Annotated in this window: 58 protein-coding genes and 1 tRNA gene (2 of these 59 cut by a window edge); 32 read left to right on the top strand and 27 right to left on the bottom strand. The window is 60.0% G+C overall.

The annotated features are described in order from the left end of the window. The 7 genes from recG to HHJ17_RS15210 all read left to right on the top strand — a co-directional run. Positions 1-366: the final stretch of an ATP-dependent DNA helicase RecG gene (gene recG / locus HHJ17_RS15180; protein WP_296498032.1), read on the top strand. The gene continues 1,884 nt to the left of window position 1, outside the view; the window shows 366 of its 2,250 coding nt (coding positions 1,885-2,250); its start codon lies beyond the left edge, outside the window; it ends in the stop codon at positions 364-366. Positions 367-525: 159 nt separating this feature from the next. Beyond that, positions 526-1,137 carry a hypothetical protein gene (locus HHJ17_RS15185; RefSeq protein ID WP_296506350.1) on the top strand — a complete coding sequence of 204 codons (612 nt, stop codon included), beginning with the start codon at positions 526-528 and terminating at the stop codon, positions 1,135-1,137. 40 nt (positions 1,138-1,177) lie between these two features. Beyond that, the gene (locus HHJ17_RS15190; protein ID WP_296506354.1) at positions 1,178-2,131 is read left to right on the top strand and encodes a LysR substrate-binding domain-containing protein; all 954 of its coding nucleotides are present in this window, start codon (positions 1,178-1,180) and stop codon (positions 2,129-2,131) included. 16 nt (positions 2,132-2,147) lie between these two features. Beyond that, positions 2,148-3,062, top strand: a complete 915-nt coding sequence (locus HHJ17_RS15195; protein ID WP_296506356.1) for a Dyp-type peroxidase — start codon at positions 2,148-2,150, stop codon at positions 3,060-3,062. Continuing rightward, the gene (gene ubiA, locus HHJ17_RS15200) at positions 3,059-3,976 is read left to right on the top strand and encodes a 4-hydroxybenzoate octaprenyltransferase (RefSeq protein WP_296506359.1); all 918 of its coding nucleotides are present in this window, start codon (positions 3,059-3,061) and stop codon (positions 3,974-3,976) included. The genes HHJ17_RS15195 and ubiA overlap by 4 nt, the downstream gene beginning before the upstream one ends. A gap of 209 nt (positions 3,977-4,185) precedes the next feature. After that, positions 4,186-8,121 carry a Pls/PosA family non-ribosomal peptide synthetase gene (locus HHJ17_RS15205; protein ID WP_296506390.1) on the top strand — a complete coding sequence of 1,312 codons (3,936 nt, stop codon included), beginning with the start codon at positions 4,186-4,188 and terminating at the stop codon, positions 8,119-8,121. Position 8,122: 1 nt separating this feature from the next. Further along, on the top strand, positions 8,123-8,737 hold the full coding sequence (locus tag HHJ17_RS15210; RefSeq protein ID WP_296498020.1) for a 4'-phosphopantetheinyl transferase superfamily protein: 615 nt from the start codon (positions 8,123-8,125) through the stop codon (positions 8,735-8,737). A gap of 45 nt (positions 8,738-8,782) precedes the next feature. Here the strand turns inward: HHJ17_RS15210 and proC are convergent, their stop codons facing one another. Beyond that, positions 8,783-9,598, bottom strand: coding sequence for a pyrroline-5-carboxylate reductase (gene proC / locus HHJ17_RS15215; RefSeq protein WP_296498018.1), 816 nt, complete (start codon positions 9,596-9,598; stop codon positions 8,783-8,785). A gap of 599 nt (positions 9,599-10,197) precedes the next feature. Here proC and rplN point away from each other — a divergent pair. From rplN to HHJ17_RS15310, 19 genes are all read left to right on the top strand, one after another. Beyond that, positions 10,198-10,566, top strand: coding sequence for a 50S ribosomal protein L14 (rplN, locus tag HHJ17_RS15220; RefSeq protein WP_114972526.1), 369 nt, complete (start codon positions 10,198-10,200; stop codon positions 10,564-10,566). A gap of 9 nt (positions 10,567-10,575) precedes the next feature. Then, the gene (rplX, locus tag HHJ17_RS15225; protein ID WP_296498015.1) at positions 10,576-10,896 is read left to right on the top strand and encodes a 50S ribosomal protein L24; all 321 of its coding nucleotides are present in this window, start codon (positions 10,576-10,578) and stop codon (positions 10,894-10,896) included. Positions 10,897-10,898: 2 nt separating this feature from the next. Then, on the top strand, positions 10,899-11,438 hold the full coding sequence (gene rplE, locus HHJ17_RS15230; protein ID WP_296498012.1) for a 50S ribosomal protein L5: 540 nt from the start codon (positions 10,899-10,901) through the stop codon (positions 11,436-11,438). Between the two features lie 8 nt (positions 11,439-11,446). Further along, a complete protein-coding gene (gene rpsN / locus HHJ17_RS15235; protein ID WP_296498010.1) occupies positions 11,447-11,752 on the top strand; it encodes a 30S ribosomal protein S14 in 306 nt (101 codons plus the stop codon). Positions 11,753-11,770: 18 nt separating this feature from the next. Next, complete coding sequence (gene rpsH, locus HHJ17_RS15240; RefSeq protein WP_296498007.1) at positions 11,771-12,166, top strand: 30S ribosomal protein S8; 396 nt, start codon at positions 11,771-11,773, stop codon at positions 12,164-12,166. Between the two features lie 25 nt (positions 12,167-12,191). Next, positions 12,192-12,725, top strand: coding sequence for a 50S ribosomal protein L6 (gene rplF / locus HHJ17_RS15245; RefSeq protein WP_296498059.1), 534 nt, complete (start codon positions 12,192-12,194; stop codon positions 12,723-12,725). Positions 12,726-12,736: 11 nt separating this feature from the next. Further along, positions 12,737-13,096 carry a 50S ribosomal protein L18 gene (gene rplR, locus HHJ17_RS15250; protein ID WP_296498005.1) on the top strand — a complete coding sequence of 120 codons (360 nt, stop codon included), beginning with the start codon at positions 12,737-12,739 and terminating at the stop codon, positions 13,094-13,096. Positions 13,097-13,113: 17 nt separating this feature from the next. Then, positions 13,114-13,638, top strand: a complete 525-nt coding sequence (gene rpsE / locus HHJ17_RS15255) for a 30S ribosomal protein S5 (protein WP_296498003.1) — start codon at positions 13,114-13,116, stop codon at positions 13,636-13,638. A 14-nt stretch (positions 13,639-13,652) separates the two neighbouring features. Beyond that, on the top strand, positions 13,653-13,835 hold the full coding sequence (gene rpmD / locus HHJ17_RS15260) for a 50S ribosomal protein L30 (RefSeq protein WP_296498001.1): 183 nt from the start codon (positions 13,653-13,655) through the stop codon (positions 13,833-13,835). Positions 13,836-13,845: 10 nt separating this feature from the next. After that, complete coding sequence (gene rplO, locus HHJ17_RS15265; RefSeq protein WP_296498058.1) at positions 13,846-14,277, top strand: 50S ribosomal protein L15; 432 nt, start codon at positions 13,846-13,848, stop codon at positions 14,275-14,277. Between the two features lie 23 nt (positions 14,278-14,300). Continuing rightward, positions 14,301-15,611 carry a preprotein translocase subunit SecY gene (gene secY / locus HHJ17_RS15270; protein ID WP_296497999.1) on the top strand — a complete coding sequence of 437 codons (1,311 nt, stop codon included), beginning with the start codon at positions 14,301-14,303 and terminating at the stop codon, positions 15,609-15,611. Between the two features lie 14 nt (positions 15,612-15,625). Next, on the top strand, positions 15,626-15,844 hold the full coding sequence (gene infA, locus HHJ17_RS15275) for a translation initiation factor IF-1 (RefSeq protein WP_077563621.1): 219 nt from the start codon (positions 15,626-15,628) through the stop codon (positions 15,842-15,844). Positions 15,845-15,907: 63 nt separating this feature from the next. Further along, the gene (gene rpmJ / locus HHJ17_RS15280) at positions 15,908-16,021 is read left to right on the top strand and encodes a 50S ribosomal protein L36 (protein ID WP_084795560.1); all 114 of its coding nucleotides are present in this window, start codon (positions 15,908-15,910) and stop codon (positions 16,019-16,021) included. Between the two features lie 24 nt (positions 16,022-16,045). Further along, entirely contained in the window at positions 16,046-16,411 is a 366-nt protein-coding gene (gene rpsM / locus HHJ17_RS15285; protein WP_296497996.1) for a 30S ribosomal protein S13, read from the top strand. Between the two features lie 19 nt (positions 16,412-16,430). Next, positions 16,431-16,835: a 30S ribosomal protein S11 gene (gene rpsK, locus HHJ17_RS15290; protein WP_114972515.1), complete on the top strand. Its 405-nt coding sequence runs from the start codon at positions 16,431-16,433 to the stop codon at positions 16,833-16,835. Between the two features lie 83 nt (positions 16,836-16,918). After that, the gene (gene rpsD / locus HHJ17_RS15295; protein ID WP_296497993.1) at positions 16,919-17,542 is read left to right on the top strand and encodes a 30S ribosomal protein S4; all 624 of its coding nucleotides are present in this window, start codon (positions 16,919-16,921) and stop codon (positions 17,540-17,542) included. Positions 17,543-17,658: 116 nt separating this feature from the next. Then, the gene (gene rpoA / locus HHJ17_RS15300) at positions 17,659-18,648 is read left to right on the top strand and encodes a DNA-directed RNA polymerase subunit alpha (protein ID WP_296497990.1); all 990 of its coding nucleotides are present in this window, start codon (positions 17,659-17,661) and stop codon (positions 18,646-18,648) included. An 83-nt stretch (positions 18,649-18,731) separates the two neighbouring features. After that, on the top strand, positions 18,732-19,130 hold the full coding sequence (gene rplQ, locus HHJ17_RS15305; RefSeq protein ID WP_296497988.1) for a 50S ribosomal protein L17: 399 nt from the start codon (positions 18,732-18,734) through the stop codon (positions 19,128-19,130). Positions 19,131-19,151: 21 nt separating this feature from the next. Then, a tRNA-Met gene (locus tag HHJ17_RS15310) sits at positions 19,152-19,228 on the top strand. A gap of 79 nt (positions 19,229-19,307) precedes the next feature. Here HHJ17_RS15310 and HHJ17_RS15315 read toward each other — a convergent pair. From HHJ17_RS15315 to HHJ17_RS15330, 4 genes are all read right to left on the bottom strand, one after another. Beyond that, the gene (locus tag HHJ17_RS15315; protein ID WP_296497985.1) at positions 19,308-20,996 is read right to left on the bottom strand and encodes an isovaleryl-CoA dehydrogenase; all 1,689 of its coding nucleotides are present in this window, start codon (positions 20,994-20,996) and stop codon (positions 19,308-19,310) included. A gap of 88 nt (positions 20,997-21,084) precedes the next feature. Then, positions 21,085-22,359, bottom strand: a complete 1,275-nt coding sequence (locus tag HHJ17_RS15320; protein WP_296506361.1) for a phospholipase A — start codon at positions 22,357-22,359, stop codon at positions 21,085-21,087. After that, positions 22,278-22,736 (bottom strand): hypothetical protein, encoded by a 459-nt coding sequence (locus HHJ17_RS15325; RefSeq protein ID WP_296506362.1) that lies wholly within the window; start codon positions 22,734-22,736, stop codon positions 22,278-22,280. Before HHJ17_RS15325 ends, HHJ17_RS15320 begins: the two co-directional genes overlap by 82 nt. 10 nt (positions 22,737-22,746) lie before the next feature. Next, positions 22,747-24,894, bottom strand: a complete 2,148-nt coding sequence (locus HHJ17_RS15330) for an ATP-dependent helicase (protein ID WP_296506364.1) — start codon at positions 24,892-24,894, stop codon at positions 22,747-22,749. Positions 24,895-24,969: 75 nt separating this feature from the next. Between HHJ17_RS15330 and HHJ17_RS15335 the strand changes: the two genes are divergently transcribed. Next, entirely contained in the window at positions 24,970-25,935 is a 966-nt protein-coding gene (locus HHJ17_RS15335) for an AEC family transporter (RefSeq protein WP_296497975.1), read from the top strand. Between the two features lie 80 nt (positions 25,936-26,015). On the opposite strand, the gene HHJ17_RS15340 is transcribed toward HHJ17_RS15335, so the two are convergent. From HHJ17_RS15340 to HHJ17_RS15370, 7 genes are all read right to left on the bottom strand, one after another. Continuing rightward, positions 26,016-26,477: a hypothetical protein gene (locus HHJ17_RS15340; protein ID WP_296497973.1), complete on the bottom strand. Its 462-nt coding sequence runs from the start codon at positions 26,475-26,477 to the stop codon at positions 26,016-26,018. Positions 26,478-26,687: 210 nt separating this feature from the next. Then, the gene (gene priA, locus HHJ17_RS15345; RefSeq protein WP_296498055.1) at positions 26,688-28,826 is read right to left on the bottom strand and encodes a primosomal protein N'; all 2,139 of its coding nucleotides are present in this window, start codon (positions 28,824-28,826) and stop codon (positions 26,688-26,690) included. 426 nt (positions 28,827-29,252) lie between these two features. Further along, positions 29,253-30,362 (bottom strand): uroporphyrinogen decarboxylase, encoded by a 1,110-nt coding sequence (gene hemE / locus HHJ17_RS15350; RefSeq protein ID WP_296497971.1) that lies wholly within the window; start codon positions 30,360-30,362, stop codon positions 29,253-29,255. A 95-nt stretch (positions 30,363-30,457) separates the two neighbouring features. Further along, complete coding sequence (gene fliB, locus HHJ17_RS15355; RefSeq protein ID WP_296497968.1) at positions 30,458-31,702, bottom strand: flagellin lysine-N-methylase; 1,245 nt, start codon at positions 31,700-31,702, stop codon at positions 30,458-30,460. A gap of 15 nt (positions 31,703-31,717) precedes the next feature. Further along, a complete protein-coding gene (locus HHJ17_RS15360) occupies positions 31,718-32,137 on the bottom strand; it encodes a CoA-binding protein (protein WP_296497966.1) in 420 nt (139 codons plus the stop codon). 58 nt (positions 32,138-32,195) lie between these two features. Further along, positions 32,196-34,226, bottom strand: a complete 2,031-nt coding sequence (locus tag HHJ17_RS15365) for a thioredoxin family protein (RefSeq protein WP_296498051.1) — start codon at positions 34,224-34,226, stop codon at positions 32,196-32,198. Positions 34,227-34,412: 186 nt separating this feature from the next. Further along, a complete protein-coding gene (locus HHJ17_RS15370; RefSeq protein WP_296497963.1) occupies positions 34,413-34,763 on the bottom strand; it encodes a DUF167 family protein in 351 nt (116 codons plus the stop codon). 82 nt (positions 34,764-34,845) lie between these two features. Between HHJ17_RS15370 and HHJ17_RS15375 the strand changes: the two genes are divergently transcribed. From HHJ17_RS15375 to HHJ17_RS15385, 3 genes are all read left to right on the top strand, one after another. Beyond that, on the top strand, positions 34,846-36,429 hold the full coding sequence (locus HHJ17_RS15375) for a DUF4080 domain-containing protein (protein ID WP_296497960.1): 1,584 nt from the start codon (positions 34,846-34,848) through the stop codon (positions 36,427-36,429). A 92-nt stretch (positions 36,430-36,521) separates the two neighbouring features. Next, a complete protein-coding gene (locus tag HHJ17_RS15380) occupies positions 36,522-36,869 on the top strand; it encodes a zinc ribbon domain-containing protein YjdM (protein ID WP_296497958.1) in 348 nt (115 codons plus the stop codon). A 60-nt stretch (positions 36,870-36,929) separates the two neighbouring features. Further along, positions 36,930-37,778, top strand: a complete 849-nt coding sequence (locus HHJ17_RS15385) for a creatininase family protein (protein ID WP_296497956.1) — start codon at positions 36,930-36,932, stop codon at positions 37,776-37,778. Positions 37,779-37,839: 61 nt separating this feature from the next. Here the strand turns inward: HHJ17_RS15385 and HHJ17_RS15390 are convergent, their stop codons facing one another. The 3 genes from HHJ17_RS15390 to HHJ17_RS15400 are packed head-to-tail and all read right to left on the bottom strand — an operon-like array spanning position 37,840 to position 40,018. Then, complete coding sequence (locus HHJ17_RS15390) at positions 37,840-38,421, bottom strand: thioredoxin fold domain-containing protein (protein ID WP_296497953.1); 582 nt, start codon at positions 38,419-38,421, stop codon at positions 37,840-37,842. A 49-nt stretch (positions 38,422-38,470) separates the two neighbouring features. Beyond that, positions 38,471-38,818 (bottom strand): hypothetical protein, encoded by a 348-nt coding sequence (locus HHJ17_RS15395; RefSeq protein WP_296497950.1) that lies wholly within the window; start codon positions 38,816-38,818, stop codon positions 38,471-38,473. A 12-nt stretch (positions 38,819-38,830) separates the two neighbouring features. Beyond that, positions 38,831-40,018 (bottom strand): ammonium transporter, encoded by a 1,188-nt coding sequence (locus HHJ17_RS15400; RefSeq protein ID WP_296498048.1) that lies wholly within the window; start codon positions 40,016-40,018, stop codon positions 38,831-38,833. Positions 40,019-40,341: 323 nt separating this feature from the next. Here HHJ17_RS15400 and ahpC point away from each other — a divergent pair, with 323 nt between their 5' ends. Beyond that, positions 40,342-40,905, top strand: coding sequence for an alkyl hydroperoxide reductase subunit C (gene ahpC / locus HHJ17_RS15405; protein WP_296497948.1), 564 nt, complete (start codon positions 40,342-40,344; stop codon positions 40,903-40,905). Between the two features lie 227 nt (positions 40,906-41,132). After that, complete coding sequence (ahpF, locus tag HHJ17_RS15410; RefSeq protein ID WP_296497945.1) at positions 41,133-42,701, top strand: alkyl hydroperoxide reductase subunit F; 1,569 nt, start codon at positions 41,133-41,135, stop codon at positions 42,699-42,701. Here ahpF and HHJ17_RS15415 read toward each other — a convergent pair. The 12 genes from HHJ17_RS15415 to HHJ17_RS15470 form a co-directional block, all read right to left on the bottom strand. Continuing rightward, positions 42,698-44,317, bottom strand: a complete 1,620-nt coding sequence (locus HHJ17_RS15415; RefSeq protein WP_296506366.1) for a PAS domain-containing methyl-accepting chemotaxis protein — start codon at positions 44,315-44,317, stop codon at positions 42,698-42,700. The genes ahpF and HHJ17_RS15415 overlap by 4 nt on opposite strands. 281 nt (positions 44,318-44,598) lie before the next feature. Further along, positions 44,599-45,267, bottom strand: a complete 669-nt coding sequence (locus tag HHJ17_RS15420) for a histidine phosphatase family protein (protein ID WP_296497940.1) — start codon at positions 45,265-45,267, stop codon at positions 44,599-44,601. Between the two features lie 73 nt (positions 45,268-45,340). After that, on the bottom strand, positions 45,341-46,279 hold the full coding sequence (locus tag HHJ17_RS15425) for a PhzF family phenazine biosynthesis protein (RefSeq protein ID WP_296497937.1): 939 nt from the start codon (positions 46,277-46,279) through the stop codon (positions 45,341-45,343). Further along, on the bottom strand, positions 46,276-47,490 hold the full coding sequence (locus HHJ17_RS15430; protein WP_296497934.1) for a PLP-dependent aminotransferase family protein: 1,215 nt from the start codon (positions 47,488-47,490) through the stop codon (positions 46,276-46,278). The genes HHJ17_RS15425 and HHJ17_RS15430 overlap by 4 nt, the downstream gene beginning before the upstream one ends. Before the next feature lie 155 nt (positions 47,491-47,645). Further along, positions 47,646-48,899 carry an HDOD domain-containing protein gene (locus tag HHJ17_RS15435; protein ID WP_296497932.1) on the bottom strand — a complete coding sequence of 418 codons (1,254 nt, stop codon included), beginning with the start codon at positions 48,897-48,899 and terminating at the stop codon, positions 47,646-47,648. 4 nt (positions 48,900-48,903) lie between these two features. After that, a complete protein-coding gene (gene flgL, locus HHJ17_RS15440; RefSeq protein WP_296497929.1) occupies positions 48,904-50,118 on the bottom strand; it encodes a flagellar hook-associated protein FlgL in 1,215 nt (404 codons plus the stop codon). A gap of 28 nt (positions 50,119-50,146) precedes the next feature. After that, positions 50,147-52,114, bottom strand: coding sequence for a flagellar hook-associated protein FlgK (flgK, locus tag HHJ17_RS15445; protein WP_296497927.1), 1,968 nt, complete (start codon positions 52,112-52,114; stop codon positions 50,147-50,149). After that, on the bottom strand, positions 52,111-53,037 hold the full coding sequence (flgJ, locus tag HHJ17_RS15450) for a flagellar assembly peptidoglycan hydrolase FlgJ (protein WP_296497924.1): 927 nt from the start codon (positions 53,035-53,037) through the stop codon (positions 52,111-52,113). Before flgJ ends, flgK begins: the two co-directional genes overlap by 4 nt. A 1-nt stretch (position 53,038) precedes the next feature. Then, positions 53,039-54,184 (bottom strand): flagellar basal body P-ring protein FlgI, encoded by a 1,146-nt coding sequence (locus HHJ17_RS15455; RefSeq protein WP_296497920.1) that lies wholly within the window; start codon positions 54,182-54,184, stop codon positions 53,039-53,041. Positions 54,185-54,218: 34 nt separating this feature from the next. Then, positions 54,219-54,938, bottom strand: a complete 720-nt coding sequence (locus tag HHJ17_RS15460) for a flagellar basal body L-ring protein FlgH (RefSeq protein ID WP_296497916.1) — start codon at positions 54,936-54,938, stop codon at positions 54,219-54,221. An 8-nt stretch (positions 54,939-54,946) separates the two neighbouring features. Then, positions 54,947-55,729 (bottom strand): flagellar basal-body rod protein FlgG, encoded by a 783-nt coding sequence (gene flgG / locus HHJ17_RS15465; protein ID WP_296497913.1) that lies wholly within the window; start codon positions 55,727-55,729, stop codon positions 54,947-54,949. A 55-nt stretch (positions 55,730-55,784) separates the two neighbouring features. Further along, positions 55,785-55,991, bottom strand: partial view of a flagellar basal body rod protein FlgF gene (locus HHJ17_RS15470; RefSeq protein WP_296497909.1) — the final stretch only. It continues 534 nt past the right edge of the window; the window shows 207 of its 741 coding nt (coding positions 535-741); its start codon lies off the right edge, out of view; its stop codon occupies positions 55,785-55,787.

Below are 55,991 nucleotides of genomic sequence, written 5' to 3' on the forward strand. Positions count from 1 at the left end.
CAGTTACACCAGTTGCGTGGCCGGGTCGGGCGCGGCGCGGCGGCCTCGGCTTGCGTGCTGCTCTATTCCACGGGCGATGCGCCGCGCCTGGGCGAAACCGCCCGTGCCCGGCTGAAAGCGATGGCCGAGACCAACGATGGGTTTGAGATTGCCCGGCGCGATTTGGAGATTCGCGGCCCGGGCGAGTTTCTGGGGGCGCGCCAGTCGGGCGCCGCGCTGTTGCGTTTTGCCGATCTGACGCTGGATGCCCATTTGCTGGCGTGGGCGCGCGAAGTGGCGCCGCTGATGTTGGACCACTACCCGGCGCTGGCGCAAAAGCATGTCACGCGCTGGCTGGGCGACAAGACCGACTACCTGAAAGCCTGACCGGTTCAACGCGCGCCGATCCGCACCTCGCTAAAAATGCTTTGCGCCTCGCGCGGCAGGCCGCGCGGGTGTTGAGTCCCGCGAAAAGATAAATTGTGGCATGCCGGGCGCAACCTGAATGGGTCCGATAAATTCAACCGTGGAACAATGGCCCTCATCATGAAACACTCTGTCTTGCATCTCCTTGGCCTTGCCCTCTTCTGGCTGTTGTCGGCGTTACCCGCGCAAGCGGAGTTGCCCAAGCGCGACCTGGTGGTGGAGTTGCGGCAGGTGGAAGACGCCGGCGGCGTCACGGTCAGCACCCAGTCGCGCGAGCCTTTGCTGACGCCGCAACAGATCCGGGTGCGCAATGGCGCCAAGGCCAGCTTGCGGCTGGAGCAGGCGCTGCCGATGCAATGGGTGAAGGCGGCCAGTTCGCAAACCGAATCGCTGTCCGCCGCCGGCGTTACGTCTCGCAGCAGCGGGGGCAGTGTGGTCAATGAAGTGACCTGGATGGACGCCGGCCAGAGTCTCACGGTGCAGCCCCGCTGGCCGGGCGGCAAACAAGCGGTCACCGTCGAAATTGAGGTGCAGGCGGCCGCGGTGGGCGATCGCATCGGCTCTGAATTGCCGACCCAGTCACGCAGCCAGACGGCGACCACCGTCAGTGCGCCGCTGGGGCAATGGGTCACGATTGCGACCACTGGCAGCAGTCCAGCGCGCGGGGTTTACAGCAGCGAGGCGACCGGCGAGTCCCGGCGCCTGATACAGCTTCGGGTGCTGGCGCCCTGAGCCGGTTTTTATTCGGATCGTTGAATGCCACAATCACGCCATGACACTGACTGAGCTTAAATACATCGTGGCCGTGGCCCGCGAACGCCATTTTGGCAAGGCCGCCGAGGCCTGTTATGTGTCGCAGCCGACGCTGTCGGTCGCCGTCAAAAAGCTGGAAGAAGAGCTGGACGTCAAGCTGTTTGAACGCAGTGCCAACGAGGTTTCGGTGACGCCGTTGGGCGAAGAAATCGTGCGCCAGGCGCAAGCCGTGTTGGAGCAGGCCGCCAATATCAAGGAGCTGGCCAAGCGTGGCAAAGACCCGCTGGACGGGCCGCTCACGCTGGGATTGATCTACACCATCGGCCCGTATCTGCTGCCCGATCTGGTGCGCCAGATGATTGCCCAGACGCCGCAAATGCCGCTGATCCTGCAGGAGAACTTCACCGTCAAGCTGCTGGAGATGCTGCGCACCGGTGAAATTGACTGTGCCATTCTGGCCGAGCCGTTTCCGGACGCCGGGCTGGCGATCGCCCCGCTGTATGACGAGCCGTTTTTGGCCGCCGTGCCGCCGCATCACCCCTTGGCGGCGCAAGAGCAAGTCACCACCGAAGAGCTGAAGCGCGAAACCATGCTGCTGCTGGGCAGCGGCCACTGTTTTCGCGACCATGTGCTGGAGGTGTGCCCGGAATTTGCCCGCTTTTCCAGCAATGCCGAGGGCATTCGCAAGAGCTTTGAAGGCTCGTCGCTGGAGACTATCAAGCACATGGTGGCCGCCGGCATGGGCGTCACGCTGGTGCCGCGCCTGAGCGTGCCCAAAGAAGCGCTGGCGATCAAACCCCGGCGCAAGCGGGATGAAGACGCCTACATCAAATACCTGCCGTTCGCCGGTGACCCACCCACGCGCCGGGTGGTGTTGGCCTGGCGACGCAGCTTTACCCGTTACGAGGCGATTGCGGCCTTGCGCAATGCCATCTACGCCTGCGAGTTGCCGGGCGTCCATCGATTGTCCTGATAAAAATATTGTTCCCATGAGCCTTTCCCAAGCTGCCATTCTGGCGCCGGCCCCGCAACTCGGGCGCTACCTGTTTTTTTCCATGGCGCCAGTGCCAGCGCAAGCGCCCGCGCAGGCCTTGCGCGACAGCCTGGCCCGGCTGGCCGACCTCGCCGATGGCAAGCAGGTGTTGGTGGGGTTAGGGCCTGAATTGGTGCAGGCACTGGGTGCGCAGGTGCCCGGTTTGCACCCGTTCGAGGCGATGTCGGGTCATGGCGTGCAGGTGCCCAGCACGCCCGCCGCCCTGTGCTGCTGGCTGCGCGGCGATGACCATGGTGAACTTTTTCACCTGACGCGCCGGATCGAAAAAGTCCTGGCGCCGGCTTTGCAGCTTGACTTGCTGATTGAGGCTTTTCGACATGGGCAAGGCCCGACCGGCCAAGGCCGCGATTTGACTGGTTACGAAGATGGCACGGAAAACCCGTCCGGCGATGCGGCGCAGGCGGCCGCCCTGGTGCAGCAGTGTGGGCCTGGCCTGGAAGGTTCCAGCTTTATGGCCGTGCAGCAGTGGCTGCATGACTTTGATGCCTTCGACGCGATGGCCGCTGGCGAGCAGGACAACACGCTCGGACGGCGCCGCAGCGACAACGAAGAACTGGAGGACGCGCCACCTTCCTCGCACGTCAAGCGCACGGCGCAAGAGAGCTTTGAGCCGGAAGCGTTTGTGCTGCGCCGCTCCATGCCGTGGGCGCAGGGGCGCCAGGCCGGGCTGGTGTTTGTGGCCTTTGGCAAGTCCTTTGACGCGTTTGAGATGCAAATGCGCCGTATGGCGGGTCAGGAGGATGGAATCACCGACGCGTTGTTCCTCATCTCCAAACCGATCACCGGCGCCTTTTTCTGGTGTCCACCGCTGCGGGACGGTCGCCTGGACCTGCGCGTGCTCGGTTTATGAGCCAGCCGGTTGAGCCGGGGGTGTTTCGCCGTCAACTGGCCTTGTACCTGAGCCTGATTCGCTGGAACCGCCCGGCGGGCTGGCTGCTGCTGCTGTGGCCAACGTTAAGCGCCTTGTGGGTTGCGGCGGACGGCTTTCCCGGCTGGCATTTGCTGACCGTCTTCACGCTCGGCACCATCCTCATGCGCAGCGCCGGCTGTTGCATCAACGACGTGGCCGACCGTGATTTTGACCGGCACGTCAAACGGACGGCGGGGCGCCCGGTGACCACCGGCGCGGTCTCGGTCAAAGAGGCGCTGCTGCTCGGGGCGCTGCTGGCGCTGCTGGCGTTTGCGCTGGTGCTCACCACCAACGCCGCCACCGTGGGCTGGTCGTTTGGCGCGCTGGCGGTCACGCTGGTCTACCCGTATGCCAAACGCCTGTTCTCCATGCCGCAAGCGGTGCTGGGGGTGGCGTTCAGCTTTGGCATTCCGATGGCTTTTTCCGCCGTGCAGGGCGGCGATTCGGCCGGTCTTTTTTCCGGGCCGATCAGCGTGCCGTCACTCGTTTGGGCTCTGGTGCTGGGCAACCTGTTGTGGGTGCTGGCCTATGACACCGAGTACGCCATGGTGGACCGCGATGATGACCTGCTGATCGGCATGAAGACGTCCGCCATCACCCTGGGCCGGCTGGATGTGCCGGTGATTCTGCTCTTCTATCTGTTATTTATATCAATTTGGGCTGTAGCCCTCTTGCCGTATGCGCAAGGTGCTATATTTTATATAGCGGTCGTGTTGGCGTTGGCGCAAGTCGCCTGGCACTACGCCCTGATTCGAAGCCGTTCGCGCGAGGGCTGTTTCAAGGCCTTTCGCTTGAACCACTGGCTGGGGTTCGTCCTGTTTGCAGGGATTGCCGCCAGTTACGCCCTGGCCTAGCCACGCCGGCTGCAGGTCTGCGGGTTTAACGGGTAACGGCCACGAGGTGGGCCGTGCTAATATTTTAATTTTGCGTTAGCGCCTCTTTCATGTCCCCAATTCCTGTGGCTAACCCGTTCGCCACATCGGCGCCATCGTCCTCGGCGCTGGCTGGCAGTCCCCCACTGCCCGATATCTTGTACGGGCCGATCGATCCCGATTTGCTTCGCATGGAAGTGCTCGCCGATATTCTGGAGGCGACGGCGCTCCGTCTGCCGCAACAGGTGGCACTGATGGCCGGGGACCGGCAGCTGACATATCAAGCATTGAACGCGCAGGCGGATCAGGTCGCCTCATGGCTGCTGCAGGCGGGCGTGCAGCCCGGCCAGATCGTCGGTTTGTGGCTGCCGCGCGGCATTGAGGCGCTGGTGATGCAGGCGGGCATTGCAAAGGCTGGTGCCGCGTGGTTGCCGTTCGATGCCGACGCGCCGGTCGAGCGCATTGGCGTGTGTCTGGCGGATGCCAACGCCGTCGGTATCGTTACTTGCGCGGCGTTCGCGCCATTCCTCGGTGCGTTTGGGCAAACCGTCTGGACGGCAGAGGAGTTGCTGGCGCCGTCCTTGTCATTGTGTCGCCGCGAAGGGGTGCTGCCGACGCACCCGGCCTACGTCATCTACACCTCGGGCTCGACCGGCAAGCCCAAGGGCATCGAAATCAGTCAAGCCAGTATTTGCCATTTTTTGCGCAGCGAAAACAGCCTGCTGGGCATCCGCGACAGCGACCGGGTGTACCAGGGGTTTTCGGTCGCGTTTGACATGTCGTTCGAGGAAATCTGGATCAGTTACCTGGCCGGCGCCACGCTGTGGATCGCCACCAAAGAGGTGGCGTCTGATCCGGAAGCCTTGCCGCAGGCGCTGGTGGACCACCAGGTGACGGTGTTGCATGCGGTGCCGACCCTGCTGGCCTTGTTCAATCAGGAGGTGCCCAATTTGCGCCTGATCAATCTGGGCGGTGAGATGTGTCCGCAGTCGCTGGTGGCGCGCTGGGCCAGGCCAGAACGACAGGTCTTCAACACCTACGGCCCGACGGAAGCGACGGTGTCGGCCAGTCTGGCCGAGCTGCACCCGAACGAGCCGGTCACCATCGGACGGCCGCTGCCGAATTACGGCCTGTTCGTTATCAACCCCGCGATGGAAGACGGACTCGTTCTGATGCCACGCGGCGAGGTCGGCGAGCTGTGCATCACCGGGCCCGGCGTCGCCGCCGGCTATCTGGGGCGGCCTGATCTGACGGCGGAAAAATTTCTCGCCAATCCATGGCGCCGCCACGTGCACGATGCCCGGCTGTACCGCACGGGTGATTTGGCCCGCATCGATCCCGACGGCTGTGTGCAATGCCTGGGCCGCACCGATGACCAGGTGAAGATTCGGGGCTTTCGGGTGGAGCTGGGCGAGATCGAGGCGGCGCTGGCCAAGCTGCCCGGTATCGGCACCGTGGCCGTGCTACTGCGCCAGCAGGAGGGCATCGACCAGTTGATCGCCTTCATCGTCTTTGAGGCCGGTGTCACGCTAGGGAGTTCGGTGTTGCGCGCGGCACTGGCCGAATCGCTGCCGTCGTACATGGTGCCGGGGTATTTTGAGCTGCTGGCTGACATGCCGCGCCTCACTTCCGGCAAGATTGATCGCAAGGCGCTCAAGGCGCGGCCGCTGGCCGTTGCCACGGACGAGGCGACGGGTTCGGATACGCCGGACACGCCGGCCGAGCACGCCTTGTTCGGCGCCTTGGCCAAGCTTTTCCCTGGGCAGCCGATTGTTCGCAGTGCGGATTTTTTCTCCGACCTCGGCGGCCATTCGCTGTTCGCGGCGCGACTGGCATCGGCACTGCGTATGGACCCGCACTTTGCCCACGTCACGGTGCGTGACATTTATCAGAACCGCACCATCGGCCGCATCGCCGCGGTGCTGGCCGAAGCCCATGAAGCCGGGCCCGCCGTCGACATTGATTGGGTGCCGCCGTCCGCCTTCAAGCGCTGGCGCTGCGGCTTGGCGCAAGCGGCCGCCGTGCCGGCGCTGGTGGCGCTGAGCATGGCGCAATGGATGGCGCCGTTCTTCACCTATCACTTCTTTACCGGGGAGCCCAGCGACTCGATCGCCGTTGCCATCGCCGCCTCGGTGGCGGCGTTTCTGATCGCCACGTTACTGGAGTTTGCGCTGGCGATTGCCGGCAAATGGCTGATTGTGGGCCGCCTGAAAGCCGGACGATATCCCCTCTGGGGTCTCACCTACTATCGCTGGTGGCTGGCCGACCGCTTGGTCGAAGCGGCGCCCAGTTATCTGCTGAGCGGCTCGTCGATGTACGCCTGGTGGTTGCGCGCGCTCGGGGCTCAAATCGGCCGCGACGTGGTCATCGGCTCCATGACCTTGCGCGCGCCGGACTTGCTCACCATTGGTGACGGCAGCAGCATTGGCAATGCCGCCAATTTTGAGAATGCGCGGGTGGAGCATGGCGAGTTGTGGCTCGGGGCAATCACGGTCGGGCGCGACGCCTGCATTGGTTCCTATGCGGTGCTGGAAGGCAATACGGCGATCGGTGCTTTCGGCCATCTGGAAGGCCAGTCGGCGTTGAGCGACGGCGAGGTCGTGCCCGCCGGGCGCATCTGGCAAGGTTCGCCGGCACGCGATATCGGCGCCTTTGACCCGGCCTCGAATCGGGCCCGACCGGCCTTGTCGCGCCAGCGCGTGCTGGTTGAGGCGGTGTATTTTGTGTTCGGCGCGTTGCTGATCACCACCTTGTTCTTCTTGCCGGTTTTCCCCAGCTTCATCCTGATTGACTGGATCGACGATGTCGAGCGTTTCCCCATACTGCGCAGTTCTGACGTGTCGTTTCAGCTGTTCAAGTATTTCATCCTCGCCTTTCCGGCGTCCGCGGTGCTGATCGTCTGCACCGCGTTGCTGTCCGCCGGCATCCGCTGGACCGTGTTGCCACGTCTCAAGCCGGGCAGCTGGCCGGTGCACAGCAATTTGTACTGTTCCAAATGGTTGGTCAACCAGATCCAGGAGTCCAGCCTCGCGGTTTTGCACGGCGTCTATGCGACGGTGTACGCGCCGTTCTGGTATCGCTTGCTCGGCGCCAAGGTGGGCCGCGATGCCGAAATTTCGTCGGCGCTTGGCTTGGTGCCAGACATGCTGACGCTCGGCGATGAAACCTTCATTGCCGATGCCGTCATGCTGGGCGACGAGCACATCGACGGCGGCTGGATGACGATGCAGCCGACGGTGATTTCGCGCCGCAGCTTTGTCGGCAATGGCGCCTACATTCCGGATGGCACGACGCTGCCGGAAAACGTCCTGATCGGGGTGCACTCCACGGCACCGGCCAATATGCAAATGCAGGACGGGGATACCTGGCTTGGTTCGCCGCCAATCAATCTGCCGGCGCGCGAGCAGACCAGCGGTTTCCCGGAGTACCTGACCTATCGGCCGTCGCCGGTGCGCCGGCTGGCGCGCGGCTTGATTGAGGCCTACCGCATCGTGGCGCCGCATGCGATCGTGATTTCGGTCGGTTACACCGTGGTCTTGAATGTCATGCCGATGGCCGGCGACGGCCGCTGGGGCGACGTCATCCTCTATCTGACCGTGGCCGGTCTGCTGTATGGCATCGGCACCTTCTTTTTCATCGCGGCGCTCAAGTGGTTGCTGCTGCAGCGTTATCGCAAATGCAGCGTCCCGATGTGGACGCCGTTTGTCTGGCTCTCAGAAGGCGTGACCAATTTGTACGAAGGTATTGCCGTGCCCAATTTCTTGCGTTATCTGCGCGGCACGCCCTGGCTGCCGATGGCGTTGAATTTGTTGGGCTGTCGCATCGGCAAGGGCGTCTATCTCGATACCACCGATATCACCGAATTCGATTGCGTCACGGTGGGCGACTACAGCGAACTCAACGGTCTGGCCTGTCCGCAAACCCATTTGTTTGAAGACCGCGTGATGAAGGTGGACCACGTCACCATCGGCCGCCGCGTCTACATGGGGCCGCGCAGTGCGGTGCTGTATGGCGCGGTGGTGGCCGACCATGCGCAATTGGGGGCGCTGACGCTGGTGATGAAAGGGGAATTCATCCCGGCGGCCACCAGCTGGAAGGGCTGCCCGGCGGCACCGGCGCGCCATTGAGATGCTGGCAGTCCGTGATCCGGTAGTGGTCCATGTCTGGCCCGACAGTGCGCCACTGGCTCTGGATGAGTTGCGCTCCGAGCGGGCCTGGACCGTCATCAGTCTTGTTACGCCCGACACGACGCTGCGGCACGCGGCCCGGGCGCGCATCCGCACCGCTCTGCAGGACCTGCTTGGGGCCTTGTTGCGCCGCCCCGCCGCCTCCATTGCCCTGCTCTCACAACCGGGTCAAGCGATTTTGCTGGACTGGCCTGAAACGCGCATCGGCCTGTCGGTCAGTCATGCCGCTGGTTTGAGCGTGGCGGCGATTCGGCTGGGTGGGGCGATCGGCATCGATCTGATCCGCATTGAGTCGGGTGCGGCCGAACTGCCCGACTGGGAGCGCGTGGCGCAGGACTATCTTGGGCCGCAGAGCTGTCGCCGGCTGGCCACACTGCCACCTGCGCAGCGCGCCGCCGCCTTCGCCCAAGCCTGGAGCCGCTGGGAGGCCGGTCTGAAGTGCCTTGGCCTGGGATTGACGGAGTGGAACGCCGCGCTTGAATCCAGGCTGGCGTCGTGCGCGGTCAGGCCGCTTGCCGTGCCTGAGTCCTATGCCGGTGCGATGGCGATCGGTTGAGGCGAATAGAAAACTCAGTCAGCCCAAGTCAAGTGCGCTGAACGATCAGGCACCACCAAATTCATCCCCCAGTTCTTTCGCGCGTTGGCGTGCGGCGTGCATGGCGCGCGCAAACTGGGCCTTGATGTCGTCCTTTTCCATGGACGTGATGGCGGCGTAGGTGGTGCCGCCTTTGGAGGTGACGCGCTGGCGCAGGATTTCGGGCGGCTCGCCAGAGCTGCGGGCCAGTTCGCCCGCCCCAATAAAGGTGGCCACCGCCAGCTGATAGGCCTGCGCACGCGGCAAGCCCATGTCGGCCCCGGCATCGGCCATCGCTTCCATAAAATAAAACATGTAGGCGGGGCCGGAGCCGGACAGGGCGGTCACCGCATCGAGCTGCTCTTCTGCTTCTAGCCAGAGAAATTCGCCGGTGGTGCCAATGACCTGGCTGACCCAGTCCTTGTCCTGTGCCGTTACCGCGGGCCGGGCAAAAAGGGCGGTCATGCCTTTGCCAATCAGGGCCGGAGTGTTGGGCATGGCGCGTACCACGCGCTCGGTACCCAGCCAGCCCGCAATGCTGTCGCTGCGAATACCGGCCGCCACGCTCAGGTGTAGCGCAGTCCGAGTGTGTGGCTGCACTTGCAGGGCGGCTTCTTTGAAGGTCTGGGGCTTGACCGCCCAAATCACCAGGTTGGCTTGTGCCAGAAAGGCGCCGGGCTGGGCTTGCGCCGTAATGCCATAACTGGTGTTGAGCTTGTCCCGGGCCTCGGAAAACGGCTCCACCACGTCAATGCAGTCAGGCGCGAAGCCTTGGCCGATCAACCCGCCGATGATGGCGCTGGCCATGTTGCCGCCGCCAATGAATGCAATGCGCTTGCTCATGAATAACTCCGCAGTTTTGGGTGACCACACAGCGTGGCCTGTTGCTTGAGTCTAATCACAAGCCTTTTGAGCCGACCGAGTGCCGCGGGGTTGCTGCCCTTGTGGGCGTCAGTCTGTTGTGCGTTGCGTGCATCCTGGTGGCGGGGATGTGCGGTGTCTGCCGTAACGTCGGGTCCCACTCGTTGTTATGTGCGGTAAGCCGCATGGTGCTAGAGCCCGCTACCCGTACGCTATCAAGGTAGCGGACGTACTGGTACGATCGCGGGCGATGGTTGATTCTGGAGCCACGCCGCGCCAGCGCGTTGGCTGACCGGGAGGCGAGGTCACGGATGAGTGAAACCGGCCTCTCTCCGCAAGTCGGGGTTTTCATCGCGCTGGCAGAGTCATATTTATGCGTGTTGGAATAAATATTCTTGCTGACCGGTTGAAAGTGATGCATAATCTAAGGCTTCGCTTGAAAAAGTATGAAGTGTCTGCCCAAAGGGTGCAATGTGAGTGGTTCATGTTGTAAACGACGGGCCCAAGACTGACTGGAAAGAGTTGATGACTGGCGTAGTGCTGGTTGTTGGTGATTCTGGTGCAAGTTGGGAATAATTGAAATGATCCAAGCTGAATCTCGATTAGAAGTTGCCGATAACACCGGCGCAAAGTCCGTCCTATGCATTAAGGTGCTGGGTGGTTCAAAGCGTCGCTACGCTAGCGTTGGTGATGTCATCAAAGTTAGTATTAAAGAGGCTGCTCCGCGCGGTCGCGTCAAAAAAGGCGAGATCTATAGTGCGGTTGTGGTTCGTACGGCCAAGGGCATTCGTCGTAGCGACGGCTCGCTGGTTAAATTCGATGGCAATGCAGCAGTGTTGCTAAATGCCAAGTTAGAGCCTATTGGCACTCGTATCTTTGGACCAGTGACGCGCGAGTTGCGCACTGAAAAGTTCATGAAGATCGTGTCTCTGGCTCCTGAAGTTTTGTAAGGACGCGCCATGAACAAGATTCGCAAAGGCGACGATATCATCGTGCTCACAGGGCGCGACAAGGGTAAACGAGGAAAAATTGCCTTGCGCAAGGATGACTCGTACGTGCTCGTCGAGGGTGTCAATGTGGTGAAAAAACACACCAAGCCAAACCCTCTCAAGGGTACGGTTGGCGGCATCGTCGAAAAGTCTATGCCAATTCATCAGTCCAATGTGGCGATTTTTAACGCCGCCACAGGTAAGGCTGATCGTGTTGGTATCAAGCTGGCGGCTGACGGTAAGCGTTTTCGCGTTTACAAGTCAAGCGGTGAAGAAATCAAGGTGGCATAAGCATGGCTCGTTTACAACAACACTATCGCGAAAAATTAGCACCGGAGCTGATCGCCAAATTTGGCTATACAACTCCCATGCAGGTTCCTCGCATCACCAAAATCACTCTCAATATGGGTGTGAGTGAAGCAGTGGCTGACAAGAAGGTAATGGATCACGCAGTAAGCGACCTTACCAAGATTGCGGGCCAAAAGCCAGTCGTAACGATGTCTAAGAAGGCTATTGCAGGCTTCAAGATTCGTGAAAACCAGGCAATTGGTTGCATGGTCACGCTGCGCGGCGTGCAGATGTTTGAATTTCTTGATCGTTTTGTGACCGTGGCTTTGCCGCGTGTTCGTGACTTCCGTGGTATTTCCGGTCGTGCATTCGATGGTCGTGGAAACTACAACATCGGCGTTAAAGAGCAAATCATTTTTCCTGAAATTGAATATGACAAGGTTGATGCCTTGCGTGGTCTCAATATCAGTATCACCACAACGGCCAAGACTGATGAAGAGTGCAAAGCACTGCTCACAGGTTTCCGTTTCCCGTTCAAGAACTGAGGTGACCTGTGGCTAAAATGGCTTTAATCCAGCGCGAAATCAAGCGCGACAAACTGGTTGCTAAATACGCGAAAAAACACGCGGAATTCAAGGCAATCGCAAGCGACGTAAAGCGCACCGATGAAGAGCGTGCTGCAGCCCGTCTGGGTCTGCAAATGCTTCCTCGCAATGCGAATCCGACGCGTCAGCGCAATCGTTGCGCTATCACCGGTCGTCCCCGTGGCACATTCCAGCATTTCGGTCTGGCTCGTGCAAAAATTCGTGAAATGGCCTTTGCAGGGGAAATCCCCGGCATGGTCAAAGCCAGCTGGTAAGCGGTAGGAGACATATATATGAGCATGAGTGATCCCATCGCCGACCTGTTGACACGCATTCGCAATGCGCAAATGGTTGCAAAAACTACTGTCAGCGTACCTTCTTCCAAAGTGAAGGTCGCGATTGCACAGGTATTAAAAGACGAAGGTTATATTGACAGCTTCAAGGTGAAAGCCGAAGACGGCAAGCCTGAGTTGGAAATTGTCCTGAAATACTACGCTGGTCGTCCAGTGATTGAGCGCATTGAGCGCGTCAGTCGTCCTGGTCTGCGTGTTTACCGTGGCAGCGATGCCATTCCGCAAGTCCAAAACGGCCTGGGTGTGGCAATTGTCACAACCCCCATGGGCGTCATGACTGATCGCAAAGCGCGCGCTACCGGTGTCGGTGGCGAAGTGCTCTGCTACGTCGCCTAAGCGTGACATTGAGGAGAAACTGAAAATGTCCCGTATAGGAAAAATGCCCGTCGCGATTCCCGCTGGCGTGGATGTGTTGATCAAGCAAGACCAGATCAGTGTTAAAGGATCTGGCGGCGCTTTGTTCTTGACTCAAAATTCATTGGTCACTGTGACCAATGATGATGGCAAGCTGAGCTTTCAGCCTGCCAATGAATCACGCGAAGCCAATGCCATGAGCGGCACCATGCGTCAGCTGGTGAACAATATGGTTGTTGGTGTGACCAAGGGTTTTGAGAAGAAGCTGAATCTGATTGGTGTGGGTTACAAAGCTCAAGCCCAAGGTGCCAAGCTCAATCTCACGGTTGGTTATTCCCATCCTGTGAACAAAGACATGCCTGCTGGCATCACCGTTGCTACTCCCACCCCCACGGAAATCGTGATCAAGGGTGCTGATCGTCAGCGCGTGGGTCAAGTGGCTGCTGAGATTCGTGCAATTCGTCCGCCTGAGCCTTACAAGGGTAAGGGTATCCGTTACTCGGACGAAAAAATCACGATCAAAGAAACCAAGAAGAAATAAGGAGCTGCAACATGTTGACCAAAAAAGAACAGCGTCTTCGCAGAGCTCGTCAAACCCGAATTCGGATCGCTACGCAAGGTGTGGCACGTTTGACAGTAAATCGTACCAATCTGCACATTTATGCCAGCGTAATTTCTGGCGATGGCGGCAAGGTTTTGGCAACCGCCTCCACGGCAGAAGTCGAAGTGCGTAACGCTTTGGGCGGCAAGGGTAGCAATGTTGCCGCTGCCCAAGCTATTGGCAAGCGCCTGGCTGAAAAAGCCATCGCGGTTGGTGTGGATAAAGTTGCGTTTGATCGCTCGGGTTTTGCGTACCATGGCCGCGTTAAAGCGCTGGCTGATGCGGCACGTGAAGCTGGCTTGCAGTTCTAAGCAGATCGGAAATAAAGATGGCTAAATTTCAAGCAAAAATGCAGGGTAAGGCCGAAGGGCCTGAAGATGGACTGCGTGAAAAAATGATCGCGATCAATCGCGTTACCAAAGTGGTCAAGGGTGGCCGAATTCTTGGTTTCGCAGCATTGACCGTGGTGGGTGATGGCGAAGGCCGTGTCGGTATGGGTAAGGGCAAGTCGAAAGAAGTGCCTGCAGCCGTACAAAAGGCCATGGAAGAAGCCCGTCGCAACATGACCAAGGTGTCACTGAAGAATGGTTCGATCCATCATAAAGTGATGGGTCAGCATGGTGCTGCAGCGGTCATGATGGCGCCAGCTCCCAAGGGTACTGGCATTATCGCCGGTGGTCCAATGCGTGCGGTTTTTGAAGTGATTGGTATCACTGATATCGTGGCAAAAAGTCACGGTTCTTCAAATCCGTACAACATGGTTCGTGCCACTTTGGACGCTCTCTCACATGCAACGACTCCGTCGCAAGTGGCAGCCAAGCGCGGCAAGACTGTTGAAGAAATCTTCGTCTAACCGGGCGTCTCAAAATGACAACACAACAAACAATTACAGTGCAATTAGTGCGTAGCCCAATCGGCTGCCAAGAATCGCACCGTGCCACAGTTCGTGGTCTTGGTCTCCGTAAAATTCGCAGCACACGCGAATTAGTGGATACACCCGAGGTCCGCGGCATGATTAACAAGATCAGTTACCTGGTCAAAGTGCTCTAAGAGGTTGATGATGGAACTCAATGGCATCAAGCCCGCTGACGGTGCAAAACACTATAAGCGTCGCGTCGGTCGTGGTATCGGCTCAGGCATCGGTAAGACTGCTGGACGTGGTCATAAGGGCCAAAAGTCTCGTGCAGGCGGCTATCACAAGGTTGGTTTTGAAGGCGGTCAAATGCCTATGCAACGTCGTTTGCCAAAACGCGGCTTCAAATCCCATCTGCTGAAGTTCAATGCAGAAGTGACATTGTCTGCGCTGGAGCAGCTCGGTGCTGCTGAGGTGGATTTGGTAACGTTGAAGCAAGCCGGTCTTGTCGGTGAGCTTGCCAAGGTTGTCAAGGTTATCAAAACTGGTGAACTCACAATTGCTGTGAAGCTCACCGGTATTGGTGCTACAGCTGCAGCCAAGGTCGCGATCGAAGCGGTCGGCGGTAGCCTCGTTTAATCGGCATTTGAAAGAACTCACAAGTGGCAACTAACGCGTCTCAACTGGCTAAAACTGGCAAATTCGGTGACCTGCGTCGTCGGCTTGTTTTTTTGCTGCTCGCGTTGGTTGTATACCGAGTGGGTGCGCATATTCCAGTTCCGGGTATTGACCCTGCGCAATTGGCGCAGTTCTTTAAAGGCCAGCAGGGCGGCATATTGGGCATGTTCAATATGTTCTCTGGTGGTGCGTTGTCCCGGTTTACGGTTTTCGCTTTGGGAATCATGCCGTATATATCGGCTTCGATTATCATGCAATTGCTGACCTATGTGTTACCCACATTTGAGCAATTGAAGAAAGAAGGCGAAGCTGGGCGGCGCAAGATAACCCAGTACACCCGTTACGGCACGCTTGGACTTGCATTGTTCCAGTCAATGGGAATCGCGATTGCGCTTGAGAGTTCCGCTGGACTGGTGATCACGCCGGGTTTTGGCTTTCGCATGACTGCCATTGTGACGTTGACCGCTGGAACTCTGTTTCTGATGTGGTTGGGGGAGCAAATTACTGAGCGTGGCTTGGGTAATGGTATTTCGATACTTATCTTTGGTGGTATTGCCGCTGGTTTGCCTAACGCCATCGGTGGGCTGCTCGAGTTGGTTCGTACCGGGGCGATGAGCATCATCATTGCTTTGTTTATTGTTATCTTGGTTGCCCTTGTAACGTTCTTTGTGGTGTTCGTCGAGCGTGGTCAGCGCAAGATTTTGGTGAACTATGCAAGACGTCAGGTTGGAAACAAGGTTTATGGTGGGCAGTCATCACACCTGCCGTTGAAGCTGAACATGGCGGGTGTGATCCCTCCAATTTTTGCTTCCTCGATTATTTTGTTGCCAGCAACGGTAGTTGGTTGGTTCAGTACCGGTGATTCCATGCGTTGGTTGAAAGATCTTGCTGGTTCACTGACGCCGGGGCAGCCTATTTACGTGATGCTTTATGCCGCTGCAATTATCTTTTTCTGCTTCTTTTACACCGCATTGGTTTTCAATAGCCGTGAAACTGCAGACAACCTGAAAAAGAGTGGTGCATTTATTCCCGGCATTCGTCCTGGTGACCAGACCGCCAAATACATCGACAAGATCTTGCTACGCTTGACTTTCGCTGGCGCAATCTACATTACCTTGGTGTGTCTGTTGCCTGAATTTTTAATCTTAAAGTACAACGTTCCGTTTTACTTTGGTGGTACTTCTCTTTTGATCATTGTGGTCGTGACTATGGATTTCATGGCACAGGTTCAGAATTACATGATGTCGCAGCAATATGAATCGCTGTTGAAGAAGGCTAATTTCAAGTCTTCATAAGGCGATTGGTAAATATGTCAAAAGACGATGTTATTCAGATGCAAGGAGAGGTGGTCGAAAACCTGCCAAACGCGACTTTTCGCGTAAAGCTAGAAAACGGCCACATTGTTCTCGGGCATATTTCTGGAAAAATGCGGATGCACTACATTCGTATTCTTCCTGGGGACAAGGTCACGGTAGAATTGACGCCCTACGACTTAAGTCGGGCACGGATTGTATTCAGGGCTAAGTAGCGTTAATCGTATGTGTTCCGTGCTTGTAACGCCGGAACGTCAAAATAGTTTTAGGAGAATGAAATGAAGGTTTCGGCTTCGGTCAAGAAAATTTGCCGTAACTGCAAGGTAATTCGGCGCAAGGGCGTAGTGCGTGTGATCTGTACAGATCCACGTCACAAGCAGCGCCAGGGTTAATTGCAAGAGTTTTAGAGGACGAAAATGGCACGTATCGCTGGCATCAATATTCCGCCGCAACAGCATTCTGAAATTGGCTTGACAGCCATCTTTGGAATCGGTCGCACCCGGGCACGCAAAATCTGCGAAGCTTGTGACATCGCTTATTCCAAGAAGGTCAAGGATTTGACCGACTCAGATTTGGAAAAAATTCGCGATCAGATTGCTCAGTTCACTATCGAAGGTGATCTGCGCCGTGAAACGACAATGAACATCAAGCGTTTGATGGACATTGGTTGTTACCGTGGCTTCCGTCATCGCCGTGGCTTGCCTATGCGTGGCCAGCGTACACGGACGAATGCCCGTACCCGCAAAGGCCCCCGTAAGGCCGCTGCTTCATTGAAGAAATAAAAGGGATTGAAAGACCACTATGGCAAAAGCTCCCGCCAATAATGCGGCACAACGTGTCCGCAAAAAAGTTCGCAAAAATGTTGCTGACGGTGTTGCACACGTGCACGCATCATTTAACAACACCATCATCACGATCACGGACCGTCAGGGCAATGCTTTGTCTTGGGCCTCGTCGGGTGGTCAAGGTTTCAAGGGCTCCCGCAAGTCCACGCCGTTCGCAGCCCAAGTGGCTTCCGAAGTGGCTGGTCGTGCAGCCATTGAGCAGGGCATCAAGAATCTTGATGTCGAAATTAAAGGACCGGGCCCAGGTCGCGAATCTTCAGTTCGTGCTTTGGCAGCTCTCGGCATTCGGATCAACATGATCGCTGACGTAACTCCGGTGCCGCACAACGGTTGCCGTCCACAGAAGCGTCGTCGCATCTAATTGTTTTAACAAGCCCACCGCCACTGGCACAGCGCCGGTGGCTCACGCACTAACGTGCGGCAGATGACATAAAGGAAGTTCAAGTGGCACGCTATCTAGGCCCCAAGGCCAAATTATCCCGCCGTGAAGGCACTGACCTGTTTTTGAAGAGTGCTCGTCGCTCAATCGGAGACAAGGCAAAGTTTGACTCAAAACCTGGTCAACATGGTCGCACTTCCGGTGCTCGTACCTCTGACTTCGGTTTGCAGCTTCGTGAGAAGCAAAAAGTCAAGCGCATGTACGGTGTACTTGAGAAGCAATTCCGTCGTTATTTTGAAGAGGCCGATCGCCGTAAAGGTAACACAGGTGCTAACTTGTTGTCCCTTTTGGAATCCCGTCTTGACAATGTGGTGTACCGAATGGGTTTCGGCTCGACTCGTGCTGAAGCTCGTCAGTTGGTTTCCCACAAGGCCATGACCGTCAATGGTAAATCTGTCAACATTCCTTCCTACATGGTCAAGGCTGGTGACATCATTGCTGTTCGTGATAAGTCGAAAAAGCAAAATCGTATTGCTGAAGCTCTTCAATTAGCTCATCAAGTTGGTATGCCAGCTTGGGTTGAGGTGAATATTGAAAAGACTGAAGGTACGTTCAAGTCAGCTCCTGATCGCGATCAGTTTGCTGCCGACGTCAATGAATCGTTGATCGTCGAGTTGTATTCGCGTTAATCGCGTTTCAACACGTTTTTCATTCAAAATTGTTCCTGGGTCGCGGGGCACTGCGGCCCAGGTGCTTCGTCAGCCTTACCGGTGTAACGAGCCGGGGGTATTGAGAGGAAGTCTGCATGCAAAATAGTCTACTGAAACCCAAAGCCATTAACGTCGAGCAGCTGGGTGCTAATCGTGCCAAAGTTGCGCTTGAGCCTTTTGAGCGTGGCTATGGTCATACGCTTGGCAATGCACTCCGTCGCGTTTTGTTGTCTTCAATGCCTGGCTATGCCGCAACTGAAGTCACGATTGCGGGTGTGCTTCACGAGTACTCGTCGATTGATGGCGTTCAAGAAGATGTTGTTAACATTTTGTTGAATTTGAAGGGCGTTGTTTTCAAGCTTCATAACCGTGATGAAGTGACTCTCAGCCTGCGTAAAGATGGCGAGGGTGTTGTGACTGCTGCTGATATTCAGACGCCTCACGATGTCGAGATCATTAATCCTGAGCATGTGATCGCTAATTTGTCGCAAGGCGGCAAGCTCGATATGCAGATCAAGGTGGAAAAAGGCCGTGGTTATGTGCCTGGCACAATGCGCCGTCATGCGGATGAGCCGACCAAGTCTATTGGCCGTATTGTTCTGGATGCATCGTTTTCGCCGGTGAAGCGTGTTAGCTACACCGTTGAGAGCGCGCGTGTGGAGCAGCGTACCGATCTTGACAAGCTGATCGTTGACATTGAAACCAATGGTGCTATTTCGGCAGAAGATGCAGTTCGCGCTTCAGCTAAAATTCTCGTCGAGCAACTGGCTGTGTTTGCACAGTTGGAAGGTAGCGAGTTGGCCGCATTTGATGCACCTGCACCACGTGGCAGCACGCAGTTTGACCCGATCCTGCTTCGTCCTGTGGATGAACTGGAATTGACAGTTCGTTCGGCGAACTGTTTGAAGGCGGAAAATATTTATTACATTGGCGACTTGATTCAACGCACAGAAAATGAGTTGTTGAAAACTCCTAATCTGGGCCGCAAATCGCTGAATGAAATCAAGGAAGTGCTGGCTTCCCGCGGTCTGACTTTGGGCATGAAGCTTGAAAGTTGGCCACCAGCCGCTCTCGAAAAGCGTTAAAATTTTGAGCCCTGCAAAGGGACTCAGTGCCACGGGCAGTACCTGATACGGCTGTCTGTTATATAACTCAAGGAAAAAGCACCATGCGTCACGGACACGGACTACGTAAACTTAATCGCACCAGCTCACATCGTTTGGCGATGCTGCAAAATATGATGAATTCGCTCATTGAGCATGAAGTCATCAAAACCACGCTTCCCAAAGCAAAAGAGCTGCGTCGCGTTATTGAGCCAATGATTACATTGGCCAAAGAAGCAACTGTGGCTAACCGTCGCCTTGCATTTGACCGTTTGCGTGACCGCGATAGCGTTGTCAAGCTGTTTAACGACTTGGGACCACGTTTCAAGACACGTCCAGGTGGCTACACACGTATCCTGAAAATGGGTTTCCGTGTTGGTGACAACGCGCCTATGGCTTTGGTTGAATTAGTTGATCGTGCTGCTGTAGTTGAATTGCTTGCTGGCGAAACAATTGCTGAATAATAGGTTACAATAACAACATACCGCGCGATGGAGCAGCCTGGTAGCTCGTTGGGCTCATAACCCAAAGGTCGTAGGTTCAAATCCTACTCGCGCAACCAACAAGTCAACGTTCTGCGTTGACAGCAAAACACCCACTTTATGTGGGTGTTTTGCTTTGTGCCTTGCATTGTTATTGCATCAGCCTTTAATGATCTTCGGCGTTGCTCGTTCAATAATGGCCGCCGTGTCAGCGCCAGGTGACAGCGCCCCATAATTGTGCTGACCCACCTGGGCCAAGCGCGACTCGCAGAAAGCGTCGCTGATGAAGGATGGCGCATGACGGACCAGCAGCGCTGCCTGTAAGGCCAGCGCCATGCGGTCGACCACGTCACGGGCCCGGTATTCGAACTTCCGACTATCTTTGAGTTGGGTCGCAAGATCTGCAACATATCGGTCCAGCAGCGCATGCGCGCCCTGTGCTTTATTGATCTCCGTATAAAAAGCATCCATTACGGCAGGTGTTTTGGACAAGGCGCGCAGCACGTCCAGGCACTGGACGTTGCCACTGCCCTCCCAGATGGCGTTAATGGGCGCCTCCCGGTACAGCCGCGGCATCATGCTGTCTTCCATCACGCCACTGCCGCCAATGCACTCCATCGCTTCATAGGCATGGTTCGGCGTGCGCTTGCATACCCAGTATTTGCCGACCGCCGTGATGAGGCGCACCAGCAGATCTTCGTGTTCGTCGGCCCGCTGGTCCATTGCGCGGGCAACCCGCATGGCGAGCGTCAACGCGGCCTCACTCTCGAGTGCCAGATCGGCCAATACGTTTTGCATCAGGGGTTGCTGGTTCAGTACCTGGCCGAACGCCGAGCGAATGGAACAGTGGTGCAGGGCCTGGGAGGCGGCCATTCGCATGCCTGCGCTGGAGCCCACCATGCAGTCGAAACGGGTCATGCTGACCATGTCAATAATGGTGCGCACGCCGCGCCCTTCTTCGCCGACCATCCAGGCCAGCGCGCCGCGGAGCTCTGTTTCACACGATGCGTTGGAGGCATTGCCCATTTTCTTTTTGAGCCGCACGATCTGCATCGGGTTTTTGCTGCCGTCTGGACGCCAGCGTGGCAGCAGGAAACAAGACAGACCACCAGGGGCTTGCGCCAGCACCAGAAACGCATCACACATGGGCGCAGAAACAAAGTACTTGTGCCCCACCAGTTCATAGGCGGCACCCGGACCGCCGTGATCCGTTGGATAGGCCCGCGTGCTGTTGCTCCGCACATCCGAGCCCCCTTGTTTTTCCGTCATGGCCATGCCAATGGTGAGTCCCTGCTTCTGGTCTGGCGGAAGATTGCGCGGGTCATACACAAGTGCTGTGACTTTGGGCGCCCACAGGGCGGCCAGCGCAGGCTGGTGGCGCAGTGTCGGTAGTGCGGCAAAGGTCATGGTGATCGGGCAACCGTGACCGGCCTCGACCTGGGTGTGCAGGTAGGTTTTGGCGGCGCGGGCCACATGCGCGCCCGGACCCGGCGCGGTCCAGGGTGACGCGTGCAGACCATGCTCAATGGCAGTTTTCATGAGCTGGTGATAGGCCGGATGAAACTTCACCAGGTCGATACGGTTGCCAAAACGATCGTGGGTTTCCAACTCCGGCGTGAACTTGTTGGCCAGGTGACCCAGTTCGAGATAGTCGGCTGAACCGGTCAATTTGCCAAATTCAGTCAGTTCACGCTCGGCCCACTGGCCGCCTTCACGGCGCACCGCCGCGACCAGGGCGGTGTCTTCGGTGTACATATTGTAGTCGCACAGTTCACGCGAGAGGTTGCTGAGCTCGTGCGTCTCGGCCCAGTAGCGTGCGTCTGGTGCGGGTCCGGTGTCGGTGTTCATGGTTCATCTCCAGTTCGACGCTAGGATGAATCGACTGGGCAATGCTGTCAACCACCGCTGACAAACACGCGAACCGCGGCGTGCGGATTTACCAGTCGACCAGACTCAAGCCGATACTGAGCACCGTCCGACGGCGGTTGTAATCCAGCAGCGAGTCGCCATAACCGGTGAACAACTGGGTGTGAAAGCGCAGGTTGTTGCGGCCGCCCGCGATGCCACTGTCAGCCAGGTTTTTGAGCCACTCCAGGCGGAGCGAGCCATTGGTATCTGCTTGCAAGGAATGGCGTACCGTGGCGACCAGCGTGTTGTCTTTGTTCACGCTCCAGGAGCCGATCAACTCAGCGCGGCCAATGTAGTCACTGATATCGGGGTTGTCGTCATCGCCGTCGTGTTCTGGCAGGCGTTGCCAGAGCCGTCCCTGCAGCTGGAATTGACTCCCTTTTTCCAGGCCTGCCATCAGCACCAGCCGGTTCCAGCTGCGTGAGAGGGGCAGCGTCTGGCCATTGGATTGATGCACCAGGCTGAGCCCGCTGTAACGCAAACGCCAACCCCCGGGCAATTCAGCCTCGGTCGGGTAGATGTAGGTGATTTCCGGCTCGTGGTCGGTGCTGCGAAACGGGCGCGAGAGATCGCCGTTGAACAGTTGCCAATAGGACTGTTGGCTGTAGCCAAACCACAGCGAGTCGCGCCGCAAGGATTGTCTGCCGTCGAGCAGTCCGGAGAGCAGACCCTGGGCGATTTTGGTGCGCACCGACACCTGGATGCGGGTTTCGCTGGGGGTGTAGGCCTGGGCGCTGGTTGCCGTGTGATCGGTGGCGGGCGAAGCGGGCTGCAAGTTGACACTGTCGGAGCCAATCCAGGACAGACTGATGGGCCGAAAGCCCCGGATGCCGAAGGTACCGCAGTCGCTGCCGGCTTCCAGTTCCCAGAAGCGGGACAGCTCTGAAAATCCGGGGTTCTTGCAGTCATGCGCGGCGGGCGCCTCCATGGTGATCGTCACAGGGGCGGGTGACGCCGGTGATCCAGCGGCGGGCACCGGGGCGGGTGCAAGCGCCACCGGGGCGCTGGTGTTGAGCAAGGAGAGGCTGGAGGCCGCGGTCGACGCGGGACTCAGTAACGCGTTGCCCGGTTGTTGCGTGGCCCAGCGGTCAAAACAGCTGAGACGCGCGTCGCGGTCATCGCTCAGACTGGCGCACTGTTGCCATGTGGTCTCGCGGGCCTGCGGGCTGTTGTCGCTCACCTGCGCCCGCACGTTGCCCGACCACAGCGGCGCCGCCAGGGCTATTGCCAGCCCGGTAGCTTGCGCAAGATAAACGGGTACGAAACGGCGCTGCCGGCCGGATGGTCTGAAGTGTTGTTCCATATTCCTCTGATCTCTTTGCCGCAGGAATTCTCTGCGACCGTGCCCAGCCAGGTGGCCGAAATGCGTTGTCCGTCGAGCGACTCTTCCAGCGTAAATTCGCCGCCATCGACATCACCGGCAAGCTGCGCTTTCACCCCGTCGCGGTTGACGGCGCCACTGACGCTGCCCGCCAACTCGGGGTGTTTCTCAAACAACAGGGTCGCACCCTGTGGCCCGCCCTCAAACTCGGCGCGCCACAAACCGTAGAGGTGCAGCGGGCTGAGCTCCGCCGTCAGCGGGCAACTGGCCGGCGCTGAGGTATTTAGACGATTTTGAGCGCTAGCCCCCGTTGTACCTGCGAAACAAGCTATAAATAATATAGCAATCAGAGGCTTCACGATGACGGCCTCACGCCGGCCGCGCCAGGGCCGCCGCCGCGTCCTCGGCCTTTTTGGCAAACTCGGCCCGCAGTGCCTTGAGCTTGGCGCGCGGGTCTTCGCGGGTGGTGGTCTGGTCCAGCCCCATCTCGGCGATGAAGCGGCTGGGCAGGGCCGAAATCATCTCGCGCCCCTTTTTGCGCTTGCGCGTCCAGCTCACGGCCAGGCTGCGCTGGGCGCGCGTGATGCCCACGTACATCAGGCGGCGTTCTTCCTGTAGATGCTTCGCCATGTCTTCATTGGCCGACTCATGCTCGCGCTCGGAACCGCCAAGCGCGGCGGCGCCGCTAGCGGCACTCTCTTTCAGTTTGAACGGCAGCATGCCTTCGGTGGCGCCCACCAGCATGACGTGCGGCCACTCCAGTCCTTTGGACGCGTGCAGGGTCGACAGCGTCACCACGTCCAGGTCTTTCTCGCGTTCGCTGATGGTCGAGAGCAGCGACACGGTTTGCGCCACTTCGAGCAGCGATTTGAGCTCGTTCGAGGTGGACACACCGGCCGCATCGTCCAGCTGGCCGCCGCAGCGGGCCGACATCCAGTCGCAGAAATCCAGCACATTGGTCCAGCGGGCGGCGGCCACTTTTTCGCTGTCTTCGCCGTCGTACAGGTGCTTCTCGTAGCCGATTTCCTTGAGCCACTCCAGCAGGAAGGCCCGCGCATCTTCCGCCCCCATTGTGCGGCGGGCGCGAAACTCGAGGTCGTTCACATAGCGGCCGAATTCGTGCAGGCTGCCAACGGCCTTGGTGCTGAGCAGGCTACCCAGCGAGGACGCAAACAAGGCCTCAAACAGGCTCACCTTGTATTGTTTGGAAAAAATGCCCAATTGCGCCAGCGTCTGGTGGCCGATGCCGCGTTTCGGCGTCGTCACCGCGCGCAAAAAAGCCGGGTCGTCGTTGTTGTTGATCCAGAGCCGAAACCAGCCGCACAAATCCTTGATCTCGGCCCGGTCGAAGAAGCTGGTGCCACCGGAAACCTTGTACGGAATCTGCGCCTTGCGCAGCGCTTTCTCAAACGTCTTGGCCTGGTGGTTGGCGCGGTACAGCACGGCAAAGTGGCGGAATTCCTGAAACTGCGGCCCGCCGTGGGTCAGGCCGCCGGCGCGCAGGCTCTGGATGCGCGCCACGGTGCGCTCGGCCTCGTGTTCTTCGCTGTCGGCATCGACCACCCGCACCGGCTCGCCTTCACCCAGATCGCTCCACAAGTTCTTGGGAAAAAGCTTGGGGTTGGGGCCGATCACGTTGTTGGCGGCGCGCAGGATAGCGGAAGTCGAGCGGTAGTTTTGCTCCAGCTTGATGACCTTCAGCGTCGGGAAATCCACCGGCAGCTTCTTTAAATTGTCCAAGGTGGCCCCGCGCCAGCCGTAAATCGATTGGTCATCGTCACCCACGGCGGTAAAGCGCGCGCCGGCCGCCGGGTTGCCACCGACCAGCAGCTTGAGGACTTCGTATTGCGTGGCATTGGTGTCCTGGTACTCGTCCACCAGCACATGGCCCATCTGCTGTTGCCACTTCTGCCGCACTTCTTCATGATCGCGCAGCAGCTTGAGCGGCAGGGTGATCAAATCGTCAAAATCGACGCTCTGGTAGGCGCTGAGGCGCTCTTCGTAGTGGCCCATGACGCGGGCGATGATGCGTTCGTTGTCATCCTGGGCGATCGCTGCCGCGCCCTCGGCATTCAGTCCCTGGCCTTTCCAGCCGCTGATGACCCATTGCCAAGAGCGGGCCGTGGCCATGTCAACCGAGCCGCCGGCGTCTTTCAGGATGCTGGTGATGTCGTCGGTGTCCAGAATCGAAAAATTCGGTTTCAGGCCCAGCACCTCGCCGTCCTGGCGCAGCATGCGCACGCCCAGCGCGTGAAAAGTGCAGATCACCACGTCCTTGGCGGCGCGACCAATCAGGCCTTTGGCCCGTTCGCGCATTTCGGCGGCGGCCTTGTTAGTAAAGGTGATGGCCGCAATGCGCTTGGGGTCCAGTCCGGCCTGGATCAGGCGGCCGATTTTGTGCGTGATCACCCTGGTCTTGCCCGAGCCGGCGCCCGCCACCACCAGGCAGGGGCCGTGCATAAAGTTGACGGCTTCTTGTTGGGCCAGGTTCAGGCCATTCGAGGGGGAGGAGGACATGCAGATTTGTTGGGCGAAGCCGGGAATCATACAGAGGCAGGCCCGGCCGCACCGACTGCTGGGACAATACCGGTCGTGCTGCAAATTCTCTTCATCACTTTTCCCTTCTTCGCCCTGGTGCTGTGCGGCTACCTGGCGGCCCGCCGGCGCCTGCTGTCGCTCGATGCGATTCCCGGCCTGAACAGCTTTGTGCTGTTTTTTGCCCTGCCGTGCATGTTGTACCGCTTTGGCTCGACCACGCCCCTGGCCCAGTTGCTGGATGGCGGCGTATTTTTCACCTGGCTGCTGTGCGCCCTCCTCATGGTCGGCTTCACGGTGGCAGTCAGCTTGAATCAGCGCATTCGCTGGAATGACGCTTCCTTTGGCGCGCTGGTGGCGGCCTTCCCCAACACCGGTTTCATGGGTGTGCCGCTGCTGGTCGCCTTGCTCGGGGCGCAGGCGGCCGGCCCCATCATCGTCACCATCATGGTGGACATGGTGATCACCTCCTCGCTGTGCATCGCGCTGTCACGGCTGGACGGCGCGGATGAACACGGCTTTGCCCATGCGGCAGAAAATGCGCTCAAGGGCATGTTGTTCAACCCGATGCCCTGGTCCATCCTGCTGGGTGCCGTGGCTTCGGCCGTCAGCCTGACGCTGCCGAAACCGGTGATGCAAACCATTGGCTTGCTGGCCGATGCGGCATCGCCGGTGGCGCTGTTCACCATCGGCGCCGTGCTGGCGCGCTCGCAGATGCTGGCGGCGGCGCACCACCATGCCCCGATTCCGCTGCGCGACTACCTGCCGGTGGCGGCCATCAAACTGCTGCTGCATCCGCTGCTGGTGCTGCTGCTGGGGTCGGCGGCGGTCGCGTTGGGCCTGCCGTTGAACCCGTTTGCGCTCACTGTCATGGTGCTGGTGGCGGCGCTGCCGAGTGCCAGCAATGTGTCGCTGCTGGCGGAGCGCTTTGGCGCGGACAACGGGCGCATTGCCCGCATCATTCTGGTGTCGACAGCGGCGGCGTTCTTTACCTTCTCGCTGGCGGTGACGCTGCTGACCTGATACGCTGGACGTGCGCACCAATGAAAATGCCCGCACCAGATTCCTCCGGTGCGGGCACTGAATCCAGAAACTGAGGCGACTTAATCGTTATCGCGTCCCTTGTTTTTCTTTTCTTTTTTCTCTTTGTCATGGCCCTTGCCGTTACCGTAATTGTCTCGGTCATCATGGTGGTCGCGGCGATCGCCCCAGTCCCCATGATCACCTCGACCAGCCCGGTAAGCGGGCACATACTCATTGCGGTACCAGTTGTCCTGCACAAAATAGACCGGCTGGCCGCAGGCGTTGTACTTGTGGCAGTTCTTGTCCCAATGTTTTTCATGCCCTGGTGGCACGCGCAAATAGATAGGCTGACGCGCATAACCCATAGGCGCTTGCTGAATGATCACCGGCTGGGCGTAGATCACCTGCGGTTGTGGCACATTGCCGATGTCGATGCGACCATAAAAGCCGGGTTGACCGATGTTGACCGAGACCCCAACGTCGGCGGCCAAGGCTGAGCCCACTAACGTCGCCAAGGCTGCGCCGAGTAAAAAATGTTTCATATAAGTTGACTCCGATGTGAACGGTTATCGCTCAAAACGCGGGCACTGTCGTGAACGGCAGTGTGTCCCCGAAAAGACTGTTTGTCGCCCGAAGGCGTTGAGTCAGGGCTTGATTTTAGCGTCGCGCCTTGACTTCCGTCGTTATGAAAATTTGTAACGGCATGCTCTTTTTTTTGCAGCGCTGTACGCACGTTTCCTGAGCGCGGCAGCTTAAATAGCCAAGGGATCGACATCCACCGCCCAGCGAATCAGGCCCCGTGCTGCGGGTTGTTGCCGGGTACTGTGCAGCACCGTCTGCCAGGCGCTCAAAAAGCGCTGCAGCGCGGCCCGTGACGGGCTTTCAATCAGCATCTGGGCGCGTTCCACATTGGCCACGCGCTGCATGCTCATCGGCACCGCCGGGTAGAGGGTGATGTGTTGCAGTAGGCGGTCGGCCTCCGCCATTCCGGCCACGGCGGCACTGGCGGCTGTCAAAAATCCCTGCGCCACCTCCTGCGTGCGCGCCTCGGCCCGCACCAAGGCCTGAAAGTTGAAGGGCGGCATGGCGGCCTGCTCGCGTTCTGTCAGCTGCTCCGCGGCAAAGGCCGGGTAGTCGTGCCGTTTCAGGGCCTCAAACAGCGGGTGCGCCGGATGAAAGGTCTGCACCCACATCTCGCTTTGGCCGCTGATATCGGCATCGCGCCCGGCCCGGCCGGCCGCCTGCATCAGCAAGCTGAACAGCCGTTCGGGTGCCCGGAAATCGCTGGAAAACAGCGCGTTATCGGGGTTGACCGCCGCCACCAGCGTGATGCGGCGAAAGTCGTGGCCCTTGGCAATCATCTGGGTGCCGACCAGCACATCGATTTCGCCTGAATGCACCCGCGCCAGTTGCGATTCCAGCTCGCCTTTGAGTTTGGTGGTGTCGGCGTCGATGCGGGCAATGCGCACCGGCTCGCCCTCGGGCCATTGCGCGGACACCGAGTTGGGGCGGCGCACGCTGGCCAGCAGTTCGGCCAGATGCTCTTCAAGACGCTCGGTACCGCGGCCCATCGGCGCGATGTCCGGGTTGCCGCAGGCCGGGCAGGCACGCGGCACCCGTTCGGTGTAGCCGCAATGGTGGCAGCGCAGCGTGCGGTCGATTTTGTGAAACACGCGAAAGGCGCTGCAGTGCGGGCACTCGCTTTTCCAGTCGCAGTCGGCGCAGTGCAGCACCGGCGAGTAGCCGCGCCGGTTCAAGAACACCATGCTCTGTTCGCCGCGCGCGATACGTTGTTCGATGGCCGTGAGCAGGGGCGGCGAAAACACGCATTTTTTCGGCTGGTGATTCATGTCGACCCGGCGCACCAGCGGCAGGGCGGCGTTGGCGCCAATGCGGCTCGGCATTTCCAGCCGCACATAGCGGCCCCCTTCACTCGCCGGGCGGCTGTGGTACCAGCTCTCCAGCGACGGCGTGGCCGAGCCCAGCAGCACCTTGGCGCCTTCCAGTCGCCCGCGGTAAATGGCCAGATCGCGCGCCGAGTAGCGGGCGCCTTCTTGCTGTTTGTAGCTGGGGTCGTGTTCTTCGTCGACGATGATCAGCTTGACATTGGGCAGCGAGGCAAACACCGCCATGCGCGTGCCGAGCACGATGCGCGCCACGCCGCTGTGCGCAGCGAGCCAGCTCTTCAGGCGCTGCGCCGGCGTCATGCCGCTGTGCAGCGAGACCACCGCGTTCTCGCCATAGAGCGGGCCAAAGCGGGCCATGAAACGGGCTTCCAGTTGCGGCGTCAGGTTGATCTCCGGCACCATCACCATGGCTTGGGCGCTGGGGTCGCTGGCGAGCAACTGCTGCACGGTGTGCAAATAGACTTCGGTCTTGCCGCTGCCGGTGGCGCCAAACAGCAGAAACGGCCCGGCTTCCAGGTCAAATCGATTGAGAACCGCCGTCTGCTCTGCGGTGAGTGCTACGGAATTAATAGTGATCGGACTGCCGGGTACGGCGGTGTCGGCGCCCTTGGCGTGTTTTTTGAGGCGGCGCGCCAGTTGCAGGGTGTTCAGGTCGCGCAACTGGGGCGGCAAGGCCGCCAGCGCCACCTCGCCCAAGGAGCGCTGGTAATAGCGGGCGGCAAACGTGACCAGCTGCCGCCAGGCGGGTGTGAGCGGCGCAATGCCGTCCAGGCTGCCGGCGATGGGGCGCAGTTTGTCCGGATCCAATGAGTTGGCGCCGGCGTCCGTCGGGCTGTCCCACACCACACCCAGCAGTTCACGCTGGCCCAGCGGAACGCGGACCAGGCTGCCCACGGGGAGGGTTTGCGTACTCAAATACGTCAAAGGCCCGGCCACCTGGCTGTGGACGGGAGTGTGAACCAGCACCGGCAGCCAGTGGGTCACTGGTGTACCTTTGTGCTGCGCACTGCGGTGCGAGCTTGCTTGGGGACGGTCCGGCGCGGCGCTCATGCCGGCGCCTGAATGTCTGGGCTTGAGGCCGTAACTTGATGTGAACTTACGAAAGTTCGCTTAAGTCTTTGATTCATAAACGATTTCACCGGCATCCAAGATTTCTGTGGATAACTTTGTTGATAGATTGTCTGGAAGCGCTTCAAACCCTTACAAATCAAGGGTTTCATTAAATTGCCCACAAAAATGGCAAATTTAAAAATCGTTATAGATCAATGACTTACGAGCGCTATTGGTTTTATAGCAGTTGACCGCCGGAGAAAGAAGTCTGACAGGGTAGTTTGCAGTTTTTGTGCATAAGTCAGACTTCCCTGGCTGAATTTTGGCCAAAACAGTGCTAAGGATTTTGTAACCAAACAATTACACGCGCAGTTTGCGTGATTGCGCATGCACTGCTTGCACCAACACCGCCACGTTGTCGGGCGGGGTGTGCTGGTTGATGCCGTGGCCCAGGTTGAAAATATGCGTCGGACCGGTGCCGGCCCCGCTGTGCGGCGTGCCAAAACTGTTCAGCACCTTGGCCACTTCGGCCTCAATTTGCGCCGGATTGGCAAACAGCACGTTCGGGTCGATATTGCCTTGCAGCGCTTTGCTGTGTCCGACCAGGGCGCGTGCCTTGGCCAGATTGACGGTCCAGTCCAGCCCCAGCACGTCGCAGTTCAACTGGCCCATTTCTTCCAGCCACGGCCCGCCGCCCTTGGTGAACACGATGCTCGGGATGCGCACGCCGTTGTGCTCTTTTTTGACCTGCGCCAGCACGCGGGCGGTGTAGGCCAGGCTGAATTCCTGAAACGCGCCGTCGGCCAGCACGCCGCCCCAGCTGTCAAAAATCATCACCGCTTGCGCGCCGGCTTCAATCTGCGCGTTGAGGTATTGCGCCACCGAGTCGGCGTTGATCTGCAGCATTTTGTGCATCAGGTCGGGACGGCTGTACAGCATGGTTTTGACGGCGCGGTAATCGTCCGAGCCGGCGCCTTCCACCATGTAGCAGGCCAGCGTCCACGGGCTGCCGGAGAAACCAATCAGCGGCACCCGGCCATTGAGGGCTTTGCGGATCGAGGTGACGGCGTCAAACACGTAGCGCAGCTTGTCCATGTCGGGCACGGCCAGCTTGGCCACCGCGGCTTCATCGCGCACGGCATGGGCAAATTTCGGGCCTTCGCCCAGGGCAAAACTCAGGCCCAGGCCCATGGCGTCCGGGATAGTGAGGATGTCGCTGAACAAAATGGCGGCATCCAGCGGGAAGCGCTCCAGCGGTTGCAGCGTCACTTCGGTGGCGTAGTCGGTGTTGGTGGCCAGCCCCATAAAGCTGCCGGCTTTGGCGCGGGTGGCGCGGTACTCGGGCAGATAGCGCCCGGCCTGGCGCATCAGCCAGACCGGCGTGTAGTCGGTGGCTTGGCGCAGGCAGGCGCGGATGAAGGTGTCGTTTTGCAGGGGCGCGTAGGGGCTGGTTGGGACGGATGTGTTCATGCGCCAATTGTCGCCGCAAGCCCATCCGGGGCGGCGCGCACTGCCTGAAGACGAAAAATTGCGTCAATCGACCCGGTTGGCGCGTGTGCGGGTGTCTACTTTGGCGCAACCTTCAGCAGCCACATCACATGAACAAACGTTTCCTGCTCCGTCGCATGAAGGGATTCCAGCAAGGTGCCCTGGTAGCTGCTGTTGTGGTCGGACTTGCGGGCGAAAGACTGGAACAGTTGTATCACGCAGTCTTCGTTCAGCCCCTGGCGTTGCGCCGCCATGCCAACCAGCAGCACCTGCAGGATCGCCAGGTTGAACACCATCTCGCGGTACAAATCCAGATAGGAGCTGCGGGTAAAGGGGAATAAACGGGTCATCACCTGGTTCACCAGGTAGTTCTCGAAGATGTGGCCCCGCGGCTGGAAAAATGGCTGGTAAAACGCGTGGTAGCTGTCGGCGTACTGGCGCACGACATCGCCCCCGGGGCTGGCCTGCAGCCCTTCGGCGGCCGACTGCAGGCAGTCGCGAAAGCGGGACGAGGCCCTGGCCGTCAATGAGCTGGCAATCAGGGCGGTGATGAGTTCCAGCTTGCGCGGCATATTGGGCGGAATCTGTGCAAACTGGGCTTCCAGCCGGTCCGGTTGCGCCAGCATGTCAACGAATGCCCCCAGCGTGGGCAGCAATTCAGCAGCGTCGGCGAACTGCGGGGCGGTGGTGATGCGGTTCACCTCTTCCAGCAGGAAGCCCAGTGTCATCACCCGGCTGCCCAGACTGAGGGGCCGACATTGCAGGATGGCGATGATGACGGCACGCAAGTCATTGAGCACCGCGATTTGCGTCGGGTTGCCGTCATTTTTCAGGGGAAATCGGTAAGAGGTGTGGGACCGATCGTCAACCCCCGGCGTCGCTTCGATCATGCCAAATTGCATCGGCTCCGGGTTCAGCAGAATCAGCCGCGCCGCTTCGGGGCAGGAGATGCCGAGGGCGTTTTCGCGTTGGGCGCCAAATTGATTGAGGTAGCGCGGGTACAGGCTGCATGTGACACTGAGCGCCTGCGCGCCCAGCTGGCTTTGAATGGCACACAACTTGTCTTCCTGCTGAAAATGGCAGCCGCCATCGGGCTTCATTTTCAGCAAGGCGAAGTTGTTGGCGCTGTCAGAGCTGGCCAAGGTGTTCTTGTGAAGCGCTTGTTGAAAGAGCGGTGCCAACACCTCATTGGTGCTGGCCTGGTAACGGTGGTACGTGGTCTGATCAATGCTGACGGACCAGCCGCTGCAGCAGGTGTCCTCGCACCGGGCGCCAATGCACTGAAATTTGGCGTAATAGTCTGGAGCGCTGATGGTGGGCATCGTGCCTCCGTTGCGTTAAAGGCTGGCGGCGTGTTCCACCAGCAGGCACTTGTTCTGCACCACGCGCAGGCCGGCGGCTTGGGCCGCGCTGGCCGCCGCGGCATTTTCAATGCCGAGCTGCAGCCACAATGCTTGGGCGCCAATGGCGATTGCCTCCTGTGCCACCGGTGGCACATCGGCGCTGTTGCGAAACACATTGACCAGCTCGATCTTCTCGTGCTGCGCGGCCTCCAGCAGCGTGGCATACACCTTTTCGCCCAGGATCGGCTCGCCGCTGGCGGCCGCCACCGGATTGACCGGGATGATGCGCCAGCCGTGCGCCTGCATGTAGCGCGCCACGTCAAAACTGTCGCGGTGCGGCTTGGGCGACAGGCCCACCACGGCGACGGTGCGGCAGGTTGTCAGGATGTGACGGATGTTGTCGGATTGGGTCATGGCGTCATGATAAGGCGCCACGACCGTTCAAGGCGGCGGCGCAGGTCCGGCCTGATCGTTACAAGCTGGCCAGCGCCGAACGCACTTCGGCCACGCTCAAAATCTCGGACAGCACCACCGGGGCGCGGCCGGTCTTGTAGATCACATAGACCGGCACGCCGTTGCGCCCGAGCTGGCTCAAGGCGGCGGTGATGGCCGGGTCGCGGCGCGTCCAGTCGGCCCGCAGCAGGGTGACTTTTTTGGCGTCCAGGTCGGCCAGTACCGCCGGGTTGACCAGCGTCGTTTTCTTGTTGTACTGGCAGGTCACGCACCAAGCGGCGGTGAAGTCGACAAACACGGGCACCCCGGTGGCCAGCACGCTGTCAACCCGGCCCGGCGCCCAGGGCTGCCAACGGTCGGTGCTGGTGGCGGTCGTCGTGGTGTCGGTGATTTTCAAGACATTTTGACCGATAGCCCCCGTCAACAGAGCGAAGATAGCTATTGAAATAATAGCAATCACCACCCGACCCCGGCCTCGCACGGTCAAGGACCAGATCACCAAGCTCAGGGCCACCAGCAGCGCCAGCAGCGCGCTCGCGCCGTCAATGCCGGATTGCTGGCCCAGCACCCACACCAGCCAGACGACGGTGGCAAACATCGGAAACGCCATGGCGCGGCGGAACGTGTCCATCCACAGACCCGGTCGCGGCAACAGTTTGGCCACCGCCGGGATCAGGCTGGCGGCCAGGTAGGGCAGGGCCATGCCAACGCCAATGGCGGCAAAAATCAGCAAGGCCTGCAGCGCGGGCAAGCCCAGCGCCAGCCCGAGCGAAGCGCCCATGAACGGCGCCGTGCAGGGCGAGGCAATCGCCACCGCCAGCACGCCGGATAAAAACGCATTGAGCGCCGGGTTCTTGGCCTGGTGCGCGGCAACGCGGCTGGGCAGGAACTTGCCAAATTCAAACAGGCCGGCCAGGTTTAACCCCAGGATCGTGAACAACACCGCCAACGCGGCCACCACCGCCGGCGCTTGCAGTTGAAAGCCCCAGCCCAGCTGTTCGCCGGCGCTGCGCAAGCCCAGCATCAGCGCGCCCAGCGCCACGAAGGACGTCACCACCCCGACGCTGTAGGCCAGGCCGCTGATGCGGTGGCCGCGCCGGTCGTTGGCATGTTGGGTAAAGCTCATCACCTTGATCGCCAGCACCGGGAACACGCAGGGCATCAGGTTCAGGATCAGGCCGCCCAGCAGGGCGCCCAGCACGGCCGCCCACAAACCGAGCGATACCGCCGGACTGGCTGGCGCGGTGCTCGGGCCGACATTGGCCTGGAGCGCAGCGGCCAGCTCCGGCGACACGCCCGCCACCGCGGTCACGCTGGGCCAACTGCCGACGACCTTGGCTTGGGCCCGATAGCCTTGGCGCTGGCCGTTGACCTCCGCCACCAAGACGAGCGGCATCACGTTCGGACTTTGGCTGCGCTGCGCGGACAAGGGCACGTTCGCCGTCCACAGCGCGCCCTGCCAGCGTTGCGTCCACGGGCCGGCGGTCTCGATCACCTCCGACGTTTCCGGGAAGAACTCCAGCGTTTTGCCTTGCAGCGCCGACGGCAGCCCGGCCACCGAGACCTGCAGGCGCTTGCCCTCAATCAGCACCCGGCTGTCGCCGTTCACCGTTTGCGGCTGCGCTTGCTGGCTGGCCTCGAAGGCGGCGCCGTTCAGCGCGGTGGAACCCCGCACCGGCAAGTGCAGGGTAAATTCGCCTTCCTCGGGAATGCATTCGCGGCGGCACACCAGCCAGTTGGCCTTCAGTTTGATTTCGATATCGCTGCCCAGCAGCGACGGCTTGAAGTCCGGCGTGATGGTGAGCGGCACCGGCAGCAGCACCGTGCCGTCGTAGCCGTAATTGGCCAGGTCGCCAATCGGAATCTTTTTCGGCACCGGCCAGGCAATGTCGCCGGCCATCACCCCCGGCGGCAGCGTCCACTGCAGCGCGGTGGGCAGACCGGAGTCGCCCGAGTTCTTCCAGTAGGTGTGCCACTCCGGCTGGTGCGCGAGCTGCAAGCCGACCCACACGGTTTTGCCAGGATCAGCCCCATCCGGCGCGTGGGCCATCAGCTCGGCCCGCACTTGGCTCGTGGTGACCACTGATTTTGAGGTATTTTGAGCGCTAGCCCCCGTCGATACTACGCAAGTAGCTATTAAAAGCGTAGCGGCTAACCAGCGTTGGGTGTATTTTGAAAATGTCATTGCAATATGGGAGTGGCGCCCGGGGGCAAAGTTCCAGGGGGACTGCCGGGATCAGTCCTCATCGGGCAGCAAGGACGCCTGACTCGGCTCCTTGGTAAATACCGCGGGCAGCTTCTTGGGCGCCTTGATGCGCATTTGCTTGTTCACGTTCATGCGGCCAAACACCACCTCGATGTCGGCCACGGTCACGCCAAACTGCGGCGCCAGAAAACGCAGCATGTGGTCGGTCGCCTTGCCCGATACCGGGGCGGCGGTCACGCTGATCTTGAGTTGTGTGCCCTTGGGCTTGCCAATGACGTCGCGTGCGGCACTGGGCTTGCCCAGGATATTGACCACCAGCACGTCGCCATCCCAGGCGAAGAATGAATCGCCAGTGATGTTTTTGACCTGGCCGCGGCTCATGCTTGCCCGCCCGGTGCCCTGCAGTCGCTCAGAAAAGCGTCCTTTTGAAAGAGGTCTTGTGTCATGCTTTGATAATACTGGCATGCCTAATGCCGTATCTGTTGCGCCTTCCATCGTCTTGTGCACCCTGAACGCCAAGTACATCCACGCCTCGCTGGGTTTGCGTTACCTGCTGGCCAATATGGGCGAGTTGAAGCCGCAGACCGTGTTGCGCGAGTTCACGATTGCGCGCCAGCCGCAAGAACTGGTGGACGAGTTGCTGCTGACGTTGGGCGAGCCACCAGTGGGAGTGGTGCAGATCATCGGCTTTGGCGTCTACATCTGGAACGTGACGCAAACCTGTGACGTCATCCGATTGCTCAAAGCTGTGCGGCCCGACATCAAGGTGGTGCTGGGCGGGCCGGAGGTCAGCCATGAAGTGGACGAGCAGGACATCGTTCGTCTGGCTGACCATGTCATCACCGGTTGGGGCGATGTGAGTTTTCCCAAACTGTGCCGTGCCCTGTTGCACGGGCCACAGCCGCTGATGAAAATCCTGACCGGCGAGCAACCACCACTGGAGCAGATTGCGCTGCCCTATGCCGAGTACACCGACGCCGATCTGGCGCACCGTCTGCTGTATGTCGAGGCCTCGCGCGGCTGTCCATTCAAGTGCGAGTTTTGCCTGAGTTCGCTCGATAAGACGGCCTGGGCCTTTGACCTCGACCGTTTCCTGGAAGAGATGCAGGGGCTGTACCAGCGCGGCGCACGCAACTTCAAGTTTGTCGATCGCACCTTCAATCTGAAGATTGACGCTTCCATCCGCATCCTGCAGTTTTTTCTGGACCGACTGAGCAGCGATTTGTTCGTGCATTTTGAAGTCGTGCCGGACCAGTTGCCCGATCGCCTGAAGGTCATGATTGCCAAGTTTCCGCCCGGCGTGCTGCAGTTTGAGGTGGGCATCCAGAGCTTCAATGTCGAGGTGCAGCAGCGCATCTCACGCAAGCAGGACAACGAGCGGACGGCGGCCAATGTGCGCTGGCTGGTTGCCGAATCGAATGCGCATTTGCACACCGACCTCATTTTTGGTCTGCCCGGCGAAACGCTGGAAAGCTTTGCCGCCGGTTTTGACCGCCTGCACGACTTGGGACCGCATGAGATTCAGCTCGGCATTTTGAAGCGTTTGCGCGGCACGCCGATTGCCCGCCACACCGCCGCCTACGGCATGCTGTACGCCAGCACACCGCCCTACACCGTGCAGCAGACCGGCGCGGTGGACGCGGCCACGATGCAACGCTTTACCCGTTTTTCGCGCTACTGGGACATGGTCGCCAACTCGGGGCGCTTCAAGCAAACGCTGGCCGTGCTGCTGGCGGCCGCACCGTCGCCGTTTTATGCGTTTCTGGGTTTTGCCGACTGGCTGTGGCAAAGCAGCGGAAAAACCAGCGGCCTGTCGCCGGAAGCCTTGGTGGATGCGCTGTTTGACTACCTCAGCACCGACGGCGGCTTGCCTCCCGCGACGGTGCAACAAACCCTGTTGTCCGATTATCTGACCAGCGGGGCACGGGCCAGTCCGCGTGCCCTGAAAGGACTGTTGCCGAAACAGGTGGCCCCGCAAAGTCCTGCCGCCAAGACGCTGGCACAACGGCAGGAGCGTCATTTGGCGGCGCAGCAGACCGTCGATTAAAGCGGTTTCTTATACTTGCAGCATTGCTCATGCCGCATGGACGCCCCTCGTCGGGGTGTCATCGGTCGGCCCACTTCTTTGAGAATCTCATCATGTCAAACTTCCCCGCCTGCCCCCAATGCACCCTTGAAAACACCTACCAGGACGGCGACAACTTTGTCTGTCCTGATTGCGGCCACGAGTGGCCCGCGCAAGCGCCCGCAGACGAAAGCGATGAAGGCGGTGGCGTGATCAAGGATTCCAACGGCAACCCGCTGGCCGATGGCGACACCGTGATTCTGATCAAAGACCTGAAGGTCAAGGGCTCGTCCATCGTGTTGAAAAAAGGCACCAAGATCAAAGGCATTCGGTTGCCCGAAGGTGCGGGCGACCACGAAGTGGACTGCAAAACCGACCAGGGCGCCTTCATGCTCAAGGCCGAGTTCATGAAAAAAGCCTGAGGCACGGGCCGACCCGTTCAGACCCGTACCGACCGCACGCGCAGGCTCTAAGATCCGACCATGACAAGCAAATCCAGATTCTGGGCTGACCTGACCACGCAGGACTTTGCCCAACTGATCGCCAGCGGCCAGGCGGCGCAAACGATTGCCGTGCTGCCGGTGGCCGCTATTGAGCAGCATGGACCGCATTTGCCGCTGAGTGTTGACACCGTGCTGGTGGAGGGGGTGGTGGCTGCCGCGCTACCGCATCTGGCGCCCGATTTGAAGGTGCTGTTCCTGCCGACGCAAGCGGTCGGTTTGAGCCCGGAACATGCCCGCTTTCCCGGCACGCTCACGCTCAAGGCCGAGACCATTCTGCGGCTGTGGACCGACCTGGGCGAATCAGTGGCGCAAACAGGCATCCAGAAGCTGCTGCTCTTTAACGCGCACGGCGGCAATGTCAGCGTGATGGACCTCGTGGCGCGCGACCTGCGGGCGCGACTCAACATGCTGGTGTACAGCGCCAGCTGGTTCAACCTGCCGCTGCGCGATACGCAGGGTGGCGACGTCAATGCCTTGTTTGGCGCGGAGGAACACCGGTTTGGCATTCATGCCGGCGACATCGAAACTTCGATGATGCTGGCACTCAGCCCCTCTACGGTGGACATGGCGCAGGCCCAAAATTTCGCCTCGACCTCACAGGCGCGGGCGCAACAATTCGACATTCTGGGCAACGGCAAAAGTGCCAAGTTCGGCTGGCAAATGCAGGACTACAACCCGGCCGGCGCGGTGGGCAATGCGGCCGCTGCCACGGCCGATAAAGGTCGCGCCGTGGTCGAGGCCGCCGGGCGCAGCCTGGCCCAGTTGCTGGCAGAAATGGACCAGTTGCCCTTGAGCACCCTGGTCGAGCGGCCGGATTTTTCTGCCTGAACCGTCCGACCCGCCGGGACGGATCTGCCGCGCCAACACGGCAAGGTTTTTGACCAGAAATTTACGGTGTGTCCACGCCCAAAAATTCGGCCAGGGCGGCCGTACTCATTGCCCCTTCCTGGTGCACCGTCTGACCGGTCTTCGCGTTCTTGGCGACGACGAACGGGACGGATTCCGCCCCAAAGCTGTTGAACAATTGGGTGTTGCTCTTGATGGCTTGTGCCACTTCGGGGTCGATGCTGCTGGCGGCTGAAATACCGCCCTTGCCGGCCAGCAGTGAGGCTTCATGCTCGGCCATCAAAGCGCCTGGATTGGCCGCCGTCAGGAGCGCTGCGCCTTGCGCCGCACTGGTGGCGTTGATCAGGCCGACGGGAATCCAGACAAACTTGACTTTTCGCTGAAGGGGCGCAGACGCCTCCCACAGGCGACCGCAGTGCGGACACTGGGCGTCAAAAAAAACATAGACGATGTGGGTGCTCATCAAGGCGCCGACGGCAAAGCCTTTGGCCTGGGCGGCCACCGCCTCCAAAGACACTTCGCGTTTGACCGCCGCCGTTGAGCTGGATGATTCCTGCGGGGAGCAGCCGCTGAGGGCGAGTGTGCTGAGCAGCAGCGATGAAAAAAACAGACGATAGAGTTTCAAGGAATACCTTTTGCACGGAAAGAGGACGGCATCTTACTGCGGGCGGGCGCTAGCGGATGCCGCGGATGTAGCGATGCGGGCTGGCTTCGTCGGGGCTCAGGTCCGGGCTTGGGGTCGACGCCCGCGGTGCGGTCAGGGGCTCCGCAACCGGACCGCTGCGTTGGGTCAGGCCAGCGCGCATCGGGTGGGTCTCGGCCATCGCGCTCTCCAGTTTGCTGGCCCATTCGGCCAGATCGGCATGGCCATCCTCCGTCGCTTTGGCGCGGGCAAAACGCACGATCTCCGTGGCGTACTCGGCGTTGCTGGCCAGCCACTCGGTGTCGGTGACGCGGCCGGATTTGCGGCGCAGCAGCACATGCAAATGGGCGGCGATGGCGAGTTTTTCACTGTTCAGCATGCGCGTCTCCTGTCAGGAACCCATGTGTTCACGGTGCTGGGTGATGTCCAGGCCGGTGATCTCGGATTGCTCATCAACGCGCAGACCAACCAGCAGCTGGGTCAGCCACAGCAGCAGGGCGCTCATGACGGCGCTGTACAGCATCACCGCGCCCACGCCCACCAATTGGGTTACGACGCTGCCGCTGGCGCCCGAGATGGCCTTGCTTGCCAACAGTCCGGTCATGAGCGAGCCGACGATGCCGCCAATGCCATGCACGCCGAAGACGTCGAGCGAGTCATCGGTGTTGAGCAACCGCTTCAGGCCCGTGGCGCCCCAGTAACAGGCCAGCCCGGCCACTGCCCCAATCAGCACCGCAGAGCCAGGCGTCACAAAGCCGGCCGCCGGTGTGATGGCCACCAGCCCGGCCACCAGTCCTGAGCACAAGCCCAGCAGAGAAGGGCGCTTGCGCACGATCCACTCGCCCAGCATCCAGGTCATGGCGCCTGCGGCGGCCGCGATGTGCGTCACCGCCATCGCCAACCCGGCGCGGCCATCTGCCGCGACCGAGGAGCCGGCATTGAAGCCAAACCAGCCGACCCACAACAGGCCCGCGCCCGCCATGGTCAAGCCGAGGTTGAACGGCTCGAAGGGTTCGCGGCCGTATCCCCGGCGCGGCCCGAGAAACCAGGCGCACACCAGCCCGGACACGCCGGCGTTGATGTGCACCACCGAGCCACCGGCAAAGTCCAGCACCCCCATCTTGTTCAGCCAGCCACCCGGCTCCCACACCCAGTGTGCGATCGGCGCGTACACCAGCAGCGACCACAGGCCGATGAACCACAGCAGCGCAGAAAAACGCATGCGTTCCACCAACGCCCCCACGATCAAGGCGCCGGTGATGATGGCAAAAGTGAGCTGGAACATGGCGTAGACCGACTCCGGCACGTTCGGCGCCACATGGCTGACCGCCACCTGGCCGGCGTCCTTGAGGTAGTCTAGCCCGCTAAACCACAGCCGCCCGCTGCCGCCCAGCCATTCATTGCCGGGCGTGAAGGCGATGGAGTAACCCACTGCAAACCACAACAGGCTGATCAGCGCGGCAACGGCGACCACGCTGGCCAGGGTGTTGATCACGCTTTTTTTGCGCACCATGCCGCCGTAAAACAGGGCAATCCCCGGCAGGGTCATCAGCAGCACGAGGGCGGTTGAGGTCATCATCCAGGCGGTGTCTGCCGCATTGAGGCTGCTTTGTGCCACGAGTGCAGGCTGCACAGGGGCTTGTGCCCACGCGGCCAAGCTTGAGCATGAAGCCGCGGCCAGAAGCCATTTCCGTCCAATTAAGTGCATGTAGTCCCTATTTGCCATTGATTGAGTGGGGCTTTGCATAAGCCGTGCCAATCTCTCGCCTGATCACTGGCGGCGGGTCTAAATAGGATTTTTCAATCGTTTGTATTTAATCAATTAACCCAAAAGAGGGCTGAGGTGCAATAAGATTCTCTTTCGCTCCTTCATCAACCCAATCTACTCAAAGGAACCCAACAATGTCTCTGATCAATACCGAAGTCGTACCGTTCAAGAACGAAGCTTTCCACAACGGCAAGTTCGTCACTGTGACCAACGAAAGCCTCAAGGGCAAGTGGAACGTGTTCATTTTCATGCCCGCAGCGTTCACCTTCAACTGCCCGACCGAAGTGGAAGACGCCGCTGACAACTATGCCGAGTTTCAGAAGGCCGGTGCTGAGGTCTATATCGTGACGACCGACACCCACTTCTCGCACAAAGTGTGGCACGAGACATCCCCTGCGGTTGGCAAGGCCAAGTTCCCCCTGATCGGTGACCCCACCCACAAGCTGACCCGCGCTTTTGACGTGCATATCGAAGAAGAAGGCTTGGCACTGCGTGGCACCTTCATCATCGACCCCAATGGCATGATCAAGACCCTGGAGATCCACTCCAACGAGATCGCCCGTGACGTCAAGGAAACCCTGCGCAAGCTGAAGGCCGCCCAGTACACTGCCGCCCACCCCGGCCAGGTCTGCCCCGCCAAATGGACCGAAGGCGCCAAGACCATCACGCCTTCGCTGGACCTGGTCGGCAAGATCTAAAGAAGTGGCCCCCACGGGCGCTCACTGCGTGTAGCTTCCTGCCCCCGAGGGGGCCGCGTTTCGCCTTGGGGCGGCCCGGCGGCGAAACAGGTTGCTACTCGTAACTGGCCGGACAGCGTCAGGGTGCCCAGCGCCTTGCCGTCCGGCTTTTTTATACGCAAAAACAGGCTGTAGCCTGCGTAGAATCTGCGCAGGTAGCTATCAAATTAGTAGTAAAGGACGCCATCATGCTCGACGACACCCTCAAGACCCAGCTTGCAGCCTACCTGGAACGCGTGACGTTGCCGATCGAGATAGTGGCTTCCCTGGGGGATGACAGCAACTCGGTTGAGATGCGCGAGTTGCTGGAGACCATCCAGGCACTGCGCAGTGACAAGATCACCCTGAAGACCGACGGCACGGACGCGCGCAAGCCTTCGTTCAGCCTGAACCGCCTCGGCGCCAACATGAGTCTGCGCTTTGCCGCGATTCCTCTCGGCCATGAGTTCACCTCGCTGGTGCTGGCCCTGCTCTGGGTCGGTGGTCATCCGCCCAAGGTCGAACCGGATGTGATCGAACAAATTAAAAATCTCGAAGGCGATTTCAACTTCGAGGTTTACGTGTCCCTGAGCTGCCACAACTGCCCGGACGTGGTGCAGGCGCTCAACCTGATGGCGGTGCTCAACCCCAAAGTCAAGGTTGTCACCATTGATGGCGGCCTGTACCAGGACGAAGTCAACCAGCGCCAGATCATGGCCGTGCCCACCATTTTTCTCAATGGCGAGGTGTTTGGTTCGGGCCGCATGGAGATCGAAGAGATCATCGGCAAGCTCGACACCGGTGCTGCGGCCCGCGACGCGACCAAGCTCAGCGCCAAAGCGCCGTATGACGTGTTGATCGTTGGCGGTGGTCCGGCTGGCGCCGCCGCTGCCGTGTACGCCGCGCGCAAGGGCATCCGCACCGGCGTGGCGGCCGAGCGCTTTGGCGGGCAGGTCAATGACACCTTGGGAATCGAGAATTTCATCTCGGTGCTGGAAACGGATGGCCCCAAGTTTGCGGCGGCGCTGGAAGCCCATGTCCGCTCCTACGACGTGGACATCATGAACCTGCAACGGGCCGACAAATTGATCCCCGCGACGCAGCCCGGTGGCCTGATCGAAGTACAACTGGCCAATGGCGGCTCACTCAAGAGCAAGACCGTCATCCTGTCCACCGGTGCGCGCTGGCGCAACGTCAATGTGCCGGGCGAGCAGCAGTACAAAAACCACGGCGTCGCTTACTGCCCGCACTGTGATGGCCCACTGTTCAAGGGCAAGCGCGTGGCGGTAATTGGCGGCGGCAACTCCGGCGTGGAAGCGGCGATTGACTTGGCCGGTCTGGTGGCGCATGTCACGCTGATTGAATTTGATACCCAGCTGCGCGCCGATGCCGTGCTGGTGAACAAGCTCAAGAGCCTGCCCAATGTGAGCATCCACACCCACGCGCTCACGACTGAAATCACCGGTGACGGCCAAAAGGTCAATGGCCTGAGCTACACCGACCGCGCCACGAACGAGGCGCACCACATCGAGCTCGAAGGTGTGTTTGTGCAAATCGGCCTGGTGCCCAACACCGAGTGGCTGAAAGGCACGCTGGAGCTCAGCAAGCATGGCGAGATCGTGGTGGATGCGCGCGGCCAGACTTCGCTGCCCGGCGTTTTTGCCGCTGGCGACGTCACCACCGTGCCGTTCAAACAGATCATCATCGCCGCGGGCGACGGGGCCAAGGCGGCGCTCGGCGCTTTTGATCACCTGATCCGCGCCGTGGTGCCGGCTTAGCTTCGGGTCTGTTTGCCTGGCAGCCGTGGCACGGCGGGGCGCGGCAGTTTCATCTCCCGGCGCAGTGCCACCGCGTCCGGCGTGTCCACGGCATCATGGCGGCTCAGGCGGAACACGCGCATCGCATCGGAGACGCCGCGAGACTGCAGTTCCAGCGCCGTCGCCGAGGTGGAGAGTTCGTTCACCAGGGTGGTGTTTTGCTGCGTCAGGCCCTCAATGTGCGTCAGCGCCTCATTGATCTGCGCGATGCCCCGGCTTTGCTCGGCGGTCGCGGTGTGAATGTCGGCAATGAGCGAGCTCACCTCCCGTGCCGTTCCCACCGCCTCGTCCATGGTGATGCGGGCATCGTCGGTCAGGCGGGTGCCGGCCGCAACCTTGGCGGCCGAATCCAGAATCAGTTGTTTGATTTCCTTGGCGGCCGCGGCCGAGCGACCCGCCAGGCTGCGCACCTCAGACGCCACGACCGCAAAGCCGCGCCCCTGCTCACCAGCGCGCGCCGCTTCCACCGCCGCATTCAGGGCGAGGATGTTGGTCTGGAAAGCGATGCCTTCTATCACTTGAATGATCTCACCAATACGGTGCGACGATTCACTGATCGCCTGCATGGTTTGCGTCACCGCATGCACCGCCACGCCACTGCGCTCGGTAACTTGTGCCGCCTGCGTCGCAAGCTGGGCCGCCTGCCGTGCCGCCTCGGCAGTCTGTCCTACCGTGCCGGTGATCTGCGCCGTTGACGCGGCAGATTGCTCCAGGCTGGCGGCCTGCGCCGTGGTGCGCTCGGCCAGGTCTTGGCTGCCCACGGTAATGCGGCTGGTGGCATTGCCCATGCGATCCACTTCGGTACGCGCGTCACTCACGATGGAGCGGATGTTGACGTTGAGTTGATTGAGCGCCCGTTCCAGGCGGCCCAGCAGCCCGCTGTGCTGGCTGTCCAGTCTTTTGGTGAGATCGCCCGCCGCCATGCGGTTGGCAAAATCCAGCAGTCGCTGCAGCGGCTGGGTCGTGATCGCGCGCAGGCGCCAGGCCCCGAGCAGGCACGCGGCCAACATCACGGCCATGGCACTGGCAAACGTTGTCAGCGACAGCGCCGGCAGACCGCCTGCGGCCAGGATGCCGGCGGCGATGCCCACCGTGCCCATCAACACGGCCAAGGTGGTGATCTGGGCATTGACACCCGGATACAGCGTGCGGCTGATGCGCCCGCGCCAGGTGTGTTGCTGCAGTGCGCCGTGTTGCAGTCGGTGCACCAGCACCCCGTTCTGCTGCTCGGCACGCATCGTGGCAAACAAGGCCTCGAATGCTTGAATCTGTTCCCGCGTGGGCTCGGTGCGCACCGACAGGTAGGCCACCGTCTTTTCGCCGTCCATCACGGGTGTGACGTTGGCCACCACCCAGTAGTGGTCGCCGTTCTTGCGGCGGTTTTTCACCACCCCGGTCCAGGGCATGCCTTGGCCCAGGGTGTCCCACAGGTCGCGGAAGGCTTCGGCGGGTACGTCCGGGTGGCGCACCAGGTTGTGCGGCTGCCCCAGCAGTTCTTCTTTGCTAAAGCCGCTGAGTTCGATGAAGACCTCGTTGCAATGGGTGATACGCCCTTTCAGGTCGGTGGTCGAGACCACCGTTTGACCCGAGGGGTAGGGGTATTCATGTTGAGTAACTGGTAAATTAGTGCGCACAGAACAGGCTTTTTTTGACCGGCATGTCTCCCTTTGACGAGAGCCCGGTATTCCAACGACGGATAAATTGTGCAGATTAGAGGCATCCCTGCGTCTATGCGCGGGGTATGCAAATAATGTCTCTTGCTCAATTCGCTTGATATTTTTTTGTTCTATTTTACTGAGTGCGTCGCCATCATCCCAGTTGGCACGCTGTTCGGCCCAAGCCCGGGATCTTGTCCAGCTCAGACGTTGGTAATCCAGCTTGCATGCTCCGGATGTTCCATGTGCGGCAGCGTGTTGTAAGTGATCAAGCTGTGGCGCTTCGGGTTGAACGAAAACTCGGTGACGGCGCTGTTGCGGATGCGCATATTGAGCTCAATCGTGATCTCGGGCGTGGTGCCCAGCACATGACCGACGGCGGTGGCAATCGGCCCGCCGCTGGAAACGAGCAGCACATTGCCGGTGCAGTTTTTGCGGATATGGTCCAGCGCGCTGGTGACCCCTAACTGGAACTCGTGCCAACTGGGCATACCTTTGGGGCTGACCACGCCATTCATCCATTGCGTCAGGCCGTCGCGCAGCAGCCGAAAGTGGTGGCGGTACAACTCGGGCGTGTCGGGTTTTTCGAGTGGGTGCGGATGAATGGCCGCAATCACGGCCGCGCTGTCGTATTCGTTCAGACCCGGCCAGAGCAGTGCCGCCTTCTCGAATCCGGCGCCCTGGCTGATGCCGGCGTAGGTCTGCTGCTGGCGGCGCAAGCTGCCGGTCAGCACGGCATCAAACGTAACCCCTTTCTGGCGAAAATACTCGCCCAGCCGCACGCTTTGCTGCTGGCCCAGCGCGCTCAGGTTGTCGTAGTCTTCGGCGCCAAATGAAGCCTGGCCATGGCGTACAAGGTAGAGGGTTCCCATGCGGATAATTTAAGCTAAATAGAACGCTAGCCCTTGTCACGTGTGCGACGTCAGCTATAAATACTGTAGCGGTTTAGAGATTCACGCGGCCGTCGATGCAGGTGGTGGCGTCGCCGCCGACCCACACCTGGCCAGCCGTGTCTTGCGCAAGATGCACGCGCCCGGCGCGGCCCAGGCAAGTACCTTGCGAGGCCACATAAGCGCTGGGTGCATGGCCGTCCGCGATCAGCCACTGGGCCAGACTGGCGTTGAAGCTGCCGGTGACGGGGTCTTCCTGGATGCCCACCGGGGCGGCAAAGGCCCGCACTTCAAACTCGGTCGAGGCCGCCAAGGCGAGGGCCAGTTCGGTGGAGCGCGGTCCGAAGGCGCGCGCCTCGCGATTCGAGCGTGCTATTAAATTGGTAGCTACTGGCGCAGGTTCGACGGCGGCTACCCCCACTTTTTGTCCAATATGTTGGAGCGCCAGATGATCCGGAGTCAGTTGCAGCACGGTTTCGGTGCTGTCCAGCAGCAGGCCGAGCCAGACCGGGCCGTTGTCCAGCAGTTGGGCGGCCAGGATCTGAGGGGGCTGGAGCCCGAGCGCCGCGGTCACTTGGGCCAGCAGAGCCGGGCTGGGGCTGCTGCGTTGGAGCGGCGGTGCGGCGAAGGCCAGCCGCGCGCCGTCGCGGCGAATCCTGACCAGGCCGCCGGCGCATTCCTGGATGAATTCATCTTTGGCGTGGTGCGCGCCGCCCGCTTCGAGCCAGGCATGGCAGCTGCCTAAAGTGGGATGGCCCGCGAACGGCAGCTCCGCCGCGGGGGTGAAGATGCGCACGCGGTAGTCGGCGCCGGCGGCGGCCCCCGCTGGACTGGGTGGCAGTAAAAAAGTGGTTTCTGACAGGTTGGTCCAGTGCGCGAAATGTTGCATCTGCTCGCTGGACAGGTCCGTGCCGTCCAGCACCACGGCCAGCGGATTGCCGAGATAGGGCACGGCGCTGAAGACGTCAATCTGTTTGAAGGGGCGTGTTTTCATGCGCGCAAACCAGCGGCGTAAGTCTGGATGCCCGCTGCCAGCGCCGCCACGCCGCGGTGGATTTCTTCCACGCTCGGGGTAACGAAGGACAAGCGCAGGGTGCGCGGGTCGGCGTGGTCGGCATAGAACGGGGCACCGGGGACGAAAGCCACCCCTTCCGCCACGGCGTAGGGCAGCAGGTCCACGGCGCTCATGCCTTTGGGCAAGCGGGCCCACAGGAACATGCCGCCCGCCGGCGTGTTCCAGGTGAGGGTCGAATCGGCGTCGCCCAGTGGCATCTCGCGGGCCAGCGCGTCCAGCATGGCGTCGCGTTGCGATTTGTAGAGGGCGCGGATGGTCGGCACATGGCGGTCCAGAAAGCCGTCTTTCATGACCTCGGCAATCAGGCGCTGGTTGAGGCCGGGGCTGTGCAGGTCGGCCGCCTGCTTGGCTTGCAGCAGCTTGGGGTAGACCGACTTGGGCGCCACGACAAAACCCAGGCGCAGCCCTGGTGCCAGCACTTTGGAGAAGGAGCCGAGGTAGATGCCGCCGTCGGGGTTGCGCGCGGTCAAAGGAGCCGGCGGCGCGGTGTCAAACCAGAGGTCGCCGTAGGGGTTGTCCTCGATGATGGGCAGGCCCAATTGCATCGCCTCGGCGCTGAGAGCGGCACGGCTGGCCTCCGACATGGTGCGGCCGGTCGGGTTCTGGAAGTTGGGCAGGGCGTAGAAAAAGCGCGCCCCGGCCGCCTTGGCACGCAGGTCGGCGATGTCTACGCCATCCGCATCGTTGGCCACGCTCACCACCTCCGGCTCCATCGGGGAGAAGGCCATCACGGCGCCCAGGTAGGTGGGCGACTCCACCAGAATTTTGCTGCCGGCATCGACCAGCACCTTGGCCGCCAGGTCGAGGCCTTGCTGCGAGCCGGTGGTGATCAGCACCTGGGCCGGATCGACGTGCCACGGCAGCATGGCGGCGACCATCTCGCGCAGCGGACCAAAGCCTTCGCTGGCGGCATATTGCAGCGCGCCTGCCGGGTCATCGCGCAACACCTTGGCGCAGGCGGCTTCGAACTCGGCCACCGGAAACGTCTTGGGCGAGGGCAGGCCACCGGCAAAGCTGATGATGCCGGGCTTTTCGGTGACTTTGAGAATCTCGCGAATCACGGACGGATTCATTTTGTCGGCGCGTTTGGCCAGCACCCAGGGCGAGGATGGTGTTGCAGTGGGGTTCATGGTGTTGTTCATTGGTGTGTGTCGGGCGCGCTCATGGCATCAATACGTCACCTTTCGGTGGCGAGTATTAGCCGTAAGGTTGTCCTGAAGCGGTTGAGCCAGCATACGCCACACCAGCGCCATTGCGGCGCGTCATGTAAAAAAACGGGAACCGTTTACACCAGCAGCAAGCCCTTGGCGGGATGCGGCCGGACATTGGACAGCGTGCGCAACAGGGCCTGGTTCACCTCTTCGTTGTCGATCTTGTGGGCGTCACAGAGCACGCGGGTGGCATGGGTGTTGGCCGATTCCAGCGCGGTGGCAATATCAAGGTAGGGCATGTAAGGGCCCGAACGGTTCAGGATGGCGGAGGTGATGCGTTCCGAGAGCGGCACCCGTGCCAGCGCCTCCGCCAGCGGTTCACCCAGCATCAGGTCCATCTGCGACAGCAGGCCGCACAGGTAAATTTCGCGGCGCAAATCGTCGCCATCACCGGCGTCCAGCAGGGTTTCCATCAGGCGCGCCCGAATCACCATGGCGCTTCGCACGGGTTGCAAGTTCATGTCACTGGTGGCATGGGGTAACTGTTCCAGCAGCCAGGACCGCAGCAGGGAAAAGCCCAGCACCAGCAGGCCGTGGCGGATGGATTCGATTTCGGTGCGCAGGCCCAGGCCCGCCGAGTTGGCATAGCGCATGAAGCGATAAGTCAGGATCGGCTCTTCACTCAGGATCTGCTCAATATGCTCCACGGAATCATCGGCATCGATGGCCTCGATCAGGCGCACGACCCCGCGGTGCCCCGGCTGGATTCGCCGATGCCGGTACCCGAGCAGCACTTCTTCCATCGGCCAGCCGGCCACCGCCCAAGCGCCTTGCTCGTCCAGGCAGTGCTCTACCAAAACCCGGCTGGCAACCGATTCGTAAACATGACCGGCCAGAACCGGGCTGGTCACCCGGCTGGTTTGCGAGGCATTGGCGCCGTTTTGTTTGCGCAGCGACACCCGCAATCCGTCCAGCGCTTCCTCGGCCGTCAGGGTCACCATGGTGCGTAAAAAACAGGGGGCGAGTGCCGCCGAGGGACGGGTGCCGGATTCGCCGCGCCAGATCAGCTTCAGGCCGCGCTGGTGCGCCTGGTGAACGCGCTGGGCCATCGCCGGGTCGCGCAGTTGCGACTCTTGTACTTCAATCCACGGGCAGTCTGCCGGTGCGTTGTCCAGAATGTCGGCCAGGAGTCGGTCGGACTGGATGGACAACAGCAAGGTGGGGGCTTGCTCCGACCACACTTCAGCAAGTGCGCTCAAAAAATGTTGAGAATCCACCGGGCACATGTCGTCAATGCCGACGAACAATTGCACACCCCGCAGTTGACGCAATTGGCTCCACAGCAGCTGATAGCCAAGTGAAACACTGCCAAGAACGGTATGGGCCATGATGTCAGCTGATGTAGTTGAAGAAGGACAGCTTCTGAATTTGTGCGTAGGACTGCAAGGCTACTTGGTAGCCGGTGTCTATTTTTTTGAAGTCTGATAAGCCTTTAATCATGTCCATATCTTCTGCCCTTGCCTTGTCAGCGGTCAGTTGAATCGTGCGGCCTTGCTGAGTGTTCGTGATATTGTCGGCACGGTTGAGCCAGTCGCCCGCCTGGCCCCGGGCCGAGCTGATCTTGCTCATGCTGGCGTCAATTTGAGTTAGCGCCAGAGGAATAGTTTGGTTAACACGGGTCTGGACGCCACTTTTAATACCAGCGATGGCATCGTCCAGTAAATTGAAAACATTGCTTTTTGTGCTGGGGCTGATCTGGATCGCATCATTATTGGCCGGCGCGCCGTGGGCAACAAAGGACATGCCGCCAAACTGGATCGCCTGGCCGTCTACGTACGGTTGAGCCGCAAGGATGGCGGGGCCAACAGGTGAGGGGGCGATGGTCGCGTCATAAACGTTATAGGTTGTAACGCCTGCCACCACACTGAAGTTCACGCTGTAGTTGTGGCCAGTCAGCGCCGCTTGGGAGACAACCTGTCCCGTATCGGTCGATACCGTTCCCGTATTAAGCGCGGCCGGTGAGGCGGGCAGTGCGACGTTAAAAGTACCGTTGCCTGACGGCACATTCATCCAGATGGCTTGGCCGTCCATCGCCCCTGGCAAGGTGGTTTCCGTGCTGGCCCGCTGGCCTGATATTCCGTTAAAGGTTACCCCGGCAGTCAAGTCTGTGAAGGGCGTGCTGGCGCTACCTAAGCCGCCAAACAGGGGGAGGCCATTGTTATCGACTCGGTTCGCCAAGCTAAACAATTGGTCTCGCAGGCCCGTCAATTGTTGGGCAACGGAGGCGCGATCTGTTGGACTGAGGGTGCCATTGCCGGCGCTAACCACGAGCTCGCGAAAGCTTTGCATCAGATTAGATGCTTCACCCAGGGTGGACTCCGACATGGTGATGGAATTGCGCTGGACATCCAAGGCGCGCTGATCAGTTGCCACGCGTGTAATGCGTGTCAAGGCGCGCTCGGCCTGTCCCGCGCCGGTTGGGTCGTCACTGGGTCTGTTGATATTTTTGCCAGAAGTCAACTTCTCCTGCTGGCTGGAAAGTTCGGATTGTCGCGTGTACAGGTTCTGCAGCGCGTTGTCATAGGTGTTGGCTGAGCCTAGTCGCATGATATGTTCCTCTTAGGGCGCGATAAAACTAACGCGCCACCGTCTGCATCAGAGATTCAAAAACGCTTTGCGCGATCTGCAGCATTTTGGCCGATGCCTGATAAGCCTGTTGGAATTGCAGCAGTTTTGCGGCTTCCTCGTCAAGGTTGACACCAGACACGCTGGCGCGGTCCGTCTCAATATTTGTGGCAATGGATTTGGACACTGCTGCCGTATAGCCAGCGCTCTGCACACGCACGCCGATTTCTGCCATGGCGCTGGCATAGCCATCGGTCAATGCCGCACCATCAAACATGGCGACATCACGCAAAGCAATCATGGCTTCAGCATTGCCGGAATTCAGTTTTGGGTCGGCGTTTGGCTGTACGGTGGCGGTGCTGCCCACATTGAAGGTGTCGCCTGCTACGGCGGAGCCGCTGAGCTTCAGCGACCAGCCGGTAGCACCGGGCGTCGTTGTATCGAATTCAATGGCCTGTCCTGGTGTATAGGCATAAGAGACCGCTCCGGTATCAGACCGCGTATATGTTCCCACTGAGGTAAATGTCAGTGTTATTGCTGCCGGTGCCGGGATGGATCTGGCCGCCAGACTGGCCACGGCCAATGTGCCCTTGTTACTGGCGCCCGCGCTGGCCGCCACCGGGCTGGTAATGGCCAGGGCCGCTGGCGAAGAAAAAGCAGTTTTAATGCTTGATGCTGCGGAACTGAATGGAGAAATTAAAAAATGGTCGCCTGCTGCTGCACCGGCGCTGACCGTGATATTCAGTCCGTCGAGCGATGCCAGTATGGGCGCTGCAGGGGCCGGCACTTGCGGGAATGGGATGACCACGCCATCAGATAGGCGAGTGATGTTTCCTGCCGTGGCGCTTGTAAAGCTGACTTCGTAGTTAGACGGAAGCAGTTTCGTGGTACCCGAAGATGGAGGCGGTTGAATCGCAACCTGCAAGGTCGCTGTAATAGGAAGACCTGTCAACGAGTTGCCTGCTAAGGCGGCAAGGCCATTGGGTAAGGCGCTGAGCGTAAATAGGTTTCCACCTGCTGAGCCGTTCAAGTCAATGCCAAGTTTGTGCTGGTCATTGGCCGCTGTTCCAATCGCCAAAGCCATGCGTCCGAGCAGGTTTGAGGCAAGCGCCAGATCAGTATTCTGAAATTTCAGCAAACCCGTTATTTGACCTCCACCCAGCGTGGCCTCTTCCAGTACAACGGGCGCGCCGCCAATTTGCAATGTCAGCTTGGCTTTGCCTGGATCGCCGAAGGCATCCTGGCCCACGCCAACCTTCGACACCGTGGTGCCCAGAACCAATGGCTGACTGCCTGCCAGGAAAATCCCTATTGTCCCGTCGTCGGCAGGAATATTGGTGGTCTGAACATATTGATTTAGTTCCTTGATGAGCTGATCGCGCTGGTCGTACAGGTCATTCGGCGGTTGGCCCGAGCCTTGAGCGCGCGAAATTTGTTCATTGGCCGCAGCGATGCGTCCCGCCAGACTGTTGACGGCGGCTACTGAGACCCTAAGCTGGCTGCTGACCCCCTGTTGCAAGTCCTCCAGACTGATTGATGCAGACCGAAAGCGGGAAGCCATTTCATCTGCACGGCTGAGAGCCACGGTGCGTGCGGTCAGGTCTGTTGGTGCGTTTGCAACATCTGAAAAAGAGTTCAGCATGTCGCTCACGGCGGCCCCTAGACCGCTCGCGCCCCCCTGGAAAATATTTTCAAGCTGCTTGAGTTGATCCAATCGGGTGGTGTCTGAGGCCGAGACGGAACTGGAGAGGGCGGCTTGGCGCGTCAAGAATTCGCTGTGATTGCGCAGGATGGTCTGAACATCAACACCTTTGCCAATGTAACCGCTACCGGTGAATTGACCCGCAAGGTTTTGCAGTACTACCGATTGGCGCGAATAGCCGGGCGTATTGACGTTGGCAATATTGTTGCCCGCCGTTTGCAGTGCGATCTGATTCGCTTGCAGGGCACGGGTGCCGACGCTAAGTAGGCCGCTCATACGCTTTGCGCCACAACTTGCGCGCGCTGCAGTCGCTGCGTGGTGTTAATGGCGCGGCTCAGTTTGGCGGCGTAATCCGGGTCGGTGGCATAGCCGGCTTTTTTCAGACTGGTCGCGAATGCATGAGCCGATTCGGTTTGCTGACTGGCCTGTGCATAGCGGGGAGATTGGGTGATGAGGCGGGCGTAATCGCGAAACGACGATTCGTAAGAATCGTAGGCCCGAAACTTGGCCACTGTTTTATGGGCAACGCCGTTGACGTATTCGGTCGTGCTCACCTCGGCCACCTTGCCGGTCCAGCCAGCGCCGGCCTTGATGCCAAAAAGATTGTAGGAGTTCGCGCCACCTTTCATCTTGATCTCATGCTTGCCCCAGCCGGTCTCATGGCCCGCTTGCCCGACCATGTAGCTGGCCGGGATGCCGCTTGATTTTTCCACTTTGATAGCCGCTTCAGTGTGACGTTGAACAAAATTGCTTTGACTCACCGTGGCGTTGGCTGTCGGTGCGGCGGCCTGGTTGCCATAGGCTGCCAGAGAGGAGGCCTTGCGCAAGGCACTGAGGGGCGTTGCGGCAGGCTTGGTGCCTGCCTCTAGGGCGCCCGGCTCGGTGCTGCCCATTTGGCGCGACAACTGCTGCGCAATCAGGTCGGAGAGCCCACCCGGTTGCCCAGACATCTGCACCGCAAATTGTTGGTCTAACAGATCGGCGCCCAAGTCACCGCCCGGGCTGTCCATCATGCCGGATTTCATGGTGGCATCACGCATGCTTTTAATCAGTTCACGCATGAAGAGTGACTCAAATTGTTTGGCCGCTTCCTTGATGGCCGCAGGTGATTTTTGACCGGCCTGCAGCTTCAGGTTGTTGAGTGAGCGTGCGTCCGCCGCCAGTGCGCCGGAGTTTGTGGAGAGTTGCCCGTAACTCATATTAAATAACCTCCAGCTCTGCGTTCAGTGCGCCTGCGGCCTTGATGGCTTGCAAAATGGCCAGCAGGTCTTGCGGTGTGGCACCCAAAGCATTCAGGGCGCGCACCACATCCGACAACTGGGTCGATGCCGGCACCTGGATCAAGATGCCGGGTTCCTGTTTGATCTGGATATTAGATTTTTCCGTCACCACCGTTTGCCCGCCTGTTGACAAAGCGTTGGGCTGGCTGACCACAGGGGTCGAACTGATGCTGATGGACAGGTTGCCGTGGGCAATGGCGCAGGGCCCCAGGGACACCGCCTGGTTGAGCACGATCGAGCCGGTGCGTGAATTGATGACCACTTTGGCCGAGGGAATTGACGCTTCCAGCGGGAGCTCTTCCATTTCGGCAATAAAGGACACCCGCGCGTCTGACTCCATGGGGGCACTGACCTTGACGGTGCGCCCGTCGAGCGCCCGGGCCGAGCCTTCGCCAAAGCGTTTGTTGATGGCCTGCGCCACGCGCCGTGCCGTTTGAAAATCCGAGGCTTCCAGGCCCAGATTGATGCTGTTGCCCTCCAGCAAAGGCGTCGGCACAATTCGCTCCACCTGCGCGCCACCCGGAATGCGCCCGGCGCTCAGGTGGTTGATTTGTACCTTGCTGCCACCAGCTGCCGCTCCAGCGCCAGCCACAACAATGTTGCCCTGTGCCAATGCATAGACCTCCCCATCAGCGCCTTTGAGCGGCGTTGCAATCAGCATGCCGCCCTTGATAGATTTGGAGTTGCCCATCGAGGAGACGGTGACGTCGATGGTCTGGCCCGGCCTGGCAAAGGCCGGCAGTTGTGCCGTTACCAGAACCGCCGCCACGTTCTTGAGTTGCAATTGGGACAGAGACGCCGCAGGCAGCGTAATGCCGAGCTGTTGCAGGTAATTGGCAATGCCTTGCGAGGTGTAAGGCATCTGGGTGGTTTGATCGCCCGTGCCATCGAGTCCAACAACCAAACCAAAACCGGTCAACTGATTGCTACGCACCCCTTCAACCGCCGCCACTTCCTTAATACGGTAGGCATGGACCGTACCGGCCACAAAAAGACTCGCGAGCAACCACAGCGCTGCCTGTGGCCAGAACTGGTGTCGTTTGTGTGATGTGTGGCTGGTGTGCATGGTTGGTTACCCCTCGGCACTATTCTCGATAGCTTTAGAAGGGGAGAAAGCTGAAAAAGAACCGTGTTAACCAGCCAACTGTCTGCGCTTCGGCCTGTGCGCCTCGTCCTTTTGACTCGATACGGGCATTGGCGACCTGTGTCGAATTGACAATGCTGCCCGGCTGCACCACGCGTGGATCGATGGTGCCGGAGAAGCGCAGGACATCCACATTCTGGTTTACGCCAATCTGCTTCTCTCCCGTAACGACCAGATGGCCATTGGGCAGCACGTCCACCACGGTGGTGGTGATCGTGCCGGAAAAAGTATTCGCGCTCTCGGTGCCGCCCTTGCCGGAAAAGTCGCTGGCGGAGGCCGTGCCGGCTTTCAGGTTGACCAAGTCGACGGCAGACAACAGCGGGAAGGCAGAGACGCTGGCGTCGGAGGAGGTGGTCCGGTTCGCGGTTGATTTCGAGACCTGGCTGGCGGTAATTTTTTCAATAATCTGAATCGTGACGGTGTCGCCAATGGCCCGTGCCCGGGGATCTTCAAAAGCCGGGCGATAGCTGACCTTGTGAAATAGACTGCCGGTGGCGGGTCGGTCTGGAAAGGCGGTGGATGCGATGGGTTGCGCAACTTTGGGCTCGGCAAAATCGACTTTGACGGTTTGCGGCAGCGATTCGCAGCCGGCGCAGACCAAGCCAACGCCCAGTGCCATGCCACAGCCCCGCAGAGCGCGGCCCAGCAGTTGCAGGCGGGCTATCGCTGTCTTCATGATGGCGGTCACAACTGGCCTAGTTTTTGCAGCATTTGGTCCGAGGTCTGGATCGCCTTGGAGTTCATTTCATAAGCCCGTTGGGTTTGAATCATCGTCACCAACTCCTGCACCACGTTGACGTTGGATGTTTCTACATAACCTTGCATCAACGAGCCCAGACCATTGGCGCCGGGTGTGCCACTGTTGGGCTGGCCGGAGGCCGGGGTCTCGGCGTACAGGTTCTGTCCCTTGGGGTCGAGGCCCGCCGGGTTGATAAAGCTGGCCAGTGCGATGGTGCCAATGGATTGCGGCGAAGTCGTGCCCGGAATCTGGGCGGTGACGGTGCCGTCGCCCGCAATGGCGATGCCGGTGGCGTTGGCGGGAACCGTGACGCCATTGGCAATTGGCAGCCCGGTGGAGGTGACCAAACGGCCTTGCGAATCGACCTGGAAGGAGCCGTCACGGGTGTAGTTGGTGGTGCCGTCCGGCATCGTGACCTGAAAGAAACCATTGCCTTGCACCGCGACATCGAGTTTATTGCCCGATTGCTGCAGCGCACCTTGTGAAAACGAGCGGCTGGTGGCCACGGTGCGCACGCCCAAGCCAATTTGCAGCCCGGTGGGCAACTGGGATTGCTCCGAGCTGTTTGAACCCGCTTGGCGCAGGTTCTGGTACATCAGGTCTTCAAACACCGCGCTGGCACGTTTGAAGCCGTTGGTTGAAACGTTGGCCAAGTTGTTGGAGATGACGTCCAGCTGTGTTTGCTGGGCTTCCATGCCGGTCTTGGAGATCCACAGAGAGTTGATCATGATGATGTCCTGGGCTGATTATGGGGATGGGATGCGAGGGTGCGAGTGATCAGGCTTAGCCCTGAACGTTCAGTAGCTGTCCAGCTGATTTGTCGTTCGACTCAGCGGTTTGCAGCAGTCGCATCTGGGTTTCAAACTGGCGGGCGGTCTGGATCATGCCAACCATGGTTTCGATCGCGTTCACATTGGAGCCTTCCAGTACACCGACATTAAGACGGGCGTTGGTGTCGTTGGGCAAGGGGTCGCCTGATGCCGCACGGAA

It is taken from the genome of Rhodoferax sp. (genome assembly GCF_012927445.1).
Taxonomy (GTDB): domain Bacteria; phylum Pseudomonadota; class Gammaproteobacteria; order Burkholderiales; family Burkholderiaceae_C; genus Rhodoferax.

What these genes read in the sequence shown, in the direction of transcription:
- HHJ17_RS15185 (WP_296506350.1), top strand. Translation starts at nt 526, where the DNA reads ATGAAACACTCTGTCTTGCATCTCCTTGGCCTTGCCCTCTTCTGGCTG.
- HHJ17_RS15190 (WP_296506354.1), top strand. Translation starts at nt 1,178, where the DNA reads ATGACACTGACTGAGCTTAAATACATCGTGGCCGTGGCCCGCGAACGC.
- HHJ17_RS15195 (WP_296506356.1), top strand. Translation starts at nt 2,148, where the DNA reads ATGAGCCTTTCCCAAGCTGCCATTCTGGCGCCGGCCCCGCAACTCGGG.
- ubiA (WP_296506359.1), top strand. Translation starts at nt 3,059, where the DNA reads ATGAGCCAGCCGGTTGAGCCGGGGGTGTTTCGCCGTCAACTGGCCTTG.
- HHJ17_RS15205 (WP_296506390.1), top strand. Translation starts at nt 4,186, where the DNA reads ATGGAAGTGCTCGCCGATATTCTGGAGGCGACGGCGCTCCGTCTGCCG.
- HHJ17_RS15210 (WP_296498020.1), top strand. Translation starts at nt 8,123, where the DNA reads ATGCTGGCAGTCCGTGATCCGGTAGTGGTCCATGTCTGGCCCGACAGT.
- proC (WP_296498018.1), bottom strand. Translation starts at nt 9,598, where the DNA reads ATGAGCAAGCGCATTGCATTCATTGGCGGCGGCAACATGGCCAGCGCC.
- rplN (WP_114972526.1), top strand. Translation starts at nt 10,198, where the DNA reads ATGATCCAAGCTGAATCTCGATTAGAAGTTGCCGATAACACCGGCGCA.
- rplX (WP_296498015.1), top strand. Translation starts at nt 10,576, where the DNA reads ATGAACAAGATTCGCAAAGGCGACGATATCATCGTGCTCACAGGGCGC.
- rplE (WP_296498012.1), top strand. Translation starts at nt 10,899, where the DNA reads ATGGCTCGTTTACAACAACACTATCGCGAAAAATTAGCACCGGAGCTG.
- rpsH (WP_296498007.1), top strand. Translation starts at nt 11,771, where the DNA reads ATGAGCATGAGTGATCCCATCGCCGACCTGTTGACACGCATTCGCAAT.
- rplF (WP_296498059.1), top strand. Translation starts at nt 12,192, where the DNA reads ATGTCCCGTATAGGAAAAATGCCCGTCGCGATTCCCGCTGGCGTGGAT.
- rplR (WP_296498005.1), top strand. Translation starts at nt 12,737, where the DNA reads ATGTTGACCAAAAAAGAACAGCGTCTTCGCAGAGCTCGTCAAACCCGA.
- rpsE (WP_296498003.1), top strand. Translation starts at nt 13,114, where the DNA reads ATGGCTAAATTTCAAGCAAAAATGCAGGGTAAGGCCGAAGGGCCTGAA.
- rpmD (WP_296498001.1), top strand. Translation starts at nt 13,653, where the DNA reads ATGACAACACAACAAACAATTACAGTGCAATTAGTGCGTAGCCCAATC.
- rplO (WP_296498058.1), top strand. Translation starts at nt 13,846, where the DNA reads ATGGAACTCAATGGCATCAAGCCCGCTGACGGTGCAAAACACTATAAG.
- infA (WP_077563621.1), top strand. Translation starts at nt 15,626, where the DNA reads ATGTCAAAAGACGATGTTATTCAGATGCAAGGAGAGGTGGTCGAAAAC.
- rpmJ (WP_084795560.1), top strand. Translation starts at nt 15,908, where the DNA reads ATGAAGGTTTCGGCTTCGGTCAAGAAAATTTGCCGTAACTGCAAGGTA.
- rpsM (WP_296497996.1), top strand. Translation starts at nt 16,046, where the DNA reads ATGGCACGTATCGCTGGCATCAATATTCCGCCGCAACAGCATTCTGAA.
- rpsK (WP_114972515.1), top strand. Translation starts at nt 16,431, where the DNA reads ATGGCAAAAGCTCCCGCCAATAATGCGGCACAACGTGTCCGCAAAAAA.
- rpoA (WP_296497990.1), top strand. Translation starts at nt 17,659, where the DNA reads ATGCAAAATAGTCTACTGAAACCCAAAGCCATTAACGTCGAGCAGCTG.
- rplQ (WP_296497988.1), top strand. Translation starts at nt 18,732, where the DNA reads ATGCGTCACGGACACGGACTACGTAAACTTAATCGCACCAGCTCACAT.
- HHJ17_RS15315 (WP_296497985.1), bottom strand. Translation starts at nt 20,996, where the DNA reads ATGAACACCGACACCGGACCCGCACCAGACGCACGCTACTGGGCCGAG.
- HHJ17_RS15320 (WP_296506361.1), bottom strand. Translation starts at nt 22,359, where the DNA reads ATGGAACAACACTTCAGACCATCCGGCCGGCAGCGCCGTTTCGTACCC.
- HHJ17_RS15330 (WP_296506364.1), bottom strand. Translation starts at nt 24,894, where the DNA reads ATGTCCTCCTCCCCCTCGAATGGCCTGAACCTGGCCCAACAAGAAGCC.
- HHJ17_RS15340 (WP_296497973.1), bottom strand. Translation starts at nt 26,477, where the DNA reads ATGAAACATTTTTTACTCGGCGCAGCCTTGGCGACGTTAGTGGGCTCA.
- hemE (WP_296497971.1), bottom strand. Translation starts at nt 30,362, where the DNA reads ATGAACACATCCGTCCCAACCAGCCCCTACGCGCCCCTGCAAAACGAC.
- fliB (WP_296497968.1), bottom strand. Translation starts at nt 31,702, where the DNA reads ATGCCCACCATCAGCGCTCCAGACTATTACGCCAAATTTCAGTGCATT.
- HHJ17_RS15360 (WP_296497966.1), bottom strand. Translation starts at nt 32,137, where the DNA reads ATGACCCAATCCGACAACATCCGTCACATCCTGACAACCTGCCGCACC.
- HHJ17_RS15365 (WP_296498051.1), bottom strand. Translation starts at nt 34,226, where the DNA reads ATGGCCCACGCGCCGGATGGGGCTGATCCTGGCAAAACCGTGTGGGTC.
- HHJ17_RS15370 (WP_296497963.1), bottom strand. Translation starts at nt 34,763, where the DNA reads ATGAGCCGCGGCCAGGTCAAAAACATCACTGGCGATTCATTCTTCGCC.
- HHJ17_RS15375 (WP_296497960.1), top strand. Translation starts at nt 34,846, where the DNA reads ATGCCTAATGCCGTATCTGTTGCGCCTTCCATCGTCTTGTGCACCCTG.
- HHJ17_RS15380 (WP_296497958.1), top strand. Translation starts at nt 36,522, where the DNA reads ATGTCAAACTTCCCCGCCTGCCCCCAATGCACCCTTGAAAACACCTAC.
- HHJ17_RS15385 (WP_296497956.1), top strand. Translation starts at nt 36,930, where the DNA reads ATGACAAGCAAATCCAGATTCTGGGCTGACCTGACCACGCAGGACTTT.
- HHJ17_RS15395 (WP_296497950.1), bottom strand. Translation starts at nt 38,818, where the DNA reads ATGCTGAACAGTGAAAAACTCGCCATCGCCGCCCATTTGCATGTGCTG.
- HHJ17_RS15400 (WP_296498048.1), bottom strand. Translation starts at nt 40,018, where the DNA reads ATGATGACCTCAACCGCCCTCGTGCTGCTGATGACCCTGCCGGGGATT.
- ahpC (WP_296497948.1), top strand. Translation starts at nt 40,342, where the DNA reads ATGTCTCTGATCAATACCGAAGTCGTACCGTTCAAGAACGAAGCTTTC.
- ahpF (WP_296497945.1), top strand. Translation starts at nt 41,133, where the DNA reads ATGCTCGACGACACCCTCAAGACCCAGCTTGCAGCCTACCTGGAACGC.
- HHJ17_RS15420 (WP_296497940.1), bottom strand. Translation starts at nt 45,267, where the DNA reads ATGGGAACCCTCTACCTTGTACGCCATGGCCAGGCTTCATTTGGCGCC.
- HHJ17_RS15425 (WP_296497937.1), bottom strand. Translation starts at nt 46,279, where the DNA reads ATGAAAACACGCCCCTTCAAACAGATTGACGTCTTCAGCGCCGTGCCC.
- HHJ17_RS15430 (WP_296497934.1), bottom strand. Translation starts at nt 47,490, where the DNA reads ATGAACCCCACTGCAACACCATCCTCGCCCTGGGTGCTGGCCAAACGC.
- HHJ17_RS15435 (WP_296497932.1), bottom strand. Translation starts at nt 48,899, where the DNA reads ATGGCCCATACCGTTCTTGGCAGTGTTTCACTTGGCTATCAGCTGCTG.
- flgL (WP_296497929.1), bottom strand. Translation starts at nt 50,118, where the DNA reads ATGCGACTAGGCTCAGCCAACACCTATGACAACGCGCTGCAGAACCTG.
- flgK (WP_296497927.1), bottom strand. Translation starts at nt 52,114, where the DNA reads ATGAGCGGCCTACTTAGCGTCGGCACCCGTGCCCTGCAAGCGAATCAG.
- flgJ (WP_296497924.1), bottom strand. Translation starts at nt 53,037, where the DNA reads ATGAGTTACGGGCAACTCTCCACAAACTCCGGCGCACTGGCGGCGGAC.
- HHJ17_RS15455 (WP_296497920.1), bottom strand. Translation starts at nt 54,184, where the DNA reads ATGCACACCAGCCACACATCACACAAACGACACCAGTTCTGGCCACAG.
- HHJ17_RS15460 (WP_296497916.1), bottom strand. Translation starts at nt 54,938, where the DNA reads ATGAAGACAGCGATAGCCCGCCTGCAACTGCTGGGCCGCGCTCTGCGG.
- flgG (WP_296497913.1), bottom strand. Translation starts at nt 55,729, where the DNA reads ATGATCAACTCTCTGTGGATCTCCAAGACCGGCATGGAAGCCCAGCAA.